This window comes from Pseudomonas sp. CAM1A, from assembly GCF_047501685.1.
In the GTDB taxonomy this organism is placed as follows: domain Bacteria; phylum Pseudomonadota; class Gammaproteobacteria; order Pseudomonadales; family Pseudomonadaceae; genus Aquipseudomonas.
Window position 1 is genome coordinate 114,514 of sequence record NZ_JBFNXP010000001.1, and the last position, 57,671, is coordinate 172,184.

The following is a 57,671-nucleotide window of genomic DNA, read 5'->3' on the forward strand; positions in this document are numbered from 1 at the left end:
CCGTTCATCGGCCACTGCCTGCCGGGCGCGGTGCGTTATACCTTGGTCGATGGGCACGTCTGCCACGAGGCCTGAGTAACGCCATCGCGGGGCAAGCCCGCTCCCACGAAGCCCCCTGGGGTCATTGTGCGGAGCGGGTCTGCCAGGCAAAGCCTTGAAACAACCATTCATCCCTCTCGGTTGAAATCCTTCCCCCCTCCCCCCATATGAGTCTGCATCAGGCATTTTCGCCCCGCTGCGTGGAGACTCTCCCTTGACTACCATCGTTTCTGTCCGCCGTAACGGCAAAGTCGTCATGGGCGGCGACGGCCAGGTTTCCCTCGGCAACACCGTGATGAAAGGCAACGCCAAGAAAGTGCGCCGCCTGTACAACGGTCAGGTCATCGCCGGCTTTGCCGGTGCCACCGCCGATGCCTTCACCCTGTTCGAGCGCTTCGAAGCCCAGCTGCAGAAACACTCCGGCCACCTGGTGCGCGCCGCCGTCGAGCTGGCCAAGGAATGGCGTACCGACCGCTCACTGAGCCGCCTGGAAGCGATGCTGGCCGTGGCCAACAAGGATGCATCCCTGATCATCACCGGCAACGGCGACGTGGTCGAACCCGAGGACGGCCTGATCGCCATGGGTTCCGGCGGCGGCTATGCCCAGGCCGCGGCCCGCGCCCTGCTGAACAAGACCGACCTGTCGGCCCGCGAAATCACCGAGGCCGCCCTGAACATCGCCGGCGACATCTGCGTGTTCACCAACCACAACCTGACCATCGAGGAGCAGGACCTGGCCGAGTGAATCAGTTGTTTTGGCGTCCCGCTCGCAGCGGGACTTTTCCACACTGATCACTGTGCTTGAGGACCCCATACATCATGTCCATGACCCCACGCGAAATCGTCCACGAACTCAACCGCCACATCATCGGCCAGGACGACGCCAAGCGCGCCGTCGCCATTGCCCTGCGCAACCGCTGGCGGCGCATGCAGCTCCCCGCCGAGCTGCGTGCCGAAGTCACCCCCAAGAACATCCTGATGATCGGCCCCACCGGCGTGGGCAAGACCGAGATCGCCCGCCGCCTGGCCAAACTGGCCAATGCGCCGTTCATCAAGGTCGAGGCGACCAAGTTCACCGAAGTCGGCTACGTTGGCCGTGACGTCGAATCGATCATCCGCGACCTGGCCGACGCCGCACTGAAGATGCTGCGCGAGCAGGAAATCGTCCGCGTGCGCCACCGCGCCGAGGACGCCGCCGAGGACCGCATCCTCGACGCCCTGCTGCCGCAGGCGCGGGTCAGCAGCTTCAGCGAGGAAGCCCAGCAGTCCAGCAGCGACTCCAACACCCGCCAGCTGTTCCGCAAGCGCCTGCGCGAAGGCCAGCTGGACGACAAGGAAATCGAGATCGAAGTCGCCGAGAACATGGGCGTCGAAATCGCCGCGCCGCCAGGCATGGAGGAGATGACCAACCAGCTGCAGAGCCTGTTCGCCAACATGGGCAAGGGTAAGCGCAAAGCGCGCAAGCTCAAGGTCAAAGACGCGCTGAAGATGGTCCGCGACGAAGAAGCCGGCCGCCTGGTCAATGAGGAAGAGCTCAAGGCCAAGGCCCTGGAAGCAGTCGAGCAGCACGGTATCGTGTTCATCGACGAGATCGACAAGGTCGCCAAGCGTGGCAACGTCGGCGGCGCCGATGTCTCCCGTGAAGGCGTGCAGCGCGACCTGCTGCCGCTGATCGAAGGCTGCACCGTCAACACCAAGCTGGGCATGGTCAAGACCGACCACATCCTGTTCATCGCCTCCGGTGCGTTCCACCTGAGCAAGCCGAGCGACCTGGTGCCGGAGCTGCAAGGCCGCCTGCCGATCCGCGTCGAGCTCAAGGCGCTGACCCCGGAAGACTTCGAACGCATCCTCAAGGAGCCGCACGCCTCGCTGACCGAGCAGTACAGTGCCCTGCTCAAGACCGAGGGCCTGAACATCGAGTTTGCCGCCGACGGCATCAAGCGCCTGGCCGAAATCGCCTACCAGGTCAACGAGAAGACCGAGAACATCGGTGCCCGCCGCCTGCACACCCTGCTCGAGCGCCTGCTCGAAGAGGTGTCGTTCAGCGCCGGCGACCTGGCCAGCGCCCACGACGAGACGCCGATCCACATCGACGCCGCCTACGTCAACAGCCACCTGGGTGAGCTGGCGCAGAACGAAGACCTGTCGCGTTACATCCTGTAAGACCGCGCAGGGCCGCTGCGCGGCCCTTTCGCTGGCAAGCCAGCTCCCACATCGACCTGTTGTGGGAGCTGGCTTTTCGTGGCGACGAACCGCAGCGAAAGGGCGGCGCAGCAGCCCCCTTGCACTATGGCCAAAATCACTCGAAGCTGATTGCTTGATGCCTAGAGAGAGACCCCCATGGCCCGCCTGCCCACCGCCATCAACCTGCACAAAGCCTCCAAGACCCTCACCCTCACCTACGCCCCCGGCGAGGTCTACCACCTGCCTGCCGAGTTCCTGCGCGTGCATTCCCCGTCCGCCGAAGTCCAGGGCCACGGCAATCCCATCCTGCAATTCGGCAAGATCAACGTCGGCCTCAGCGGCCTGGAGCCGGCTGGCCAGTACGCACTGAAACTGACCTTCGACGACGGCCATGACTCAGGATTGTTCACCTGGGAGTATCTCGAACAGTTGTGCCTGCGCCAGGAACAGCTATGGGCCGACTACCTCGACGAATTGCACAAGGCCGGCAAATCCCGCGACCCGTCCGAATCGGTGGTGAAATTGATGCTCTAGCTCAAGGCTCGCAGGCTTTAGAGCGCATTTTCTAATCTCATCTGCTTGAATGCCTGGATGACTGCCAAAGATTGGCTGTCTTGCGCATTACACGAAAGTCGGGTAACCAATGGAGCTGGCAAGTTCCCTGCATCGCCTCCGGGCAGGCAGGGCCAGGCCGGTATGTAGAGGTCGCGAGCGAAAGCAGGCTGTCTTCACACGCAGAAAATCCCGCAGCTCATCATCGGCACGCATCCGGTCGCAGCACCGCTGTTCCTTATCACTGGTCACCCGAGTAGCAGTACCGGGCTGTCACAGCACACCGGTACTCGTCTCAGGACAACGGAGCGTCGTAGATGAGTAACAAGAACAACGATGAGTTGCAGCGGCAGGCCTCGGAAAACACCTTGGGGCTGAACCCGGTCATCGGCATTCGCCGCAAGGATCTACTGACATCGGCGCGCACGGTGTTGCGCCAGGCCATGCGCCAGCCCTTGCACAGCGCCAAGCACGTGGCGCACTTCGGCCTGGAGCTGAAGAACGTCCTGCTGGGCAAGTCGGCGCTGCAACCGGAAGGCGACGATCGTCGCTTCAGCGACCCGGCGTGGAGCAAGAACCCCCTTTATCGCCGCTACCTGCAGACCTACCTGGCCTGGCGCAAGGAACTCAATGACTGGATCAGCGAGAGCGACCTGTCGCCGCAGGACATCAGCCGCGGGCAGTTCGTCATCAACCTGGTGACCGAGGCCATGGCCCCCACCAACACCCTCTCCAACCCGGCCGCGGTCAAGCGCTTCTTCGAGACCGGCGGCAAGAGCCTGCTCGACGGGTTGTCCAACCTGGCCAAGGACATCGTCAACAACGGCGGCATGCCCAGCCAGGTGAACATGGAGGCCTTCGAGGTCGGCAAGAACCTGGGCACCAGCGAAGGCGCGGTGGTCTACCGCAACGATGTGCTGGAGCTGATCCAGTACAGCCCCATTACCGAGCAGGTGCACAGCCGCCCGCTGCTGGTGGTGCCACCGCAGATCAACAAGTTCTACGTCTTCGACCTGAGCCCGGAAAAGAGTCTGGCGCGCTTCTGCCTGCGCTCGCAGCAACAGACGTTCATCGTCAGCTGGCGCAACCCGACCAAGGCCCAGCGCGAGTGGGGCCTGTCCACCTACATCGACGCACTCAAGGAAGCCGTCGACGCGGTGCTGGCAATCACCGGCAGCAAGGACCTGAACATGCTCGGTGCCTGCTCCGGCGGCATCACCTGCACCGCGCTGGTGGGCCACTACGCCGCCCTCGGCGAGAAGAAGGTCAATGCCCTGACCCTGCTGGTAAGTGTGCTCGACACCACCGTCGATACCCAGGTGGCATTGTTCGTCGACGAGCAGACCCTGGAGGCGGCCAAGCGCCACTCCTATCAGTCCGGCGTGCTCGAAGGCAGCGACATGGCCAAAGTGTTCGCCTGGATGCGCCCCAACGATCTGATCTGGAACTACTGGGTCAACAACTACCTGCTCGGCAACGAGCCGCCGGTGTTCGACATCCTGTTCTGGAACAACGACACCACCCGGCTGCCGGCCGCCTTCCACGGCGACCTGATCGAGATGTTCAAGAACAACCCGCTGATCCGCTCCAACGCCCTCGAAGTGTGCGGCACGGCCATCGACCTGAAGCAGGTCGACTGCGACATCTACAGCGTTGCCGGCACCGCCGACCACATCACGCCCTGGCAGTCGTGCTACCGCTCGGCGCACCTGTTCGGCGGCAAGATCGAGTTCGTGCTGTCGAACAGTGGCCATATCCAGAGCATCCTCAACCCACCGGGCAACCCCAAGGCGCGCTTCATGACCGGCGAGGACCGCCCGGACGACCCGGTGGCCTGGCAGGAAAACGCGGTCAAGCACGCCGACTCCTGGTGGCTGCACTGGCAGGCCTGGCTGGGTGAGCGCGCCGGTGAACTCAAGAAGGCGCCTACACGCCTGGGTAACCGCGCCTATACCGCGGGCGAGGCCGCACCGGGAACATACGTGCACGAGCGTTGAGCCGAACCGCCGTGGTGCGCCTGGTGGCGCAGCGCGGCGCTCCTTTCACCACAGAGTCACGCGCATGCCGCAACCGTACATCTTCAGGACCGTCGAGCTGGACGAGCAGTCCATCCGCACTGCGGTCCGCCCGGGCAAGCCACACCTGACGCCGTTGCTGATCTTCAACGGCATCGGCGCCAACCTCGAGCTGGTGTTTCCGTTCATCGAGGCCCTGGACCCGGACCTGGAGGTCATCGCCTTCGACGTGCCTGGGGTCGGCGGCTCGTCCACGCCTCGTCACCCCTACCGTTTTCCCGGCCTGGCCAAGTTGACCGCAAGGATGCTCGACTACCTGGACTACGGCCAGGTCAATGTCATCGGCGTGTCCTGGGGCGGCGCCCTGGCCCAGCAGTTCGCCCACGACTACCCCGAACGCTGCAAGAAGCTGGTGCTGGCCGCCACCGCCGCCGGCGCGGTGATGGTACCGGGCAAGCCCAAGGTATTGTGGATGATGGCCAGCCCACGGCGCTACGTGCAGCCCTCCCATGTCATCCGCATCGCGCCGCTGATCTATGGCGGCGGCTTTCGCCGGGATCCGGACCTGGCCATGCACCATGCCTCGAAGGTGCGTTCGGGCGGCAAGCTGGGCTACTACTGGCAGCTGTTCGCCGGGCTCGGCTGGACCAGCATCCACTGGCTGCACAAGATCCACCAGCCCACCCTGGTGCTGGCCGGCGACGACGATCCACTGATCCCGCTGATCAACATGCGCCTACTGGCCTGGCGGATTCCCAATGCCCAGCTACACATAATCGATGATGGCCACCTGTTCCTGATCACCCGGGCCGAGGCCGTCGCCCCGATCATCATGAAATTCCTCGAGCAAGAACGCCAACGCGCGGTCATGCACCCCCGGCCAGCGGCACGGGGGTAGGAAGGCTTTTTATTGCGTCAGCACGAGCCTTTGCGGGCACTTCCAGGCAGGTGATGCGAGCCTGCAGGAGTAGCTTTACCCGCACCAAGGCCAACGCGGAAATGGATCTGACGAAGGAGTGTTGGCATGAAGGACAAACCGGCCAGAGGATCGACACCGGTCCCCGCCACGAGCATGAACGTGCAGAACGCCATCACCGGCCTGCGCGGTCGCGACCTGTTCTCGACCTTGCGCCAGGTCGGCCGGATCGGCCTGCGCAATCCGCTGCATACCGCGCATCACCTGCTCAGCCTGGGCGGCCAGCTGGGGCGCGTGCTGATCGGCGACAGCCCCTACCAGCCCCACCCTCGGGACGCCCGCTTCAGCGACCCGACCTGGAGCCAGAACCCGTTCTACCGCCGCGGCCTGCAAGCCTACCTGGCCTGGCAGAAGCAGACGCGCCTGTGGATCGAGGAAAGCAGCCTGGCCGACGACGACCGCGCCCGGGCGCAGTTCCTGTTCAACCTGGTCAGCGACGCCTTCGCGCCCAGCAATTCGCTGCTCAACCCGCTGGCGGTCAAGGAGCTGTTCAACACCGGCGGCCTGAGCCTGCTGCGCGGTGTCAGCCACCTGCTCGACGACCTGCGCCACAACGACGGTTTGCCACGGCAGGTGGACGAACGGGCCTTCGAGGTCGGCGGCAACCTGGCCGCCACACCAGGCGCAGTGGTGTTTCGCAACGAGCTGCTGGAGCTGATCCAGTATAAGCCCATGAGCGAGAAACAGTACGCCCGACCGCTGCTGGTGGTGCCGCCGCAGATCAACAAGTTCTATATCTTCGACCTGGGCCCGACCAACAGCTTCGTCCAGTACATGCTCAAGCAGGGCCTGCAGGTATTCATGGTCAGCTGGCGCAACCCCGACCCACGCCATCGCGAGTGGGGCCTGTCCAGTTATGTGCAGGCCCTGGAGGAGGCGCTCAACGCTTGCCGCAGCATCAGCGGCAGCCGCGACCCCAACCTGATGGGCGCCTGTGCCGGCGGTCTGACCATGGCAGCGCTGCAGGGCCACCTGCAGGCGAAGAAACAGCTGCGCAAGGTGCGCAGTGCCACTTACCTGGTGAGCTTGCTCGACAGCCAGTTCGACAGCCCAGCCAGTTTGTTCGCCGACGAGCAGACCATCGAGGCGGCCAAGCGGCGCTCCTACCAGCGCGGTGTGCTGGACGGCGGCGAGGTGGCACGGATCTTCGCCTGGATGCGCCCCAACGACCTGATCTGGAACTATTGGGTCAACAACTACCTGATGGGCAAGACGCCGCCGGCCTTCGACATCCTCTACTGGAATGCCGACAGCACGCGCCTGCCGGCCGCGCTGCACGGCGACCTGCTGGATTTCTTCAAGCTCAACCCGCTGACCTTCCCCGAAGGCCTGGAGGTGTGCGGCACCCCGATCGACCTCACGCAGGTCGGGCTGGACAGCTTCACCGTGGCCGGCAGCAACGACCACATCACCCCCTGGGACGCGGTGTACCGCTCGGCCTTGCTGCTCGGCGGCGAGCGACGCTTCATCCTGGCCAACAGCGGGCATATCCAGAGCATCATCAACCCACCCGGCAACCCCAAGGCCTACTACCTGGAAAACCCCAAGCTCTCCAGCGACCCGCGGGCCTGGTTCCACGATGCCCAGCGTCGCGACGGCAGCTGGTGGCCCCTGTGGCTGGAATGGATAGAGCAGCGCTCCGGCACGCTCAGGACGCCACGCGACGAGCTGGGCAACAGCACTTATCCACCGCTGGGCCCCGCGCCCGGCAGCTACGTACTGGCACGCTGACCGGATGAAGACCCGCGACCGTATCCTCGAATGTGCCTTGCAGCTGTTCAATCGCCAGGGCGAACCGAACGTCTCGACCCTGGAGATCGCTAACGAACTGGGGATCAGCCCTGGCAACCTGTACTACCACTTCCACGGCAAGGAGCCGTTGGTGATCGGCCTGTTCGAGCGTTTCGAAGAGCAATTGATGCCACTGCTCGACCCGCCGCTGGACGTACGCCTGGATGCCGAGGACTACTGGCTGTTCCTGCACCTGATCGTCGAACGCATGGCGCAGTACCGTTTCCTGTTCCAGGACCTGTCCAACCTCACCGGGCGCCTGCCCAAGCTGGCGCGGGGCATGCGCAGCCTGATCAACGCCCTCAAGCGTACCCTGGCCGCGCTGCTGGCCAGCCTCAAGGGCCAGGGCCAGGTGACCAGCGAGACCCAGGCACTGGGGCAGTTGGTGGAACAGATCACCCTGACCCTGATGTGCTCGCTTGATTATCAGCGCGTGCTTGGCCGCGAGGGCGATGTCGGCGTGGTGGTGTACCAGGTGATGATGCTGGTGGCGCCGCATCTGCAGGCCCCGGCGCGCATGGCGGCGGAGCAGTTGGCAATGAGGTATCTGGAAGGCTGAAACGATCGCGGGGCAAGTCCGCTGCCACGAGCCCTGTGCAGGCTTCGTGGCAGCGGGCTTGCCCCGCGATCAGTGCGACCCGGTATCAGGCCTGAGTGGCTGCGTTCACCGGTGCCGACGGGGTGCTGCTGGCCGGCGCCGCGCTCGGTGCCGGGGCTGCGGTGGCGGCAGGCGCCGCTGCGGCGGGCTTGGCTGCCGCAGGTTTGGCCGGCGCCGCTTTCTTCACGGCCGGTTTCTTGGCGGCTGCCGGTTTGGCAGCGGGCTTGGCCGCTACAGGCTTGGCCGCTGCCTTGACCGCTGGCTTGGCCGCTGCGGTTTTCGCCGCAGGTTTAGCCGCAGCGGTCTTGGCCGCAGGCTTGGCGGCCGCCTTGGCCAATGGCTTGGCGGCCGTCTTGCTGGCACTGGCCTTGGAGATCGGCGTGACCGAGGCACCGGTCAGTTTCTCGATCTGCTTGGTCAGCGAATCGACCTGCTGGTGCAGGGCCTTGATCTCATTGCGGCTGGGCACGCCCAGGCGCGAGATGGCGCTGTTCAGGCGCTTGTCGAAGGCTTCTTCCAGCTCGCTCCACTTGCCCAGCGCACGATCCTTCACGCCCGACACTCGCGAGTTGGTCGACGACTTGGCGCTTTCGGCCACGTCTTCGGCGGTTTTCTTCGCCTGCTTCTCGGCCTTCTCGCCGTCCTTCACCAGCGAATCGAACAGCTTCGGACCGTCCTGGTCGACCTTGGAGTAGATACCCAGGCCAGCCAACCAGATCTTGCGGGAGTACTTCTCGATTCCGCCGATCCAGGAGCTGCCTTCTTTCTCGGTGTTCTTCTTGCCAGCCATCCTGCTCTCCTTATGGTTTGTGCGCGACGCGCTCGAGCAGCTCGTGCAGCTGTTCAAGCTTGATGGACAACGCCTCAACGTCATGTTTAGACGGAATGCCGAGGCGATTCAAGGCGCGACCGACACGGGCGTCGAAGGCGCGTTCGATTTTGTCCAGCTGCGCCTCGACCCGGCCGGGCACGCGGGTGACTTCCTGGGTGGCTTCGTCGATCTGGGTATTGGCGGCTTCGACAGCCTTGTCGAGGCGTTTCTTGCCACGCTTCTCGACGCCTTCGCCGGCTTTCACCAGCTCCTTGAAATAGTCGGAGCCTTCCTGGCCGACACGGGCGTAGGCACCGATGCCCGCCAGCCAGATCTTGCGCGCGTAGCCGCGCACCTCGCCCAGCGTGCTGCCTTGGGCGTCGTCTTTCTGCTTGAGATTCACTTTGGCCATGCTCTGCACCTCATGCTCATTTAAGGGAGGGAGGAACTGCCCAGGGTGGTAGGGCTTGAGCGTGAAGGTAGGCGGAAAAATTAGAATCCTCACCCTAAGAGCAGTGGCGAGCTTCAAGTGGCAAGCTGCAAGCAAGAGCAAACCTTTACAAAACCTGCTCTTGCTCGCTGCTTGAAGCTTACAACTTGAGGCTTCTGGCCATCAGGCCAGCGCCTTGTCCAGCGCCCGCTCGATCTCACCCTTGATGGTGCCGCTCATCATCGACAGCATCATGCCCAGCTTGAGCTCGACGCGGATGGTGTCCTCGCCGATATGCACACTGCCATTGGCGCCACTGCGTTTCACATCGACGCGATCACCGTTCCAGCTGGCCTTGAGGTCGTATTCGCGGGTCAGCTTGTCCACCAGCGCCTCGGCCTTGGCGCGGGCGGCTTCACGGCCGAGGGTGTGTTTGCGTTCGACGCTGATCTGGGTCATGCGGGTGATCCTGGATATGAAGACATAGTCGCCATTATGCCCGCCCCCTTTGCATGACACACCCCGCCAAGACAAATCCGCCCGTAGCCCCTAGAATGGCCGTAATTTTTTTCTGGTGAAGCGATATGACCGACCAGCGCAAAGGCGACCACGCCGAACCCACCACCCACTTCGGCTACCAGGACGTTCCCGAGAGCCAGAAGGCGAAGAAAGTCGCCGAGGTGTTCCACTCGGTGGCCGCCAAGTACGACCTGATGAACGACGTGCTGTCCGGCGGCATGCACCGCCTGTGGAAGCGCTTCACCATCGAGCTGTCCGGGGTGCGCAGCGGCAACCGCGTGCTGGACATTGCCGGCGGCACCGGTGATCTGGCCGCCAAGTTCTCGCGCCTGGTCGGCCCGACCGGGCAGGTGGTGCTGGCCGACATCAACGAATCGATGCTCAAGGTCGGCCGTGACCGCCTGCTCGACCGCGGCGTATCAGGCAATATCGAATTCGTCCAGGCCGACGCTGAAAAGCTGCCGTTCCCGGACAACCACTTCGACTGCGTGACCATCGCCTTCGGCCTGCGCAACGTGACCCACAAGGACGAAGCCATCCGCTCCATGCTGCGGGTGCTCAAGCCCGGTGGCCGCCTGTTGATCCTGGAATTTTCCAAGCCAACCAACAAGCTGATGTCCAAGGCCTACGACGCCTACTCGTTCGCCTTCATGCCGTTGGCCGGCAAGCTCATCACCAACGACTCGGAAAGCTACCGCTACCTGGCCGAATCGATCCGCATGCACCCCGACCAGGAAACGCTCAAGAGCATGATGGTCGAGGCCGGCTTTGACCGCGTCACCTACCACAACATGACCAGCGGCATCGTCGCCGTGCACCGGGGGATCAAGCCCTGATGCTTCTGGCCGGCCTGCTCGCCAGCGTCGAGCACGGGCTCAACCGTGTCCTGCGCCTGGACAGCACCGCCCTCCCGCGCCTGGCGGCGCTGGAAGGCAAGGTGATCGAGATCGACTGCGTGCAGCCGGCCCTGAAGCTGTTCGTGCTGCCCGACGAGGAAGGCCTGATGCTCGCCGCCCACTGGGAAAGCGAGGTCGACTGCACCCTGCGCGCCCCCGCCGGACGCCTGGCACAGCTGGCGCTGGCCAAGGACAAGACCGCCGTGCTGCACAGCCCCCAGGTCGAGCTGCATGGCGACAGCGCCGTGCTGCTCGACCTGTTCGGCACCCTGCAGGACCTGGAACTGGACTGGGAACACGAACTGCAGCGTTGGCTGGGGCCGGTGCCCACTGCGCTGATCGCCGGCCACCTGCGCCTGCGCGCGCGCTGGACTCGCCAGGGCCTGGCCCGCTTCGGCGAGAATCTGTCCGAGTACCTGGCCGAGGAATCACGTACCCTGGTCGGCAAACGCGAAGCCGAAGCGGCATTCAGCGAGCTCGATGCGCTGAAGGTCGATATCGAACGCCTCGAGGCACGCCTGCGCCGCCTCGCCCACACTCTTGATACCAGCGATAACGCATGAAGCTGCTCGCCGTCCGCCGTCTGTTGCGCATCCAGCGCGTCGTGATCCGCTACCGCCTCGATGACCTGCTGTTCGAACAACCCCTGCTGCCCTGGTGGCTGGCCAGCCTGCGCCTGCTGATGCCCTGGCGCTGGCTGCCGCGCAAGCCCCTGGAGCTGAGCCGCGGCGCGCGCCTGCGCCTGGCGCTGCAGGATCTGGGGCCGATCTTCATCAAGTTCGGCCAGTTGCTCTCCACCCGCCGCGACCTGCTGCCCACCGACATCGCCGACGAGCTGATGCTGCTGCAGGACCGCGTGCCGCCGTTCGACCCGCAGCACGCCGTGGCGCTGATCGAAGCACAGCTCGGCGCCAAGGTAGGCGAGGTGTTCAGCCGTTTCGACGTTGAGCCGCTGGCCTCGGCTTCGGTGGCCCAGGTACACGCCGCACGCCTGAAGAGCGGCGAGGAAGTGGTGGTCAAGGTGGTGCGCCCGGGCCTGAAACCGGTCATCGCCCAGGACCTGGCCTGGCTGTTCCTGATCGCCAAGGCCGCCGAGCGCGCCTCGGCTGATGCCCGTCGCCTGCACCCGGTGGAAATCGTCGGCGACTACGAAAAGACCATCTACGACGAACTCGACCTGCTCCGCGAGGCCGCCAACGCCAGCCAGCTACGGCGCAACTTCGAAGGCTCCGAGCTGATGTACGTGCCCCAGGTCTACTGGGACCTCTGCCGGCCCAAGGTGCTGGTGATGGAGCGCATCTATGGCGTGCCGGTCACCGACATGGCGACGCTGGCCGACCAGCGCACCGACATGAAGATGCTCGCCGAACGCGGCGTCGAGGTGTTCTTCACCCAGGTGTTCCGCGACAGCTTCTTCCATGCCGACATGCACCCGGGCAACATCTTCGTCAGCACGGTCAAGCCGTGGAGCCCGCAGTACATCGCCATCGACTGCGGTATCGTCGGCAGCCTCACCGCCGAGGACCAGGACTACCTGGCCCGCAACCTGATCGCCTTCTTCAAGCGCGACTACCGCCGCGTGGCCCAACTGCACATCGATTCGGGCTGGGTACCGGCACAGACCAAGGTCAACGAGTTCGAAGCGGCGATCCGCACGGTGTGCGAGCCGATCTTCGAAAAGCCGCTCAAGGATATCTCCTTCGGCCAGGTGCTGATGCGCCTGTTCCAGACGGCCCGGCGCTTCAACATGGAAGTCCAGCCACAGCTGGTGCTGCTGCAAAAGACCCTGCTCAACATCGAAGGCCTGGGTCGCCAGCTCTACCCCGACCTGGACCTGTGGAGCACCGCCAAGCCCTTCCTCGAACGCTGGATGCGCGAGCGCATGAGCCCGAAGGCGGTGATCGGCAACCTCTACAGCCAGGCCGAGCAACTACCGCACCTGGCCGACATGACCCGCGACCTGCTCGAACGCCTGTCGCAACCGCACCTGCACGACCCACAACTGCCCGAGCGGCGCCGCGCCGGCGACAACTGGGCGTTGCGCCTGCTTGGCGCCGGCCTGCTCGGCGGTGGCGCCACCCTGGCGGCGGGCGCGGTCAGCCTCAGCGCCCCGGCCGCCTGGCCCGCGTGGTTGATGCTGGCCGCAGGCCTGTACCTGATCGTGCGCCGATAGCCAGCCGCGCCGCCGGCTGGCACACTAACGCACAGGGGCCCGGTACGGGAGCGGGCCCGGTTTGGAGTCGACGATGAAAGACTGGCTGGACGAGATCAAGTGGAACAGCGATGGCCTGGTACCGGCGATCGCCCAGGACCACAAGACCGGGCGCGTGCTGATGATGGCCTGGATGAACCGTGAATCCCTCGCCCTGACCGCCGCCGAGCATCGCGCCATCTACTGGTCGCGCTCGCGGGGCAAGCTGTGGCGCAAGGGCGAAGAGTCGGGCCATGTGCAGAAGCTGCACGAAATGCGCCTGGACTGCGACGCCGACGTGATCATCCTGATGGTCGAGCAACTGGGCCATATCGCCTGCCATACCGGCCGCGAAAGCTGTTTCTACCGCGTCTTCGAGGACGGCCAGTGGAAAATCGTCGACCCGGTCCTGAAGGATCCGGACGCCATCTACAGCGCAGGACACTGACATGAGCGACACCCTGAACCGCCTCGCCGAGGTGCTGGAAGAACGCAAGCACGCGGCGCCGGACAGCAGCTACGTGGCGAGCCTGCATCACAAGGGCCTGAACAAGATCCTCGAGAAGCTTGGCGAAGAGTCCATCGAAACTATCATCGCCGCCAAGGATGCCGCCGTCAGCAAGGATTACAGCGATGTCATCTATGAAACCGCAGACCTGTGGTTTCATAGCCTGGTCATGCTCAGCGCGCTGGGCCAGCATCCGCAGGCGGTGCTCGACGAACTGGAGCGCCGCTTCGGCCTTTCCGGCCATGACGAGAAGGCCGCCCGTCAGCCCCAGGCCTGACCGCGCGTATTTGTAGGAACGGGCTTGCCCCGCGATAGCGCCGGTTCCGGCTGACATACATTTTTCAGGAGTACGAAATGGGTATTTTTGACTGGAAACACTGGATCGTCCTGCTGGTCGTCGTGGTGCTGGTGTTCGGCACCAAGAAACTGAAGAACTTCGGCAGCGACCTGGGCGAATCGATCAAGGGCTTCCGCAAGGCCATGAACGAAGAGGAAGCCAAGCCGGCCGAGCAGACCCCACCGCCGGCGCAACCTGTTCCACCGGTGCAGAATACCGCGCAGCAGGCCCAGGGCCATACCATCGAGGGCCAGGCCCAGCCGGTTCAAGAGCCGCAGCGGAAAGACTGACCCATGTTCGGTATCAGTTTCAGCGAGCTGCTGCTCGTCGGCCTGGTCGCCCTGCTGGTGCTCGGCCCTGAGCGCCTGCCGGGTGCCGCGCGCACTGCCGGGTTGTGGATCGGCCGCCTCAAGCGCAGCTTCAACGCGATCAAGATGGAAGTCGAGCGCGAGATCGGCGCCGATGACATCCGCCGCCAGTTGCACAACGAGCACATCCTGCAGATGGAACAGGAGGCCAAGCGCATCCTCAACCCCCTGGCGCCACCTGCGCAGCCGCCGGCCAACACTGAAACGCCTGCCGCACCTGCCGCCGATGCCGCCCCCGCGCAGCCGGCCGCAGCACCACCCTCCGAACCGCCACAACCGCCGCGAGCCCCATGAGCGAGAATCCGGAAACCGACCAGCCGATGCCGCTGGTCTCGCACCTGACCGAGCTGCGTACACGCCTGCTGCGCTGCGTCGCCGCCATCTTCCTGATCTTCGCCGGGCTGTTCTCCTTCGCCCAGCAGATCTACACCCTGGTCTCGGCGCCGCTGCGCGAGCACTTGCCGGCCAACGCGACAATGATCGCCACCGATGTGGCCTCGCCGTTCCTGACGCCGTTCAAGTTGACCATGATCGTCTCGCTGTTCCTGGCGATCCCGTTCATCCTCCAACAGATCTGGGGTTTCATCGCCCCCGGCCTGTATCGCCATGAAAAGCGCATTGCCATCCCGCTGCTGGTGTCGAGCATCTTCCTGTTCTATGCCGGCATGGCCTTCGCCTATTTCCTGGTGTTCCCGCTGATCTTCGGCTTCTTCGCCAGCGCCACGCCCGAGGGTGTGTCGATGATGACCGACATCTCAAGCTACCTTGACTTCGTCATGACCCTGTTCTTCGCCTTCGGGGTCGCCTTCGAGATACCGGTGGCGGTGGTGCTGCTGGTGTGGATCGGCGTGGTCGACGTGCAGTACCTGAAGAAGATCCGCCCGTACGTGATCATCGGCTGCTTCGTGGTCGGCATGATCCTCACCCCGCCGGACATCTTCTCCCAGACCCTGCTGGCCGTGCCGATGTGGATGCTGTTCGAGGTCGGCGTGCTGTGCGGCAGCCTGATCCGCAAGCGCAGCCATGAGCCGGACGAAGCGAGCAACGACCACAACGACCAGCCGCCTGCGACCCAACCGTGAACCTTTTGCTTCTTGAAGAGGCCGACTTCGTGTCGGCCGACCGTGTCGTCCTGGCCGATCGCCGCTTCACCCACATGCAGGAGATCCACCGCGTTGCGGTGGGCGACAACCTGCGCGTCGGGCGCATCGGCGGGCTGATGGGCAAGGCCGAGGTCATCCGCCTCGAAGGCCACGAAGCCGAACTGCGGGTGGCCTTCGACCAGCCGCCGCCGGCCAAACTGCCACTGACCCTGGTGCTGGCCGTGCCACGGCCGAAGATGCTGCGTCGGCTGTTCCAGACAGTCGCCACCCTGGGCGTGCCGCGGCTGATCCTGGTCAACAGCTACAAGGTCGAGAAGAGCTTCTGGCAGACGCCGTTCCTCCAGCCCGAGACCATCCGCGAAAACCTCATTCTCGGTCTGGAGCAAGCCCGTGACACGGTGCTGCCGGAGGTGATCATCGAGAAGCGCTTCAAACCCTTCGTCGAAGACCGCCTGCCTGCCATCGCCGCCGACACACTCGGCCTGGTCGGGCATCCTGGCCCCTACCCCGCTTGCCCACGGGCCGTTGAAGGTCCGGTAACCCTGGCGATCGGCCCGGAGGGCGGCTGGATTCCCTATGAAGTCGAGCTGCTGGGCAAGGCTGGCCTTGAGCCCGTGCAATTGGGGGATAGGATCCTACGCGTGGAGACGGCCGTAACGGCCTTGCTTTCGCGAATTTTCTGACACTCCAGTCAGCTTTTTCTCATCAAGTTTCCCCGCCGTGCGCCGATGCCCTATGCAACAAAACAATAATCCGCACTGCCACGCGCCGGGGAGTCGTCTATGTACCGTTGGTTTGCCCAGTCACTGGGAAATGTAAGCGTCAATCGCAAGTTGGGGATCGGCTTCGGCCTGGTATTGCTGCTCACCCTCGGCATCACCTTCACCGGGTGGCTGGGTATCGACAGCGTCACCAGCCGTGGCGACAAGCTCGGCAACATCTCGGTGATCCACCAATACACCCAGGACCTGCGCCTGGCCCGCCTGGCCTATGAGCGCACCCGTGACGACGCCTCCGTGGCCGAGCTGGAGAAGGCCCTTGCCAATCTCGAGCGCCAGGTGCAGTTCATGCTCGGGCAGATCGAAATCCCCGCCGACCGCCAGCGCCTGGACAAGCAACAGGACGCCGTACGCCAGTACCAGCAAGCCTTCGCCGAGCTCAGGCAGGCCGGCCAGCGCCGCGAGGCCAGCCGGGGCACCCTGGGCGACAGCGCCGACAAGGCTGCCGAACTGATCGGCAAGGTTCAGCAGCGCCTGCTGCAGGGCGGCGATATCCAGCAGTACCAGGAGGCGGTGCAAGTCGCGGCCCTGCTGCAGCAGGCACGCTTCCAGGTGCGCGGCTACACCTACAGCGGCAAGGCCGAGTTCCAGCAGACCGCGCTCACTGCCATCGACCAGGCTCTGACCGTGCTCAAGGCCCTGCCCGCCAGGCTCCCGGCGGAGTTCGCCGCCAGCCTGGATGATGCCGCCAGCGCGCTGGCTGCCTACCGCGACGCGGTGAACCAGTTCGGTAACGCCCAGGCGGCCAGCGAGCAGGCGCTGACGCGCATGTCCGCGCAGGGCCAGGTGCTGCTGGACGCCAGCCAGGCAATGACCGTTTCGCAAACCACCGTACGCGACCAGGGCACCCAGCAAGCCAAGACCCTGCTGGCCGGTGCCACGGCGCTGGCCTTGCTGCTGGGCGTGCTCGCCGCGTTCGCCATTACCCGGCAGATCATCGTGCCCCTGCGCCAGACCCTCGCCGCCGCAGAGCGCGTGGCCGGTGGCGACCTGCGCCAGGACCTCAAGGCCGACCGGCGCGACGAACTGGGCCAGTTGCAGGCCAGCATGCAGCGCATGACCCAAAGCCTGCGCGAGCTGATCGGCGGCATCGGCGACGGCGTGACGCAGATCGCCAGCGCCGCCGAGGAGCTGTCGGCGGTCACCGAGCAGACCAGCGCCGGGGTCAACAACCAGAAGGTCGAGACCGACCAGGTCGCCACCGCCATGAACGAAATGGCCGCCACTGTCCAGGAAGTGGCGCGCAACGCCGAACAGGCCTCGGAAGCGGCGCTGATGGCCGACCAGCAGGCCCGCGAAGGTGACAAGGTGGTGGGCGAGGCGATCAGCCAGATCGAGCGCCTGGCCAGCGAAGTGGTCAACTCCAGCGAAGCGATGAACCAGCTCAAGGCCGAGAGCGACAAGATCGGCAGCGTGCTCGATGTGATCAAGTCGGTGGCCCAGCAGACCAACCTGCTGGCGCTCAACGCCGCCATCGAGGCCGCGCGCGCCGGCGAGGCAGGCCGCGGCTTCGCCGTGGTCGCCGACGAAGTGCGCAGCCTGGCCCAGCGTACCCAGCAGTCCACCGAAGAGATCGAAGAGCTGATTGCCAGCCTGCAGAGCGGCACCGAGCGCGTGGCCGGCGTCATGGACAGCAGCCGCGCCCTTACCGACAGCAGCGTTGAACTGACGCGCCGCGCCGGGGACTCGCTGGGGACCATTACCCGCACCGTGTCGTCGATCCAGTCGATGAACCAGCAGATCGCCACCGCAGCCGAGCAGCAGAGCGCCGTGGCCGAAGAGATCAACCGCAGCGTGATGAACGTGCGCGATATCTCCGACCAGACCTCCGCGGCCAGCGAGGAGACGGCAAGCTCCAGCGTCGAGCTGGCGCGCCTCGGGACTCACCTGCAGGGTCTGGTGGGGCGTTTCAGGCTCTAGACCGCAGCTTGTGGGCTGTAGGCTTTACCCTTCAGCCCGCAACGACTTTTCCTACCCTATTTACAGGTCCAGTCCGACGGACTCCCTGCCGATGAGCAAGGGTCATAGCGGCAACATAGCGCTATGGCCATTTCTCAATTGGACGGAGACCTGCCATGTTCGGATACCTTGACCGTCAGCTCGGCAACCTTGGCGTCGGGCTCAAGCTCGCCCTGGGCTTCACCGTGGTGCTGCTGCTCACCCTGGCCACCACGCTTAGCGGCTGGCGCGCCCTGGACGGCGCCATCCAGCGCTCGGAGCAGCTCAGCGACATCGGCGAACTCAACGACTTGACCCGCGACCTGCGTGCCGAGCGCATCACTTACCGGGTACTTGCCGACGACACCAGCAAGACGCGGATCGCCCGCATCCTCGAGCAGCTGCACAGCCGCCTGAGCAGCCTCCAGCAACGCGCAAGCATCGACCAGTCGCAGCAGATGCTGGCGCAGAAGCTGCAACTGCTGCAACGCCTGCAAGATGACTTCGCCACCCTGCAGAGCAGTGTGGACAGTCGCGACAGTTTGCGCGCGGCCATGCTGGGGCAAGCCGGCGTGCTCGAAACCGTGATCGACGAACTGCAGACCCAAGCCCTGCTGAAGATGCCGGGCGATGGTCAACAGGGCGGCGTGGTGGGCCTGATGGATACCTTGGGGCGCCATGTTGAAAGTGCCAACCAGCAAAGTCTGGTACCGGCCTATGCCTTTTCCCCCCGGGACAGCTTCGCCAGGATGGGCGATACCGCGCTGGAAGCGGCGGATACCAGCCTGGCGCAGTTGCTGCGGGCCATCGCGCCACTGGACCTGCCACGCACCCTGACGCAACGCCCGCAGGTGGAGCTGGACCGCTATCGCGACAACCTGCGGCAGTATCGCAGTGCCGCGCTCAAGGTCGAGCAATTGCAGGATGGCATGGAGAAAATCGGCGACGAGCTGCAGGCGGTCAGTGCCGAGCTGAGCGAACGCAAGATCGAACAACGCGACGACGAGGCGCTGGCCGCACGCTCGCTGCTGACCAGCGTGGCCGTGCTGGCACTGCTGGTCGGGGTGCTTTCAGCCTGGCTCATCACGCGCCAGATCACCCAACCGCTACGTCAGGTGCTGTCCCAGGCCGCGCGCATCGCCCGTGGCGATCTCAGCCAGGTACAGACAGTGCACCGCCGTGACGAGATGGGCCAGCTGCAAACCAGCATGCGCGAGATGACCTTGAGCCTGCGCGAGCTGCTCGGCGGCATCGATCAGGGCGTCGGCCAGCTGTCCAGGGCAGCGGCAGAGCTGGCCCGCGCCAGTGTCGATACGCGCGAGCGCATCAGCCAACAGCGCGAAGAGACCGATCAGGTGGCCACGGCCATGAACCAGATGAGCGCCACGGTCCAGGAAGTCGCGCAGAACGCCGAACAGGCCTCGCTGGCCGCAACCACCGCCGATCATCAGGCACAGCTGGGCGACCAGGTGGTGGCAGAAGCCATCGCCCGCATCGAGCAGCTGGCAAGCCAGATGGACCGCTGCCTCACTGCCATGGGCCATCTGGCCGGCGAAAGCCAGCGCATCGGTTCGATTCTGGATGTGATCAAGTCGGTTTCCGAGCAGACCAACCTCTTGGCGCTGAACGCCGCCATCGAGGCGGCCCGGGCCGGGGAAGCAGGGCGTGGCTTCGCCGTGGTGGCCGACGAAGTGCGTGGCCTGGCCCAACGCACGCAGCAGTCGACCGAGGAAATCGAGCTGCTGATCGACAGTTTGCACCGTGGTACCGACGAGGTCACCGGCCTGCTCGACGACAGCAAGAGCCTGACCGGACAGAGCGTCGAGCTCAGCCGCAAGGCGGGTGCCGCGCTGGGGCAGATCACCGAAACGGTATCGACCATTCAGGGCATGAACCAGCAGATCGCCACGGCCAGCGAACAGCAGAGCGTGGTTGCCGAACAGATCAACCGCAGCGTGATCAATGTGCGTGATGTGTCGGAGCAGACCAGTGCGGCCAGTGAGCAGACCGCTGCTTCGAGTGGGGAGCTGGAGCACTTGGGGCAGCAGTTGCGGGGCATGGTGGGGCGGTTCAGCCTTTAGGCCTTCCGGCCATGCGTTCAAATCTCCAGCCCCGGGCCTTGGCTCTGGCTCTGGCTCTGGCTCTGGCGATCGGAAGGTTACCCCACAGCCCACTAGCGCCAGCTGCGTCAGTCCAGGCGCCGCCCGTAACTTCGCGACTTCAGGAGGCCGAACGCAGGTCTTGCGGAGGGAGGTGACGGGCATGGATGCCCGTCAAGCGCTGCGCCCCAGGATGGGGCGTTCAGCGCGGTCCTCCCGGGAGCAAGGCCGGAGTGAGGGACCCGGAGCGAAGCGGAGGGCCGGATGAATGGAGCGCCACGGCTTTGCTTACTTTGGCCACGACCAAAGTAAGCCGCCGTAAGGGCGGAAAGGTGACTGTGCGTCGACATCGTAAATGAATGCACTTACAACTATAAAAACCGATGCCGATTGACTTTGACTTTGACTTTGACTTTGACTTTGACTTTCAGAGCGTGTGTTTTGAAAGTTATATGCGCATTCATTCGCCATGTCGACGCACAGTCACCTTTTCGCCTTTACGGCGACCTCCTTTTCTCTTGGGAAAAGGAGGCAAAACCGTTCGGCTCCGTTCATCCGGCCCCTACGCTTCGCTCCGGGGTCCCCTCTCTCCGGGCTCGCTCCGGGAGGACGCGCCGACGGGCCATCCATGGCCTGATCGGCGCTTGACGGGCATCCATGCCCGTCACCTCCCTGCGCAAGCCCTCCGTTCGGCCTCCTGAAGTCGCAATTTGTGTCGCCTGAACTATCGCGCACTTAGAAGCAACATCAAGATCAAGATCAAGAGAGAGCGTTATTTGATTGGAGACTAGAGGTATTTCGACAGCCAGGCCTCTCGCCAATAGATAACGAGAGGCCTGAACAGTTTGATCATATACATTGCACCCACGAATTACGCAGGCCTGAGCACCCTCACAAAACTTGCCGCAAGAACGCCTGCGCACGCAGGTCCTTCGGCGCAGCAAAGAACTGCTGCGGCGGCGAGTCTTCCAACAATTTGCCGTGGTCAAAGAACAAAACCCGATCCGCCACTTCCCGGGCAAAGCCCATCTCGTGCGTCACGCAGACCATGGTCATGCCTTCCTGTGCGAGGGTCTTCATCACATCCAGCACTTCACCGACCATTTCCGGGTCAAGCGCCGAGGTCGGTTCGTCGAACAGCATCACCTTCGGCTCCATCGCCAGGGCGCGGGCAATGGCCACCCGCTGCTGCTGGCCGCCAGAGAGACGCGACGGATACTCGTTGGCCTTCTGCGCGATACCGACCTTTTCCAGCAACGCCCGGGCCTTGGCTTCGCGATCGGCCTTGTTGCGTTTGCGTACAACCTTCTGCGCCAGGCACAGGTTTTCCAGCACGGTCATGTGCGGAAAAAGGTTGAAGTGCTGGAACACCATGCCGACTTCACGGCGGTAGGCGTTGATGTCGGTCTTCGGGTCGTCCAGTTGCAGGCCGTTGATGGACACATGGCCCTGGTCGAAATGCTCCAGGCCGTTCAGGCAACGCAGGAAGGTGGACTTGCCCGAGCCGGACGGGCCCAGCACTACCACCACTTCGCCCTTGGCGACTTGAGTGGTGACGTTGTCCACCGCACGCACCACCTGGCCGCGGGTGTCGAAGACTTTCAGCAGGTCACGGACTTCAATCACTTTGCGCAAGCCTCCGCTCGAGCCGGCTGGCGATATGCGACAGCGGCAGGTTGATCAGCAGGTACAGGCCCGCCACGCAGAACCAGATCTCGAAGGTCGAGAACGAGGTGGTGATGGCCTCGCGGCCGCTCTTGGTCAACTCGGTGATGGCGATCACCGACACCAGCGAGGTGTCCTTGACCAGGCTGATGAACTGCCCGGCCAGCGGTGGCAGCACCCGCTTGAAGGCCTGGGGCAGGATCACATGGCGCATGGACTGCGCACCGTTCAGGCCCAGCGAGCGTGCCGCCTCGTTCTGGCCCTTGGCGATCGACTGCACCCCGGCGCGGACGATCTCGGCGACGTAGGCGCCGGTGAACAGGGCCAGCGCCGCCACCCCGGCGAACTCACGGGACAGGTTGAGCACGGTGCCGATGAAGAAGTAGAAGATGAAGATCTGCACCAGCAGCGGCGTGCCGCGCACCAGCTCGACATACACCGTGGACAGGTCACGCAGGGTGGGGTTGCTCGACAGCCGGCACAGCCCGGCGAACAGGCCGATCACCAAGCCCAGGGCGCCGGATATCACCGAGATCCACAGCGTGGTCCACAGGCCCCAGGCCAGGGGGCCGGCGGCCCAGTGGCGGGTGACGCCGATGGCATCGCCCTCGGCGACGTCGTCGCCACGGGCCAGCAGCATGCTGTCCTTGGCCACTTCGACGACCTGGGTGTCGCCGCTCTCATCCTTCAGGGTGACCCGGGCGTTGTCGCCGGACACCACGATTTCCTCGACCGTGCCAGGGTTGGCGGCACGCTGTGTTTCCTCGGCCTTGTAGGCGAAGTATTGCGGAACGCGGTTCCAGCGCCACTCGTAGGAAATCATCGAGGTGGCCAGATACAAGCTGATCGCCAGGCCCACCAGGACCAGCGCGGTCAGCCCATGCCAGGGCCACTGTGCTTTCTTATGTTTGATCACGTGGGGTACTTCCGTAAATGCGAACGCGCAGGGCTTGCCTGCGCGTCGAGGTCAGCGCTTGGGTTTTGACCCGGGCCTTATTCCATTTCCTTCAGCCAGTCCTTGTTCTTGAACCACTTGTCGTGGATACGATCGTAAGTCCCGTCATGCTTGATCTGGTGCAGGAAGTTGTTGATGAAGTTGATGCTGTCGTAGTCGCCTTTCTTCAGGCCGAACGCCAGAGGCTCGTAGGTGAAAGGCTCCTCAAGGAACGCCAGCTTGCCAGCGCCGGCCTTCTCCACCGCCACCACGTTGTACGGTGCATCGTAGACGAAGGCGTCGGCCTTGCCGTTGACCACGTCCATTACCGCTTCCTGCTCGTTGTCGTAGCCGTGGTACTTGGCCTTGCCGATCAACTTCTTGGAAACCATCTCACCCGTGGTGCCCAGCTTGGAGGTGATACGGTACTTCTCGTTGTTCAGGTCCTTGTACGACTTGATCTCGCCTACCAACTCCTTGCGGATGAGCAGGGTCTGCCCGACGACGATGAACGGTTCGCTGAAGTTCAGGCGCAGGTTGCGTTCCTGGGTGAGGGTCATGCCGCTGCCGATGAAGTCGAACTTGTCGGTCAGCAAGGCGGGAATGATGCCGTCATAAGCGGTGGAGACGGTCTCCAGCTTGACGCCCATGGACTTGGCCATGGCTTTGAGGATGTCGACTTCGAAGCCGATGATCTCGCCGCGTTTGTTGGTCATTTCAAACGGCATGTAGGTCGGGTCCATGCCCACACGCAAGGTGCCGCGCTTGACCGCGTCATCGATGGCGCCGGCCTGGGCGGCGGTCACCGCGATCAGGGCGGTCGCACCTACCAGCAGTCGCGACAGGTATTTCTTCATCATCACCAAGTCCCCTAGCAAGAAGTACGCAGATTTTTCTTGTAAGCACGGTCCTACAGACCGATGCGTAATGTCGGGACGGATGCTAACGCATGCGAAGGCCGGGACCTAGAGCCGGTGGGGACTTTGTTGGCCAAAAGATGGCGAAGAACGAGGGCTTTGCCCTTGTATCGCCGGCAAGCCGGCTCCCACAAGGATAGTGTTGCACCTGTGGGAGCCGGCTTGCCGGCGAAAGGGCCGCGAAGCGGCCCCAAGGAAGGGTCAGGCGCCGGCCAAGGCTGGCTGGGCCACGTTCTCCGGATGCAGCGGCAGCAACGGCGAGTGCGGATCGTTGGCGATGGAGGCGCGCCATACATCGATCCACGCGGTGTTGTGCCCGGCCCATACCTGCTCGTGCAGGCGCGACAGCGCCACCGGGTCGCTGAGCAGCGCCAGGCGGGTGTTCAGGTCCAGGCCCTGCGGGCCCACTTCCAGTGCCTTGGCCACCCGCTCGGTGCGCAGTGCCTCGATCGGTGCCGCCTGGCCATGACGCGCGGTGGCCATGGCGCAGGCCAGGGCGTTCTGACGCGGGTCGACCACGGCACGGACGAAACCGTCGTGCAGGGCGTGCCAGCGGTTCTCGTGGGTGTACTGGTCGGTGGCCAGCAGTTCCTGCGGCGTTGCGTATTCCTCGGGGATGAGGAACAGCTTCTCGTCCTTGGCCGCCAGGCCCAGGCGGGTGCGGCTGGAGATCACCGAGACTGGGATCGACAGCACCAGCGAGCCGACGATCGGCGCCAGCCACCACAGGAAGCTCGGGTTCAACCAGGCCACGAGCCCGGCCCAGGCGATGCCCAGCAGGGTCTGCGGACCATGGCGGCGCACCGCTTCGCTCCACGGGGTGGAGTCGTCGTCACGCTGCGGCGAATTCCAGGTCGCGGCCCAGCCGAGGAACGCAGCCAGTACGAAACGGGTGTGGAAGATCATCCGCACCGGCGCCAGCAGCATGGAGAACAGCATCTCCATCAGCATCGACAAGGTGACCTTGATGCGCCCGCCAAACTCGGTGGCGCCCTTGGCCCAGATCAGGATGACGCTGAGCAGCTTGGGCAGGAACAGCAGCACGATGGTGGTGGAGAACAGCGCGATGGCCTTCTCGGGGTGCCACTGCGGCCACAGCGGGTAGAGCTGGAACGGCTCGATGAAGTACTGCGGCTCCATCAGCGTATTGGTCGCCAGCAGCGCGGTCGACAGTACCAGGAACAGGAACCACAACGGCGCCGACAGGTACGACATCACCCCGGTAAGGAACACCGCGCGGTGCACCGGGTGCATGCCCTTGACCAGGAACAGGCGGAAGTTCATCAGGTTGCCGTGGCACCAGCGACGGTCGCGCTTGAGCTCGTCGAGCAGGTTCGGCGGCAGCTCTTCGTAGCTGCCCGGCAGGTCGTAGGCGATCCACACGCCCCAGCCGGCCCGGCGCATCAACGCGGCTTCGACGAAGTCGTGGGAGAGGATCGCACCGGCAAACGCGCCCTTGCCCGGCAACGGCGCCAGGGCGCAGTGCTCGATGAACGGCTTCATGCGGATGATCGCGTTGTGGCCCCAGTAGTGCGACTCGCCCAGCTGCCAGAAGTGCAGGCCGGCGGTGAACAGCGGGCCGTACACGCGGGTGGCGAACTGCTGCATGCGCGCATACAGGGTGTCCATGCCCGAGGCTTTCGGCCCGGTCTGGATGATGCCGGCGTCCGGGTTGGCCTCCATCAGGCGCACCAGGCTGCTCAGGCACTCGCCGCTCATGACGCTGTCGGCGTCGAGCACGACCATGTACTTGTAATCGCCGCCCCAGCGACGGCAGAAGTCGTCGAGGTTGCCGCTCTTGCGTTTCACCCGGCGCCGGCGGCGGCGGTAGAAGATGCGGCCGAAGCCTTTGGTCTCGCGACACACGTCCAGCCAGGCCTGTTGCTCGGCCACGGCGATATCGGTGTCGTTGGTATCGCTGAGCACGAAGAAGTCGAAACGATCGAGGTTGCCGCTGGCGGCCACCGACTCGAAGGTCGCACGCAGGCCGGCGAACACCCGTGGCACGTCTTCGTTGCAGATCGGCATCACCAACGCGGTACGCGCCTCGGCAGGTATCGGCTCGTTACCGGCGCTGCTGCCGGAAATCTTGTATTTGTCACGCCCGGTGAGCAGCTCGAGGAAGCCCATCAGCGCAGTCCAGAAGCCCGCCGATACCCAGCAGAACAGGATGCCGAAGAGGATCAGGATGGACGTCTGCAGCGCATACGGCCACACCTGCACCACGGTGTCCCACAGCGGCTGGTGGATGACTTCGTCGAGGTCGACGAACGACCAGCCCTGGTACGGCAGGATGCCTTTCATGTACCAGCCGGCGACGATGGTCTGGCCGATCATCAGGGTGAGCAGGATATAGCGGCGGATCGAGCCGACCGTGCGCCAGCGCGCCGGCGGCAGCTCGCGCTTGGGCGGCTGCGGGGCGTTGGTGCGCCCGGTCATGCGCCGCCACATGCGGATCAGCACGTTGGTGCGCCACGGCTCGGGCACGACCTTGGTGCGTTTGATCGGTGGGGCAATTTTCAGGCACAAGCGACCGCTGCCATCGACGCCGAGCATCTCGGCCTCTTCCAGTTCGGCGGCGCTGCCCACGGTAAGACGGGCCCCCACCGAAGCCTGGACGGCCTCGGTGGTAGCGGCGGCCGGGTTGGCCGCCAGGCGTTGGTGCAGCTCGCTGAACGATGTGCAACGGGCGAGTTCCGCGCGCTGCTCATCGCTCAGAGGGAGGTGGGCCAGGTATTCGCCAAGCGATTCCGGCCTTGCGCTTGAGTTACTCATCGGCAGGCAACTGATAGCTCCAGGTCTCGGTCAGCACTTTCTCGGTGGTGGCCGGGGTCCCGTTGGTGGATGCCGCATCGGCGGCAGGTTGCTCGGCAGCTTTTTCCGCCTTGGCTTTCTCGGCCTTGGCGTGGGCGTGCTTGGCCTTGTCCTGCTTGGTTTCCTTGGCAGGCTTGGGCGGCTCGACCGGTACGTCGCGCAGCAGCGCGGCACGCATCTCGGTAGACTTCTTCGGATCCTGCACCTTCAGCCGCAGGGTCAGGCGCCAGCCTTTGGTTTCCGGGTTGTAACGCAGGTTGTTCTCGACAACTTCGGCGTTGTCGCCGACGCTGACTTGGCTGCGCACAGCGGTATCAGCCGGCAATGCCGCAAGGTTCGGGCCAACGAAATCGACCAGCAGGGCAATACTGCCGTCGGTCTGACGGATCAGGTTGGACTGCTTGACGTCACCAGCGGAGCGCAGGGTCTGCTTGACCCAGCCCAGCTCCTGCGAATGCAGCTGGTCTTCCTTGATGGTCCAGCGCAGGCGGTAATCGTATTCGAACGCTTTGCCTGGCTCAGGCAGCTTTTCCGGGCTCCAGAACGCCACGATGTTGTCGTTGGTCTCGTCGGCGGTCGGAATCTCGACCAGGTCGACGGTACCCTTGCCCCAGTCACCCTTCGGCTCGATCCAGGCACTCGGACGCTTTTCGTACTCGTCGTCGAGGTCTTCATAGTCGCTGAAGGCGCGCTGACGCTGCAGCAGGCCGAAACCACGCGGGTTCTCGACGCTGAAGTTGCTCACGGCCAGGTGTTTCGGGTTGTTCAGCGGACGCCACAGCCACTCGCCATTGGCGGCATGGATGGCCAGGCCTTCGGAATCATGCAGGGCCGGGCGGTAGTTCATGACCTTCGACGGTTGATTGGGGCCGAACAGGTACATGCTGGTCAGCGGGGCGATGCCCAGGCGGCTGACGTTTTCACGCAGGTAGACCCGCGACTTGACATCGACCAGGGTGTCCTCGCCCGGGCGCAGGGTCAGCTTGTAGGCACCGGTGGAGCGCGGCGAGTCGAGCAGCGCGTAGATCACCAGGTGCTTGTCGTTCGGCTTGGGTTTCTCGATCCAGAATTCGCGGAAACGCGGGAATTCCTCGCCGGACGGCAGCGCGGTGTCGATGGCCAGGCCACGCGCCGACAGGCCATAGCGGTGGCCCTTGCCGACCACGCGGAAATAGCTGGCGCCAAGCAGAGTCATTATCTCGTCCTGCTTGTCGGCCTTGTTGATCGGGTAGAGCACGCGGAAGCCGGCATAGCCGAGGTTCTTGGTCGCGTCGGCGTCATGGGGCACGTCACCGAACTCGAAGCGGCTCGGGTCGTACTTGATTTCCTTGACCTTGTTGGCGGTGATCTCGTTGATGGTCACCGGCGTGTCGAAATGCATGCCCTGATGGTAGAAGGACAGCTTGAACGGCGTCTTGTCCTTGGCCCACTCGGCCTTTTCCTGCAGGAAGCGGATCTTCTGGTAGTCGGCGTACTTCATGTCGCGGAACACCGGTGGCAGGTTGCTCTTCGGTGCCTCGAACTTCTGACCGGCCAGATCCTTTGCCTTGGCTGCAACATCGTCCAGATTGAATGCCCACAGCTGGCCCGCGCTCATCAGGCCGACCAGCGCCACGCCGGCCAACAGGGCCTTGCGCAGCCGGGTACCGGGGATTCTAGGTGCAATACAGGGGCTTACAATCACGAGCAATCCTCGCCGAAAACAGATCATGAAACCAACGGCCAGCGACAAATGCCGGGTTGGCGAGCACTGTTCGGACCCCGTGAGGGCGTAATGATTCCCCAAACGGATCCTGACAATGCTCGAGTCAAAGTGAAACGAACCTGCGAACGCAGGTTCATGCAGCGCGCGATTATCCAGCAGGTCGCGTTACAACGCATCAGGCTGAACAAACTATTTATCGTACAAAACCCCTTGTTTTCGCCAAACAAAGGGTTTTTTGACCTCATATTTGTAACATAAATGTTACTGGGCCATCATTGACCAGATGCACCTGCATGTCAGCGCCGAAGCGACCACTGGCCACCTGCGGGTGCTGATCTTGTGCCTGGCTCAAAAGATAGTCGAAAAGCTCAGCGCCAAGGGCCGGCGGCGCAGCCGTCGAGAAGCTCGGGCGCATGCCGTTGCGGGTGTCGGCGGCCAGGGTGAACTGCGACACCAGCAGCAGGCCGCCGCCGACATCCTTGAGCGAGCGGTTCATCTTGCCCTGCTCGTCGCTGAACACCCGATAATTCAGCAGCTTGTGCAACAGCTTGTCGGCGTGCTCGGGCGAATCTTCAGGCTCGACCGCCACCAGCGCCAGCAACCCCTGGTCGATGGCGCCGACGACTTCCCCCGCTACCTCCACCCGGGCGCCGCGCACGCGCTGGATCAGCCCCTTCATGCTTCTTCCAGGGGCAAGTCGAGAAGGCGCCGGGCCATCTGGTCGGCGGCGCGCACCAGGGCATCGGTGATGCCGGGCTCGGAGGCGGCGTGGCCGGCGTCGCGGATCACCTTCAACTCACTGTTCGGCCAGGCCTGATGCAGTTCCCAGGCATTGTCCAGCGGGCAGATCACGTCGTAGCGGCCATGCACGATCACCGCCGGCAGATGGGCGATCTTCGGCATGTCGCGGATCAGCTGATCCTGCTCGAGGAAGGCGTTGTTGGTGAAATAGTGGCACTCGATGCGGGCGATCGACAGGGCACGCTGCGGCTCAGAGAAGCGATCGACCACCAGCGGGTTGGGGCGCAGGGTCGCGGTGCGGCCCTCCCAGGTGGACCAGGCCTTGGCGGCATGCATCTGGGCGATCTGGTCGTTGCCGGTCAGGCGCTTGTGGAAGGCCTTGACCAGGTCGCCACGCTCTTCCGGCGGAATCGGTGCGATGTAGTCCTGCCAGTAATCGGGGAACAGGCGGCTGGCGCCTTCCTGGTAGAACCAGTGGATCTCCTGCGGGCGGCACAGGAAGATGCCGCGCAGGATCAGACCATGCACGCGTTCGGGGTGTTTCTGGGCGTAGGCCAGGGCCAGGGTGGAACCCCAGGAACCGCCAAACAGCACCCACTTGTCGATGCCGAGATGCTCGCGGATGCGCTCCAGGTCCTCGACCAGGTGCCAGGTGGTGTTGTTCTCCAGGCTCGCATGGGGCGTGGAGCGACCACAGCCGCGTTGGTCGAATGTAATGATGCGGTACAGGTTGGGGTCGAAGTAGCAACGGCTCTGGGCATCGCAGCCCGCGCCCGGACCACCGTGGATGAACACCACGGGCAGACCTTCCGGCGAGCCGCTCTCATCGACATACAGCACATGCGGCGCTTCCACGGCCAGATCGTGCCGGGCGTAGGGTTTGATCTGCGGGTAGAGGGTCTGCATCGCGCACTCCGTGTGAGGTTTGGTTCGGCCGTGGGCCATCATAAACCTGAATTGCGCTTTGAGCACCGTCTACGCTGCCATGCCTGTTCGAAGGGCACACATAACTACCCCTCCCCAGCCAGACTGACCGGCGACAGTCCCCTGCCTCCTATCAAGCAAGGGCCCGACCATGCCAACCGCAGTCACTGCTCTACCTGGTGTTCATTACTCCACGATCGAACGCAAGCTCCCCGCCTGGCTCAGGCACGCACCGCCAGCAACCCATCGCGCATTGCGCAACTGGCGCCAGGCCCCGTCCTGGCTGGCGATGGCGATCCAGCAACAGCCGGACATCGCCAAGGCCTGGCAGGATGAACATGCCCGCCATCGTGAACACCAAGCCCAGGTGCAGAAGCTGTTCGAGCCGTTACCCGACCTGGAAAGCTACGCCGTCAACGTACTGAGCGAGGCTATCAAGCAGCGCTTCGGGGTCGACCTGGATGTGCGCAGCAGTTACCTGGTCGATGCCCGCCTGATCGAAACCAGCACCGGTGACAGCCGCCTGGCCGTCAACCGGGCGACCCGCTCACTGCTGCACTGCGCCCTGCACAACTTCGACGCGGGTGCCGCCGGCGAACATGGCATGGACGCACCAGCGGCACCGCTGAAGAAGTCGGTCATCCTGGATCACCGGCGCTTCATGGGTACCGTGCCGCTCACCAATACCCTGGACATCGCGGCCGAAGACTTCGCCGATCTGTGCCGCACCCTGGATATCGGCGGCACCTACCATACGCGACTGCACGCCATCTATTACCCGGCAGCCAGCGCCGAACTGAGCGCTGACGAAGTGGCACTGCAGATCTACCAGACCTTGGGCCAGGCTGAGGTGTCGGCGTTCAGACAATCGCTGCACTACGCCCGTCTCAAAGGCGATATCGGCGAAGCGCTGTACCAGGCCGCCCTTGCCGCGCCACTCGATCAGCTACCGGCGGGCGACGCCGCCGTGAGGTTCAGCCTGCTCGAATTGTGGCAAGCCGAGCTGACCGGCGTCGTGCTGATCACCCTGCAAGCCGAAGACCATCAGATCCTGGCACTTTACATCCCTGAGGACACTGCAACGCCTCTGCAGGAGTTCGCCAACCTGACAGCATTGAAAAGCGGGTTGACGGCCAGGCTCCAGGCCAACCCAGGCTACCTGGACAAACACCTTGCCGACCGGGACAAGGCGTCGATAAACGTCCGCCTCAAGGACCGGCTCACGCCCCTCGGTTGGAGCATCCGCGGCCTGCATGAACGTGTTCCGGCCCCACATGCCAGCCTGTACCCGGTCCTCCAGCCTTTGCGCTACGCGTTCCAGGGCGTCATGGCCTTCCAGAAAGCCCGGCGCCATGAGCAGGATGTGCTGTTCCACGCCACGCCAACCGAAATCGTCGACCGACGCAGTGCCCAGGCCCACCGGGAGCTGATTGCCGGCCGCCTCCTGATGGGCCTGAACATCGCCGGGTTCTTCGTGCCGGGGCTGGGAGAACTGATGCTCGCCGTGTGCGTGACCCAGCTGGCCCATGAAGTGTACGAGGGCATCGAGGCCTGGGAGAACGACGAGCGCGATATAGCCTACGGGTACCTGGTGGACGTGATCGAAAACGTAGCGATCATGGCCGCCCTCAGCGCGGCGGCCAAGGTTGCCAGAGGTAGACGCAGAGGTGACGGCGAGACAGGCACAGACGCGAACCCACCATGGGTGGAAGAGCCGGACGAGGAAGAGCCTGAAGGCCGGCGTATTGCTGTGGAAACACCCTCCTTCATCGAAGAACTGGAAGACGTCGAAACMCCCGACGGACAGACCCGCCTGTGGAAACCCGACCTCACCCCCTACCAGAGCACCGAGGTACTGCCAGACCATCTGGCACCGGATGAGCTCGGCCTGCGGCACCATCAGGGCAAACGCTGGTTGGCACTGGAGGGCAAGCAATACATCGTCGAACCGGCATCAACCAGCGGTGCATACCGTCTGCGACACCCGCTGAACCCGCGCCGTTACCGCCCACCGCTTCGGCACAACGGCGCCGGAGCCTGGCTGCACGCGATGGATAAGCCGCTGAGCTGGTCGGGCATCAGGTTGCTGCGCCGTATCGGCCACCTGAGTGCGGATTTTGACGAGCTGACACTGCAGCGGATACTCGCCGTCAGCGGTACAGAGGAAGACACACTGCGCCGAGCCCTGGCAGAGAACCAGCGCTTGCCAGCCCTGCTGGAAGACACGTTGCAACGCTTCAAGCTGGACCAGGCGATACGTCAGCTGCCCGACGCCACCACCCACCCTGCCAAGTTTTCCAGGGCCTACGCCAACCTTGCGCACACCCCACCAGCAGTTGCCACAGCCATCCAGCGGCTGTACCCGCAACTGCCGGGGGCAGTCACCACTGAGTTGGTTCGCAACGCCAGCCCCAGTGAACTGCAGGTACTCGGAACCGGCAAGATCCCCCTGCGCCTTGGCGAGGAAATTCGCGTCTACCAGCAACAGGTGCGCCTTGCACGCACCTATGAAGGGCTCTACTTGACCTGCGTGCGCAACTGGGACAGTGACCGTCTGATCATGCATGCGCTCGAGCGACTGCCCGGCTGGCCCGTCGGGACCAGACTGCGGCTACTCCAGCGCACCTCCTGGCCGGCGGGTGAGCATGGCATAGGGCCGCAGGATGCTCGTTCTTGTCCAACCATCACCCACGCTGAGGCCGGCTACATCGTCCATGAAGAAGCCCCGACGGGCGCCGCCATCCCCCCCCACCCAAGCCTGTATGGCGCCTTGTACAAAGCACTGCCAAGGGCCATGACGCAACTGCAGGTCGTCGATCAACAAGCGCTGCAGCGCCTGCTGCAGCATAGCCCGCTGCTATCGCGCTCACACTTGCGCACGCTGCTGGGCATGCGCCCCGTGCGCCCCGGCTACCGTTCGCCCATGCGCCTTGCCGATGGCCACCTGGGTTATCCACTGAGTGGCAACAGCGCGACCGGACAAGGCGTGACTCGCCAGCACCTTCTCGAAGCAGTCGGGGCAACAGGGCTGGTTGCACGTACCGGGCGCACGCCAGATGAGGTGCTATTGGTGCTTGCCAGCCACGGCCGTACCCAGCAGCAGGTACTCGAACAGCTGCAGGCACTGCTGGAGCAACGCTCTGAATTGCAAAGCAGGCTGGACGACTGGAGCGAAGCCATTTCGCCGGCAACGGACCAGGCGGCACAGGCTTATGAGCGCTTGCGCGAGGCGGTCATGCAGTATTGGTATGACACCGCTCTGGATGAAAGCAACCAGCATCAGGCTCCGTTACGATTTGCCCAGGTCCCCTTGGCCGACATTCCGCTGACTTTGCCCGATTTCTTCAATACGCGCGTGCGCCACCTGAGCCTGGTCGACCTGCCTGCAGGCACTTTGGCAGGCTGGGCGCAAAACGAGCGCCTGCTGCAACGTCTGCTCAGGCAGATGCCAAATATCGAATCACTGGAAATCAGTCGGCCTTATCAGCCAACGGCGACGCCCTCCTCGTTCCTGTTCAGCACTCCCACCATCACCGGACACTTGCCCATGCTGCGCAGGCTGGTAATGACCAACCAGAACATTGCGTTGTCCGAAAGCGATGTGAACCTGCTGGCAGGGCTTACCCAACTGAGGTACCTGGACCTGAGCGGCAACCGCTTGTCACAAAACAATAGCCCAAGCTTCCATGAGTTTTCCCTGGACTACCTGGGCCTGGACCAAATGCAACTGGCGCAATGGCCCCTCGGCATTGGCGCCGATGCCTTGGGACGGATCAGCCATTTGTCCATGCGCAACAACAACCTCAGATCGCTGCCTGCGTTCTTGCTCAACGAGGCTGATACCCTGCCGACCCCACCCGTCATCGCGCTTGAGGGCAACAGCCTCAACCCGACCCACCTGCAACGCCTGCTGCTCAATGAGCAGGCCGAGACAGCCAGCATCAGCGTGGATCTGCCTGCCGACCTGAGCGAGCGGCTTGCCCGCATTCGCAATGAACGGCAACAGATGCGCGACGCGATCGACGGCTGGGCACAGGCCTCCAGCTCAAACAACCCGCTGACCCAAGCCGCACTGGCGGACCGGCAGCGTATCGCTGCGGCCCTGACCCAGTTCTGGGAACGGCAGGAGCAAGGCCTGGAATACCTGCACCTGCAACTCGAAGACGTGGCCATCGAAAACTTCCCCCGACGGCTTCCCGCGTTTTTCTACGCGCACGTGAATGCAATGACGCTGACACGCTTGCGCGGCAGCACCGCGCAGCTTGATGAGCTGCTCAGCCGCTTTGCCAATGTCACCCGACTGACCATCGATGAACACCAGGCCGCCACGTCATCGCTGGCATCCGCACTGGCGCGCCTACCCCGACTCAACTACCTGGAGTTTCGCAACATGGGCCTGGAAGTCGACCAGGCCATGCTGGAAGCCTTTGCGGTATCGGAGCACCTGACCTCGCTGGACCTGTCAGGCAATCGTCTGGGCATCGTCAACCAAGTGCCCGCACGGCTCGCCAGCAACCTGCAGTCGCTGGCGTTGACCAATATGAACCTGCAGGCCTGGCCAAGCTGGTGCGACAGCCTGCTGCCGTTGGAGTTGCTGGATCTGAGTTCGAACAGCATCACCCAGCTACCCGAGCACATCCTGGCAAACCTGAACAATCCCATGCCGATCTCGTCGATCGCCTTGTTCGACAACCCATTGCCAGTGGAAACCATTCTGCGTGCACGCGCATTCTCTGATAGCCAGCACAGTTTTTCCTTCGCTCTGGACATCCCGGAGAACCTGATGTTCGTCGAGACATCGAGCGAAGGATCGTTCGATCACCCGCATTTCCCCTTGCTGGGTGACGACACACCGAGGCTGGAAGACTGGATGTTGGGCAGCGAGGCACAGAACGAGGCATTACAGGACTGCTGGGCAACGCTTGAAGGCAGCAACCTGTTGCGCCTGGTGGGCCGCTTGCACAATGCCGCGCCCTATGTCGACCCGAACACCCGAGCCAGCTTCTGCGAGCGAGTGCGCATGATGCTGGTGGTGGCCGCCAGCAACGCAACCGAGCGGCCGACCATGGAGAGCATTGCCGCAGCGGCATTGCCTGACCCGGAAACCGGCGCGCAGACCTGCCACGATGGTGCGCTGCAGGAGTTCAACAACATCGAGTTGTACCTGATGGCGCGGCATCTGCTGATCGAGGCGGGTGATACCTTGCAAACGCTGAGCCGACGCCTGTTGCAACTGTTCCGGATTGAACAGCTGGACAAGCTGGCAAACCAGCGATCCGGCCCTGGCGATATGGTTTCGGTGCGTCTGGCCTACCGCCGCGAACTTTCCAGGGAACTGGACCTGCCGATTGCTGACAGCATGCGCTTCAGAGGCGCCGCCAATCTGGCTCGGGATGAGCTGTCCAGCGTTCTGGAGTCGGTGCGCAAAAGTGAACTGAGCGATGCTTTGGTCGACTACATGCTGGCAAACAGCGACTGGACCACTCGTCTGCGCGCAGAGCATGCCGAGCGTTTCGCCGAAATAGAGGCGCGCTTCCGCCTTCGGGTGCTGGAGCTGGCCAATCAGGACAGCGCGCTTGAGGAAGAACTGAAACTGCAGCAAGAGCTGCAGTGGGACAAGGACCAGGAAGAGCAGGAACTGCTGCGCGAACTGACCCTCTTGCAGATCACTAACAATTGATCCATATCCGCCGACGACGCGAAGGCTTGCTCCGCGTCGCTGTTTTAGCGGCCAGTTTCACCGCCCGTAACGGACTACGCCCCAATCTAACGACGTCTGCAAAAGCTGCTGCAACACTTGCTGTGTCGGTTTTGCCAAGTCTTCACGGTAACTGAAGGGCTCGATCTCTTCCATGTAGGTGCTCTGGGCCAGCTCCAGTTGCACCGCATGGATGTGGTTGGCCGGATCGCCATAATGGCGAGTGATGTGCCCGCCTTTGAAGCGACCGTTGAGCACATGGGTGTAACCGGCGAATCCGCCGCACACGCCCTGCAACCGTTCGGCCAGTTGCGGGTCGCAGCTGGCGCCATTGAAGGTGCCGAGGTTGAAATCCGGCAGCTTGCCATCGAACAGGTGCGGGATCAGCGAACGGATCGAGTGGGCATCCCACAACAACGCATAGCCGAACTCGTCGCGCAGACGGTCCAGTTCACGACGAATCGTGTCGTGGTAGGGCCGCCAGATCCCCTCCAGGTACGTTGCCCGTTCGTCGGCAGTCGGTGCCTGGCCGTCCTTGAACAGCGGCTTACCGTCGAACAAGATCGCCGGGTAAAGGCCAGTGGTGGCACCCACGTACAGCGGCTTGTCGTCATCCGGCCGGTTCAGGTCGATGACGAACCGCGAGTACTCCGCCGCCACCACGCTGGCGCCCAGGTCACGAGCGAAGTCATACAGGCGTGGGATATGCCAGTCGGTGTCCGGCAGGCTGCGGGCCTGGTCGACCAAGCCGTCGCGCACGGCGTCGGTGAGGCCGAGCCCGGCATGGGGCATGCTGATCAGCAACGGCAGGCGGCCCTGGTGAAAACTCAATACCTTGTCCATGTGCCCTCGCTCAGTTGGATATTTCATGGCCCAGGCGCACCACGCGCTTGGGCAGGTCGCCGCCGAGCCAGTAGCTGAGGTCGGCCGGGCGTTCGATCTGCCAGGCGATGAAGTCGGCAACCTTGCCCACTTCCAGAGAGCCATGGCTGGTGTCCAGGCCCAACGCCGTGGCGGCGTGCACGGTGACGCCGGCCAGGGCTTCCTCGGGGGTCATGCGGAAACAGGTGCAGCCCATGTTCAGCATCAGGCGCAGCGACAGCCCCGGCGAGGTGCCGGGGTTGAGGTCGCTGGCCAGGGCGATCTTCACGCCGTGCCGGCGCAAGGCATCCATCGGCGGCAGCTGGGTTTCGCGCAGGAAGTAGAACGCCCCCGGCAGCAGCACCGCGACGGTGCCGGACTGCGCCATGGCTATGGCGTCTTCCTCGGTCATGAACTCCAGATGATCGGCCGACAATGCCTGGTAGCGCGCTGCCAGGCTGGAACCGTGCAGTGACGACAGCTGCTCGGCATGCAGCTTGACCGGCAGGCCGAGCTCACGGGCCTTGATGAACAGCCGCTCGACCTGGGCGGGAGAAAACGCCAGGTGTTCGCAGAAGGCATCCACCGCATCCACCAAGCCCTCGGCGGACAGCGCCGGGAGCATTTCATCGCAGATGTGGGCGATGTAGTCGTCGGCCCGGCCAACGTACTCCGGCGGCAGGGCATGGGCAGCCAGGCAGGTGCTGCGCACGGTCACCGGCAGCTCCTCGCCCAGGCGCCGAGCCACGCGCAACATCTTGCGCTCGCTCTCGAGGTCCAGGCCATAGCCCGACTTGATCTCTATGGTGGTCACGCCATCGCGCATCAGCGCCTGAACCCGCTGGCGGGCACTAACAAACAGCGCGTCCTCGCTGGCCGCGCGGGTCGCCCGCACGGTGCTGGCGATACCGCCGCCCTGGGCGGCGATCTCGGCATAGCTGACGCCCTGCAGGCGCTGCTCGAACTCGCCGCTGCGGTTACCGCCGAACACCGCATGGGTATGGCAGTCGATCAGCCCGGGGGTGACCCAGGCGCCGCCCAGGTCGACGACGCGGTCGGCCGCGACCGGCGGCACGTCAGCGCGGGGGCCGATCCACTCGATCAGGCCCGCGCTGGTGACGATCGCCGCGTCCTCGATGACCGAATAACGGCCGTCGGTCATGGTCGCGGCGTGGCAGTGCTGCCAGAGGGTTCTCATCAGGATCTCCTTTCTAATTCAGCGGTGCAGCTCGGCAGGTTCCCGGACCGGCTCGCCACCACCGGCGCGTGGCTTGCACCACAGCAGGTAGGACGCCACCAGGAACACCACCCAGACCACGCCGACGAGCAATGCCGCCTGGGTGTCGGGGAAGTAGCCGAGCACACCAAAGATGAACACCATGAAGGCAATGGCCAAGGCCGGGCCATAGGGCCAGAAGGGTACCGGGAACTTGAGCTGGGCGACTTGCTCGCGGCTCATGCTGCGGCGCATGGCGACCTGGGTGACCAGGATCATCAGCCACACCCACACGGTGGCGAAGGTGGCGATCGAAGCGATCAGCAGGAACACGTTCTCCGGGATCAGGTAGTTGAGCAGCACACCGATCAGCAGTGCCGCGCCCATCACCACCACGGTCATCCACGGTACGCCGTGTTTCGACAGTTTGCCGAAGCCACGCGGTGCCTGGCCGTGCTGGGCCAGGCCGTACATCATGCGCCCGGCACCGAAAATGTCGCTGTTGATCGCCGAGATGGCCGCCGAGATCACCACGATATTGAGCACGGCCGCGGCTGAGCCAATCCCCAGGTTGCTGAAGATCTGCACGAATGGGCTGCCCTGGCTGCCGATCTGCGGCCATGGGTACAGGCACATCAGCACGAACAGGGTGAGCACGTAGAACAGCAGGATGCGCAGCGGCACGGCGTTGATCGCCTTTGGGATCACACGCTGAGGGTCTTTCGCTTCACCTGCGGTGACGCCGATGATCTCGATGCCGCCGAAGGCGAACATCACCACCGCGAACGAGGCGATCAGGCCACTGATGCCATTGGGCATGAAGCCGCCGTGCTCGAACAGGTTGCTCACCCCGACAGCCTGCCCGGTGCCCACCTGGCTGAAGCCGAAGGCCATGATGCCGAGGCCGGCGAGGATCATCGCAACGATGGCGCCAACCTTGAGCAGCGACAGCCAGAACTCCATCTCGCCGAACACCCGCACGTTGCACAGGTTCAGGCCGCCGATCAGGAACACGATGCCCAGCACCCAGATCCAGCGGGCGACCTCCGGGAACCAGAAGCCCATGTAGATACCAAAGGCGGTGACGTCGGCGATGGCGACGATGACCATCTCGAAGGCGTAGGTCCAGCCGAGGATGAAGCCGGCCATGGGGCCGAGGTAGGTGCTGGCGTAGTGGCCGAAGGAGCCGGCCACCGGGTTGTGCACGGCCATTTCGCCGAGGGCGCGCATGACCATGAACACGGCGGCGCCGCCGATCAGGTAGGCCAGCAGCACGGCCGGGCCGGCCATCTGGATGGCCGAGGCCGAACCGTAGAAAAGCCCGGTACCGATTGCCGAACCGAGCGCCATGAAACGGATGTGCCGGGCCGACAGCCCGCGCTTGAGACCTTGAGCTTGTTGCATGTCACGTCCTTATTGTTGTTCTGGTCGTGAAATCGAGAAGGGGCTGTTGCACAGCCCATCGCCGGCAAGCCGGCTCCCACAGGAAGTGGCGCTGCACCTCTGTGGGAGCCGGCTTGCCGGCGAAAGGGCCGCACAGCGGCCCCAGCGGCATTACAGGCTTGGCAGGACACCAACCGGCAGCAGGCCGGTCAGGGTGCCTTTGGCCAGCAACGCGGCAGCCGCCTCGATATCCGGCGAGAAGAAGCGGTCGCGGTCATAGTGCGGCACTTCGCGACGCAGCGCCTGGCGCGCCTGCTCCAGCTTGGCGGAGGTCTTCAGGCCCTTGCGCAGGTCCAGGCCCTGGCAGGCACCCAGCCATTCGATGGCCAGCACGCCACGGGTGTTCTCGGCCATTTCCCACAGGCGCTTGCCGGCGGCCGGGGCCATCGACACATGGTCTTCCTGGTTGGCCGAAGTCGGCAGGCTGTCGACGCTGTGCGGGTGCGACAGCGCTTTGTTCTCGCTGGCCAGCGCGGCGGCGGTGACCTGGGCGATCATGAAGCCGGAGTTGACCCCGCCGTTTTCCACCAGGAACGGCGGCAGCTGGGACATGTGCTTGTCCATCATCAGCGAGATGCGACGCTCGCTCAGCGAGCCGATCTCGGCGATCGCCAGGGCCAGGTTGTCGGCAGCCATGGCCACCGGCTCGGCGTGGAAGTTACCACCGGAGATCACGTCACCCTCGGCGGCGAACACCAGCGGGTTGTCCGACACGGCGTTGGCTTCGATGCCCAACACGTCGGCGGCCTGGCGGATCTGGGTCAGGCAGGCGCCCATGACTTGCGGCTGGCAGCGCAGCGAGTACGGATCCTGAACCTTGTCGCAGTTCTTGTGCGACAGCGACACTTCGCTGGAATCACCCAGCAGGTCGCGGAAGCAGGCGGCGGTGTCGATCTGGCCACGCTGGCCGCGCACTTCATGGACACGCGCATCGAACGGCGAGCGCGAACCCAGCGCCGCCTCGACGCTCAGGCCGCCACAGGCGATGGCCGCGGCGTACAGGTCTTCGGCCTGGAACAGGCCACGCAGGGCGTAGGCGGTGGAGGCCTGGGTGCCGTTGAGCAGGGCCAGGCCCTCTTTCGCGGCCAGGGTCAACGGCTCCAGGCCGGCGACAGCCAGGGCTTCGGTGGCCGGCAACCACTGGCCCTTGTAGCGGGCCTTGCCTTCGCCCAGCAGCACCAGCGACATATGCGCCAGCGGCGCCAGGTCACCGGAGGCGCCGACCGAACCTTTCAGCGGGATGTGTGGATAGACTTCGGCGTTGACCAGGCCGATCAGCGCATCGATGACTTTGCGGCGGATGCCGGAGAAGCCACGGCTGAGGCTGTTGATCTTGAGCACCATGATCAGCCGTACCAGGTCGTCGTCCAGCGGCGCGCCGATACCGGCGGCGTGGGACAGCACCAGCGAACGCTGCAGGTTTTCCAGGTCGTGGCTGGCGATGCGGGTCGAGGCCAGCAGGCCGAAACCGGTGTTGATGCCGTAGGCGGTACGGTCTTCGGCGATGATCTGCTCGACGCAGGCGACGCTGGCGTCGATGGCGGGCGCGGCGCTGGCATCGAGCTGCAGGCGCACGGGCGCGGCGTGGATGGCGCGCAGCTGGGCCAGGGTCAGGGTGCCGGGCTTGAGGGTCAATTCGGTCACTTCGCTACTCCAATCGCATGGGGCCACGCGGGGCCCCTTCTTGTTGTTCAGTATCACCCGTGAAGGGTGCGATCCAAAGCGCGGCGATCAGCCGGTGATCATCGGCAGGTCCAGGCCCTGCTCCTTGGCGCAGTCGATGGCGATCTGGTAGCCGGCGTCGGCGTGGCGCATCACGCCGGTCCCCGGGTCGTTGGTCAGCACGCGGGCGATGCGCGCGGCCGCCTCGTCGGTACCGTCGCAGACGATGACCATGCCCGAGTGCTGCGAGAAGCCCATACCCACGCCACCGCCATGGTGCAGCGAAACCCAGGTGGCACCGCCTGCGGTGTTGAGCAGGGCATTGAGCAGCGGCCAGTCGGAGACCGCGTCGGAGCCGTCGCGCATGGCTTCGGTTTCACGGTTGGGGCTGGATACCGAGCCCGAATCCAGGTGGTCACGGCCGATGACGACGGGTGCGGACAGCTCGCCGCTGCGCACCATCTCGTTGAACGCCAGGCCCAGCTTGGCGCGCAGGCCCAGGCCAACCCAGCAGATGCGCGCCGGCAGGCCCTGGAAGCTGATGCGCTCGCGGGCCATGTCCAGCCAGCGGTGCAGGTGGGCGTCGTCGGGGATCAGTTCCTTGACCTTGGCGTCGGTCTTGTAGATGTCCTCGGCATCACCGGACAGCGCGGCCCAGCGGAACGGACCGACACCGCGGCAGAACAGCGGGCGGATGTAGGCCGGGACGAAGCCTGGGAAGTCGAAGGCATTGGCCACGCCTTCTTCCTTGGCCATCTGGCGGATGTTGTTGCCGTAGTCGAAGGTCGGGATGCCCTGCTTCTGGAAGTCGAGCATGGCTTTGACATGCACGGCCATCGATTGCTTGGCGGCCTTGACCACGGCAGCCGGGTCGGTCTGGGCGCGGTCGCGGTACTGCTCCCAGGTCCAGCCGGCCGGCAGGTAGCCGTTGAGCGGGTCGTGGGCGCTGGTCTGGTCGGTGACCATGTCCGGGCGTACGCCGCGCTTGACCAGCTCCGGCAGGATCTCAGCGGCGTTGCCGTGCAGGGCGATGGAGATGGCCTTGCCTTCGGCGGTGTACTTGGCGATACGCGCCAGGGCGTCGTCCAGGTCAGTGGCCTGCTCGTCGACGTAGCGGGTCTCGAGGCGGAAGTCGATGCGGCTCTGCTGGCACTCGATGTTCAGCGAGCAAGCGCCGGCCAGGGTCGCGGCCAGTGGCTGGGCACCGCCCATGCCACCCAGGCCCGCGGTCAGTACCCATTTGCCCTTGAGGCTGCCGTTGTAGTGCTGGCGGCCGGCTTCGACGAAGGTTTCGTAGGTGCCCTGGACGATGCCCTGGCTGCCGATGTAGATCCAGCTGCCGGCGGTCATCTGGCCGTACATGGCCAGGCCCTTGGCGTCCAGTTCGTTGAAGTGTTCCCAGTTGGCCCAGTGCGGCACCAGGTTGGAGTTGGCGATCAGCACGCGCGGGGCGTTGCTGTGGGTCTTGAACACGCCGACCGGCTTGCCCGACTGCACCAGCAGGGTTTCGTCGTCTTCCAGGCGGGTCAGGGTCTCGACGATCTTGTCGTAGCACTCCCAGTTGCGCGCGGCGCGGCCGATGCCGCCGTACACCACCAGCTCTTTCGGGTTTTCGGCGACCTGCGGGTCGAGGTTGTTCATCAGCATGCGCAGCGGGGCTTCGGTGAGCCAGCTCTTGGCGGTCAGCTTGTTGCCACGCGGGGCACGGATTTCTACGTCACGGTACTTGTTGTTGTCAGTCACGGGGATGTCCTCTGCGGTCGTCCGACGGCATGTGTGTGTCGTGGTGACTATACAAACACACCTTTACTTGTATGTACAAGCATAGGCAACCAAAAAAAGTGACCATTCCTCGGACGAAAAACGAAAAAGGGGCCGCAGCGCACCCCATCGCTGGCAAGCCAGCGATAGGCTGCACAGCAGCCCCCTTTCAGCGATGAAAGATCAGTGTGAAATCAGCTCGATCAGGCAGAACCTCCCCTGCACATTCACTTCCAGCAACCCTTCATTGCCATCAATCCGCAGACAGTCATACCGCCCAAGCTTCTGCGTCTGCTCCCCAGCCAGCCCCGCCTCGACATGAGTGCTGGCGGCAAACAGCAACAGCGTCGAAGCCGAGCTGAACAACCGATTCGAACCATCAAACCACTGCAACCTGGGCCGATACCGCTGCGGCGCATAGATCAGGTTGAAATCGCGAATCGCCCCGCCCAACAGCTTGCAACTGACCTGGCTTTCGCCACTGAAGGCGAAGGCGTCGAACGGCAGCAACGGCCGGCTGGCCTGGCCATCGACCAGCAGGCGCATGCCATCGCCCTGCAATACGGTGATGATCCGCTGGTACCCGGTGAAGCTGGAAAAACCACCAGACTCCTCGATATCGGCAATTGACAGACGCCAGCCGAAACCGTCCAGGCTGTCGCCAGCGTCGCGGGTAATCTCTTCGGTGAAACCGCCACCGTTCTTCCAGGGCATGCGCGGGTAATCCTGGGCGCGCAACAGCTGCAACTGAGTCATTTGCTGAATCGTCCTTCCAGACGGTGACGGGAACCGGGGTGGATCAGGCGCGCGGCGGTCACCGGCTGGCGCCCCGACCAGGTGCGACGGCGGATCAGCAGGCACGGCTCGCCCCGCTCGATCTGCAGCAGCGTGCATTCTTCAGGCTCGGCGAGGATGGCCTCGACCACGTGCTCGCCTTCGGTGAGCGGCGCAACCTGCGACAGGTAGGCGTAGGGCGTTTGCCGGGTGAAATCCTGATTGAGGTAGTCCGGGGCGATGGCGGCGTTGACGTAACGGTCCTCGATCTGCACCGGCACGCCGTTCTCGTAATGCACGATCAGCGAATGGAACACCCGCTGGCCTTCGCGCATGTCCAGGGCCAGGGCGCGCTCGGAACCGGCCGCCTCCTCGGCCAGGGTTATCACCTGGCAGCTATGCTGGTGGCCACGGCCGGCGATCTCGTCGGCGATGTTGTTGACCTCGAACAGCGCCGAGCGGCTCTTGGGTTCGGCGACGAAGGTGCCGACGCCCTGCATGCGTACCAGCAGGCCTTCGGCGGTCAGTTCGCGCAGGGCGCGGTTGATGGTCATGCGGCTGAAGCCCAGCTCGCTGACCAGTTCGCTCTCCGAGGGCACCCGGTGATGAGGCGGCCAGCTGCCGCTCTCGATCTGCTGGATGATCATCTGTTTCACCCGGGCGTAGAGCGGCGCCGGCCCTTCGCCCATCTGGGCAACCAGCGCGGAGACAGGAAGTGTCGGCACGGCGTTGAATCCTTGTGCGGTTGGAGTGAACGGTAGCTTGCCGGAGTTTACCCGGCAGGCAAACGGCTGTATATGTATATACAAGTTAACAATAACAGGATTTCACCGATGCCCGCCTACTTCGCCGAACGCGCCCTGCTCCCTTCGGGCTGGGCCCGCAATGTCCGTCTGGAGGTCGCCGCCGACGGTCGGCTGGCCGCGATCATGGCCGATGCCGACGCCGAGGGCGCCGAGCACCTGGGTGGCCCGCTGCTGCCGGGCATGCCCAACCTGCACTCGCACGCATTCCAGCGGGCCATGGCGGGGCTGGCGGAAGTGGCCGGCAATCCCAACGACAGCTTCTGGACCTGGCGCGAGCTGATGTACCGCCTGGTCGGCCGGATCACCCCGGAACAGCTGCAGGTCATCGCCCGCCAGCTGTACATCGAGATGCTCAAGGCCGGCTACACCTCGGTGGCCGAGTTCCATTACGTGCACCATGACCAGAACGGCCAGGCCTATGCCGACCCTGCCGAGCTGTCACGGCGCATCAGCGCCGCCGCCGCCGCCAGCGGCATCGGCCTGACCTTGCTGCCGGTGCTCTACAGCCACGCCGGGTTCGGCGGCCAGGCACCCAATGACGGCCAACGGCGCTTCATCAACTCAACCGAACAATACCTGCGCCTGCAACAGCAGCTAGCACCATTGCTGGCACAACAGCCGGCGCAGGCACTGGGGCTGTGCTTCCACTCGCTGCGCGCCGTTACACCGGGGCAGATCGCCGATGTGCTCGGTGCCAGCGACAAGTCCTGCCCAATCCATATCCACATCGCCGAGCAACAGAAGGAAGTCGATGACTGCCTGGCCTGGAGCGGCCGCCGTCCGCTGCAATGGCTGTACGAGCATGTCGATGTCGATCAGCGCTGGTGCCTGGTCCATGCCACCCATGCCGAAGCCGGCGAAGTCGCCGCCATGGCCCGCAGTGGCGCGGTGGCAGGCCTGTGCCTGACCACCGAGGCGAACCTGGGTGACGGCATCTTCCCGGCGGTGGACTACCTGGCCCAGGGCGGGCGAATGGGTATCGGCTCGGACAGCCATGTGTCACTGAGCGTGGTCGAGGAGCTGCGTTGGCTGGAATACGGCCAGCGTCTGCGCGACCAACGGCGCAACCGGCTGTATCGCGGTGACCAGCCGATGGTCGGCCGCACCCTCTACGACGCTGCGCTGGCAGGCGGTGCACAAGCGCTGGGGCAGCCGATCGGCGAGCTCGCCGTGGGCAGGCGCGCGGACTGGCTGGTGCTCGATGGGCAGGATCCGTACCTGGCCGTGGCCGACGGCGATGCCATCCTCAACCGCTGGCTGTTCGCCGGTGGCGATCGGCAGGTGCGCGATGTGATGGTCAATGGCCAATGGGTCGTGCGCCAGGGGCGGCACGGCCAAGAAGAGGAAAGCGCAGTGGCGTTCGTCGAGGTACTGCGCCAGCTGTTGGACTGATATCTGAAACCATCGCGGGGCAAGCCCGCTCTCACTGAGGCGTGGGAGCGGGCTTGCCCCGCGATTGCGTGTTCAATGGCGAGCGACGATGCTCTTGTCGGGCGTGCGCCAGATCAGCCGGCTGGTATCAAAGCCCTGCTGCCGCGCCTTGGCCAGCAGGTTCTCGCGCTCCCAGGCCGGCAACGAAGGCGTGCGAGAAAGAATCCACAGGTACTTGCGATCCGGGCTGCCGACGATCGCCGTACGGTAGCGCTCGTCGACGAACAGGATCCAGTAGTCCCCCTTGGCCACCCCGGGCACCAGGCGGGTGAACCAATTGTCGAACTCCACCCACAGTTTGTCGGTGCGGCCCGCCTGCTGCGGCGTGGCATGGCCCTCGGCACGCAGCCACTCGTCGCCCATCGTACGGCAACGGTTGAGCACGCCGACCGTGCCGTCGGGCTTGAGGTTGTAATGGGCTTCGGATTGGGCGCAGCCGTCCTGGTATTTCATTGGCAGGCGCGCCAGCTCGAACCATTTGCCCTGGTAACGCTTGAGGTCGACCGCACCTGCGGTCTTCGGCGCCAGCGGGTCGGTGGCCGAGGTGGCGCAGCCACCCAGCAGCATCACCAGGCACACGCCCAGCAGCAGGTGCAGATGCCTCATTTGAGGCCCTGCCCGGAATACATCAGGACCTTGTCCGCCGCGTACTGCACGCTGATGAAGCTCTTCTCGTCCCCCCAGGTGCAGCTGCTCATGCCCAGCGCACCCGAGCACTCCGTAGGCGTGCCGAGCAACTGCTCGACCTCGGCCTTGTTCATGCCGGCCTTGAGCTTGGAATAGTTTTCCTGGTTGATCTTGCTGCAGGCGGTCAGGACGACGCACAAGGACAACAGGGCGAGGGAACGCAACGACATGAAGGGACACTCCTGGAGATGGATACACAGGCACGAGGACCTGCAGGGAGCTTAGAAGGGAAAAAGGCTCCTCGGTTCCCTGGCCGAGGAGGTTTCGTTGTGCACCGTTGGTCGCCTGGCGCGCAAACGATTAATGTTTTATATCTGCGCGTCGACATAGAGCGGTGGTGTGGCCTTTTGCCGCACCCCTCCCCTTCGTGCCCGTGCGCAGATTCCAAGAAAAATGACCAAGAACCTCAAGTTCAGCCACAAGATCCTGCTGGCCGCCGCCCTGGTGGTGGCCGTCGCCTTCACCTGTTTCGTCCTGTTCAACGACTACCGACAACGTCAGTCGCTGCGCAGCGACACCGAGTCGACGCTGCAGGCGCTGGGCAACCTCACCGCTGGCAACATCCGCACCTGGCTCGACAGCCGCATCCAGCTGGTGAATTCGGTGGCCCAGCAGATCGCCGTCGACGGCCCAGCCAAGAGCAGCCTCGAGCGCATCCTGGCGTTGCCGGTGTATGGCGGCAACTTCATCCTCACCTACTTCGGCGGCCAGGACGGCAGCATGCAGTCGGTACCAGTAGGCAACCGCGCCGCCGACTACGACCCGCGCGTGCGCGGCTGGTACAAGGCGGCCAGCGCAGCGGGCCAGACCATCGTCACCGAACCGTATATCTCGGTCTCGGCCGGCAAGCTGGTAATTACCCTGGCCACTCCGGTGCAACAAGGCGGGCGCATGATCGGCGTAAGCGGTGTCGACACCGACCTGCAGACCATCAGCAACCTGATCAACACCCTGGACTTCGGCGGCCACGGGCACGCCTTCATCGTCAACGGCGAGGGCAAGGTGCTCATCCACCCCAAGGGCGAACTGGCGCTCAAGCCCCTGGCGGAGGTCTACCCCGGCAGCAACCTGCGCATCGGCAGCGGCCTGAAGGAAGTGGAGGTCGAGGGTCGCAAACAGTTCATCAGCTTCACCCACGTCGATGGCGTGCCGTCGGCAGACTGGTATGTGGCGCTGGTGCTGGACCAGGACGCGGCCTTCGCCATGCTCGGCGAGCTGCGCACTTCGGCCGTGGTGGCGACACTGATCGCGGTGGTGGTGATCATCGCCCTGCTCGGCTTGCTTATCCGCGTGCTGATGGAACCGCTGCACGTCATGGGCCGCGCCATGCGCGACATCGCCGAAGGCGAAGGTGACCTGACCCGGCGCCTGGCCATCCACGCCCAGGACGAGTTCGGCAGCCTGGCGCAGTCGTTCAACCGCTTCGTCGAGCGCATCCACGAATCGATCCGCGAAGTGGCCTCGGCCACCGGCCAGGTGAATGCCGTGGCCGGCCAGGTGGTCAGCGCCTCGAACGCCTCGATCCACAACGCCGACCAGCAGTCCAGCCGCACCAGCAGTGTCGCCGCGGCGATCAACCAGCTCGGCGCCGCCGCCCAGGAAATCGCCCAGAACGCCGCCCTTGCCTCACAGCACTCCAGCGCCGCCCGCGGCCTGGCCGAGGAAGGCCAGCAAGTGGTCGGCGAAACCATCGACGTGATGAACCAGCTGTCGGCGCGCATCAGCGATGCCAGCGGCAACATCGAGACGCTGAACAACCATACGGCGAACATCGGCCAGATCCTCGATGTGATCAGCGGCATTTCGCAGCAGACCAACCTGCTGGCGCTCAACGCGGCCATCGAGGCGGCCCGTGCCGGCGAAGCCGGACGCGGCTTTGCAGTGGTGGCCGACGAGGTGCGCAACCTGGCCCACCGCACCCAGGATTCGGCGCAGCAGGTGCAGCGCCTGATCGAGGAGCTGCAGGCCGGCGCCCAGGTGGCGGTCAGCACTATGAACCAGAGCCAGCAGCACAGTGACCGCAGCGTGGGCATCGCCAACCAGGCCGGCGAACGCCTGGGCAGCGTCACCCAGCGCATCGGCGAGATCGACGGCATGAACCAGTCGGTGGCCACCGCCACCGAAGAGCAGACGGCCGTGGTCGAGTCGATCAATGTCGACATTACCGAAATCAATACGCTGAATCAGGAAGGGGTGCAGAACCTGCAGAGCACCTTGCGGGCCTGCACCGACCTTGAGCATCAGGTCGAGCGGTTGAAGCATCTGGTGGGCAGCTTCAGGATCTGAGCAAGCGGCGTGGGAGCGGGCTTGCCCCGCGATGGGCTATCGCGGGGCAAGCCCGCTCCCACGCCCTGTCACAGGCCTTAAAAGCGGGACCCAGGCTCCAGCAAGAAGTCCATCTCTTCACTGGTGCTCGGGCGGTTCAGCACCAGGTTGCGGTGCGGGAAGCGCCCGAAGCGGGCGATCACCCGCTGGTGCTGCTCGGCATAATCGAGGAAACCTTCGAACAACCTGCGGTTGGCCTCCGGTTGCTCGCCCAGCAGGGTCTGGTAACGCTCGACGCACAGGTTCTGCCAGTCCAGCACCTCGGCATGCTCCAGCACCAGCAACACGAATACCCGCTGGATCGGCAGCAGCTGGTAATCCCAGCCCTTCTGCAACCCCTGCATGGCCACCACCTGGGCACGCCGGTCGCCTTCGAAGGCACGCGGCGTGTCGCGGTGGATCATGCGCGGCAGCTGATCCAACAGGATCAGCAAGCCGAGCCAGCCCTGGGGGCTCTGCTGCCACTCGTCGAGCCCGCCCGCCAGGGCTTGCTCGACCAGGTCGCCGAACAGCGCCTGGGCATCGGCGTCGTGATGCTTGCCGAACCACAGCGTGTTCTTCTCGTCAGCCACGGCCTGGGCACTTGTGCCCCAACCGAACCACCACTCCAGCAACGGCTGCCAAGGTGCGAGCATGACTTACTCCTTGTGGTAGGCGGTGACGCGCTCGACCTCTTCCTTCGAGCCGAGGATCACCGACACGCGCTGGTGCAGGCTCTCCGGCTTGATATCGAGGATACGCTCGTAACCGTTGGTGGAGGCGCCGCCGGCCTGTTCGATGATGAACGACATCGGGTTGGCTTCGTACATCAGGCGCAGCTTGCCCGGCTTGCTCGGCTCGCGGGCGTCGCGTGGGTACATGAACAGGCCGCCACGGGTCAGGATGCGGTGCACGTCGGCCACCATCGAGGCGATCCAGCGCATGTTGTAGTTCTTTTTCAGCGGCCCGGTCTCGCCGGCCAGCAGCTCGCCCACGTAGCGTTGCACCGGGGCTTCCCAGTGGCGCTGGTTGGACATGTTGATGGCGAACTCGGCGGTGGTGGCCGGTACCTGGATGTTTTCGTGAGTCAGGACGAAGCTGCCCAGCTCGCGGTCCAGGGTGAAGCCCTTGACGCCGTTGCCCAGGGTGAGGATGAGCATGGTCTGCGGGCCGTAGATCGCATAACCGGCGGCAACCTGCTCGGTACCCGGCTGCAGGAATGCATTCTCGTTCAGGGTTTCGTTCTGGCTCAGGTATTCGTTCGGGCAACGCAGCACCGAGAAGATGGTGCCGACCGAGACGTTGACGTCGATGTTCGACGAGCCGTCCAGCGGGTCGAAGACCAGCAGGTAGGCGCCTTTGGGGTATTTGCCCGGGATCTGGTAGGCATTGTCCATCTCTTCGGAGGCCATGCCGGCCAGGTGACCGCCCCACTCGTTGGCTTCGAGCAGGATGTCGTTGGAAATCACGTCGAGCTTCTTCTGCACCTCGCCCTGGACGTTCTCGGTGCCCATGCTGCCCAGCACGCCGCCCAGGGCGCCCTTGGACACGTGGTGGCTGATCTCCTTGCACGCACGCGCCACCACTTCGATCAGGAAGCGCAGATCGGCAGGGGTATTGTTGCTGCGGGTCTGCTCAATCAGATAGCGACTCAGGGTAACGCGGGACATGTATGGCTCCGAAAAGGAAAGGGGGAGAAAAACCCCCGCAGTTTACAGGGAGAGTGACGGGCTAGCGAGCAAAGAGACTCGCTGGAAGGGGTTAGGTTCAGCAGCGGGCCGGCCGATGGTCGGCTGAACGCCCCATCGCGGGGCAAGCCCGCTCCCACGCAGATCCAGCTGGGGGCCCCGTGATGGACCCGGCTCAATCCAGCGCCTTCCAGATCTCGGTGGCATACTCGCGAATGGTCCGGTCCGACGAGAACCAACCCATCCGCGCCGTGTTCAGCACCGCCACGCGCCACCAGTCGTGCGGCGCATGCCACAACTCCTCGACCCGCCGCTGGGCGTCCCAGTAGGCATCAAAGTCGGCGCACACCAGGAAGCGGTCGTAGGCGATCAGCCCGTCCACCAACCCGGCATAGCGCGCCGGATCATCAGGCGAGAACACCCCGCTGCGAATCGCTTGCAGCACATCGCCCAGGCGATGGGAGGCAGCGATCGCCGACGCGGCGCCAAAGTCGCCGCTGCGCTTGCGCGCCTCCACCTGCTGCGCGGTCAGGCCGAAGATGAACATGTTCTCCGCCCCTACCTGCTCGCACATCTCGACGTTGGCGCCATCGAGGGTGCCGATGGTCAGCGCGCCATTGAGGCCAAACTTCATGTTGCTGGTACCGGAGGCCTCATAGCCGGCCGTGGAAATCTGCTCGGACAGGTCCGCCGCCGGGATGATGCTCTCGGCCAGGCTGACGTTGTAGTTGGGCAGGAACACCACCTTGAGCAAGCCGCGCACGGTGGGGTCGTTGTTGACCACCCGGGCGATGTCGTTGGCCAGCTTGATGATCAGCTTGGCCTGGTGGTAGCTGGCCGCAGCCTTGCCGGCGAAAATCTTCACCCTTGGCACCCAGTCGGTGCTCGGGTCGTTGCGGATGGCCTGGTACAGCGCCACGGTGTGCAGCAGATTGAGCAACTGGCGCTTGTACTCGTGGATGCGCTTGACCTGCACATCGAACAGCGCCTCCGGGTTGACCGTCACGCCGATCCGGTCCTGGATGATGCTGGCCAGGGCGCGCTTGCTGTGCAGGCGCTGGGCGGCGAACTGCTTGCGGAAGGTGGCCTTGTCGGCGAACGGCGCCAGCCCCTTCAACTTGCCCTCAGGGTCGTCCAGCAACTCGGGGCCCAACGCCTCGATCAGCATCGCGGTGAGTGGCGGATTGGCCTGGTACAGCCAACGGCGGAAGGTGATGCCGTTGGTCTTGTTGTTGATCCGCTGCGGGTAGAGCTTGTGCAGCTCGGCGAACACCGTGCTTTTCATCAGCTTGCTGTGCAGCGCCGACACGCCGTTGACGCTGTGCGAGCCGAGGAACGCCAGGTTGCCCATGCGCACCCGGCGGCCATTGTCTTCCTCGATCAACGACACCGCGCGCAGCACGTCGAAGTCGTGCAGGCCTTTGGCCCGCAGTGCGTCGATATGGTAGGCATTGATCAGGTAGATGATCTGCATGTGCCGCGGCAGCATGCGCTCCATCAATGCCACCGGCCAGGTTTCCAGGGCTTCGGGCAACAAGGTGTGGTTGGTGTAGGCCAGGGTGCCGACGGTCAGCGCCCAGGCTTTGTCCCAGGGGATTTCGTGCTGGTCGACCAGCAGGCGCATCAGCTCGGCCACGGCAATCGACGGGTGGGTGTCATTGAGCTGGATGGCCGCGGCGTCCGGCAGGTTGAGCAGGTCCTTGTGCATGTTCAGGTGGCGCCGCAGCAGGTCCTGCAGCGAGGCCGAAACGAAGAAGTACTCCTGGCGCAGGCGCAACTCCTGCCCCGCCTCGGTACTGTCGGCCGGGTACAGCACCCGCGAGATGCTTTCGGCGCGGGCCACCTCGGCCACCGCGCCCAGGTGGTCGCCGGCGTTGAAGCGCTCCAGGTGCAGCTCCTCCAGCGCCCGGGCACGCCACAGGCGCAGGGTATTGACGCTGGAGCCGCGCCAGCCGACCACCGGCGTGTCGTAGGCCACCGCCCGCACCGTCTCGCCCGGCCACCAGACCTGACGCTGTTGGCCATTGCCTTCCTGCACGGTCTCGACGCTGCCACCGAAACTGATCGGGTAGATCACCTCCGCCCGCTCGAACTCCCAAGGGTTGCCGAAATCCAGCCAGTTCTCGGTCTGTTCCTGCTGCCAGCCATCGACTACCGCCTGGCGGAACAACCCATGCTCGTAGCGAATGCCATAGCCATGGGCAGCAATACCCAGGGTCGACATGCTCTCCATGAAGCACGCCGCCAGGCGCCCGAGGCCACCGTTGCCCAGCGCCGCGTCGGGCTCGAGCAGGCGGATGCGCTCCAGGTCGACGTCCAGCCCTTCGAGGGCCTCGCGGGCGATCTCCAGGTAACCGAGGTTGCTCAGGCTGTCGTACAGCAGGCGGCCGATGAGAAACTCGAGGGAGAGGTAATACACCCGCTTCTGGCTACGGCGGTAAGCCTGGCGGGTGTGATCCATCCAGTGGTCGACCATATGGTCGCGGGCAGCCAGGGCAATAGCCTCGAACCAGTCGTGGTCGAAGGCGTGTTCCGGGTCTTTGCCAACGGCGTAGGTCAGCTTGGCCAGCACGGCGGCGCGGAACGCGGCCACCTCGTCGGGATGAGCTTTGGCCTCACGGGCCTTGTTTTCCTGGGACATGCGGCATCCTCGGGCAAGTAGGCAAAAGCGCAGGGAGAGTGTTCAGCCTAGACGCTCTGACACACAGCGACAGCGAGCGTTCGCGGTTTTCATCAACCGCCAGGAGAATCGGGCAAAAGGTTGTTCACAAATTGAACAACTCCGGTATGATCGCGCGCCCCAAGACCGTGATTCACCCCATAACCATGAAAACGACCCTGATCGCCGCCGCCGAAGTCGACCGCCTGGAGACCTGGCAGCGCTATGCCAGCCACATGTGCGGTGGCTGCCACTCGACCTGCTGCACCCTGCCGGTGGAGGTGAAGATCAAGGATCTGATCCGCATTGGCGTGGTGGATGAATTCGAGAAAGACGAGCCGCCGAAGAACGTGGCCAAACGCCTGCAGAAGGAAGGCATCATCGAGCGCTTCAACCAGAAGTCGGGGATCTTCACCCTGACCCGGATGAGCAACGATGACTGCATGTACCTGGATCGCAAGAGCCGCCTGTGCACCATCTACGACAAGCGCCCGGACACTTGCCGCAACCACCCCAAGGTCGGGCCGCGGCCGGGGTATTGCGCTTACAAGCCCAAGGTGGTCGGGCGTTGACGCTCTGCGATCAACCCCATAGAATCTGAGCTGTCTTGATACGTACGGAGCTTTCCTTCTGGAAGGTGTCATGACGCCGCCACCTGGTTCCGGCCGTGCCGGTTGAAGGGATCAATCCCTAAGGGCATCCGCGATACGACCCCCTTCATTGGGGGTTTCGTATTTCTGGGGGGCCGCTCAGTGGCGTATGGGCCTGCGAACGGGCTCGTTCCTCAGCTTTTTGAGCATCAGCAACCAGCCTTTGATCTTTTCATGTCGCTTGAAGCGGCTTTGACTGCGCGCTGCATGGCCAACATCCCGCACATAGGCACTCTCGACATAAATCCTGAGGCTTCTGGCTGCCTCACGACGCATATTGAAATACACCTCATAATGGCTGCCTTCCGGGAAGCCGAACTGATTGCCCTCCAACGTCAGCCAATTACTGTGCCCGGTAAACAGACATTGGCGGTCGGCCAGGCCGCACATGATGGCGGGCAGCTGCAACGACAGCCCATGCCGCGTCGGGCAGAACGCTCGGTAGATCCCTCGATGATCTATTACCAAACTGTCCAGACCGATGCTGTCGAAATCCAGCGCGAGCCCTTGTCCGGCACCGCGGCTCACGCAATGGCTTGAATACTCAAGGCGCAGCATCACCGTAATGGAGGGTTGCACGCCCGAACCCGGCAGTTGCACTTCATGAGAATGCGCACGCAGGTGCTGCAAGCACCATGGTTCGCCCGCTACCTCGATTGTTCCCGCCGCCAGATGCTCCCGCCATCCCTTGCCTTTCATACACACCTCAGCCACACCGAAGCGTCAGGCTAATGCTCGGGCAAAGCCCTGCCAAACCTGGTTCGTGAGCAAGTGCTTCAAGTGCAACATGCGGCAAAAGACACACAAACAAAAACGCCCCCGGTCTTTCGACCGGGGGCGTTTTCATTCAGCCTGAGCTAACTCAGTTCTTGGCTTTCTTGGCAGCGCGGGTACGCTCGCCTTCGTCCAGGATCTTCTTGCGCAGACGGATCGACTTCGGCGTGACTTCGCACAGCTCGTCGTCCTGGATGAATTCCAGGGCCTGTTCCAGGGTGTGGCGAACCGGCGGTACCAGGGCGATGACTTCGTCCTTGCCCGAAGCACGCATGTTGTCGAGCTTCTTGCCTTTGGTCGGGTTCACGCCCAGGTCGTTGTCACGGCTGTTCAGGCCGATGATCTGACCGTTGTAGATCTCCTGGCCGTGCTCGACGAACAGCTTGCCGCGCGCCTGCAGGGTTTCCAGCGAGTAGGTCAGTGCCTTGCCGGTCTCGACCGAAACCAGTACACCGTTGAGGCGGCCGGACATCTGGCCCGACTTCATGGTGTCGTAGCGATCGAAGATCGAGGTCAGGATGCCTGCACCGTTGGTCAGGGTCAGGAACTGGTTACGGAAACCGATCAGACCGCGAGCAGGGATGTTGTACTCCAGGCGCACACGGCCCTTGCCATCCGGGACCATGTTGGTCAGGTCGCCTTTACGCAGACCCATCTCCTCCATGACCTTGCCCTGGGCTTCTTCAGGGATGTCGATGGTGACGTTCTCGAACGGCTCCTGCTTGACGCCGTCGACTTCGCGGATGATCACTTCAGGACGGCCTACGGCCATCTCGAAGCCTTCACGGCGCATGGTTTCGATCAGTACCGACAGGTGCAGCTCACCACGGCCCGATACCTTGAACTTGTCAGGGGAATCGGTTTCCTGGACACGCAGGGCCACGTTGTACAGCAGCTCCTTGTCCAGACGGTCCTTGATGTTACGGCTGGTGACGAACTTGCCTTCCTTGCCGCAGAACGGCGAGTCGTTGACCTGGAAGGTCATCGAAACGGTCGGCTCGTCGACGGTCAGCGGCTTCATCGCTTCTACCGCATCCGGGGCGCACAGGGTGTCGGAGATGAACAGCTCGTCGAAACCGCTGATGCAGACGATGTCGCCAGCCTGGGCTTCTTCGACGTCGACGCGGTGCAGGCCGTGGTGGCCCATCAGCTTCAGAATACGGCCGTTACGCTTCTTGCCGTCGACATCGATGGCAACAACCGGGGTGTTCGGCTTGATGCGGCCACGGGCGATACGGCCAACACCGATAACGCCGAGGAAGCTGTTGTAGTCCAGTGCCGAGATCTGCATCTGGAACGAGCCTTCACGATCAACGTCCGGCGCCGGTACGTTGTCGACGATCGACTGGTACAGGGCGGTCATGTCTTCGCCCATGGCGGTGTGGTCGAGACCTGCGATGCCGTTCAGGGCCGAGGCGTAGACGACTTTGAAGTCCAGCTGTTCGTCGGTGGCGCCGAGGTTGTCGAACAGGTCGAAGATCTGGTCCAGAACCCAGTCAGGACGCGCGCCCGGACGGTCGACCTTGTTGATCACGACGATTGGCTTCAGGCCAGCTTCGAAAGCCTTCTTGGTCACGAAGCGGGTTTGCGGCATCGGGCCGTCCTGGGCGTCGACCAGCAGCAGCACGGAGTCGACCATCGACATTACACGCTCAACCTCGCCACCGAAGTCGGCGTGGCCGGGGGTGTCGACGATGTTGATGTGGTAGCCGTTCCAGTTGATGGCGGTGTTTTTCGCCAGAATGGTAATGCCGCGCTCTTTTTCCTGGTCGTTGGAGTCCATGACGCGCTCGTCGTTGAGCTCGTTACGCTCCAGGGTGCCGGACTGGCGCAGGAGTTTGTCGACCAGGGTGGTTTTACCATGGTCAACGTGGGCGATGATGGCGATGTTACGCAGATTTTCGATCACAACTGTATCTCGATCAGAGGATTCGGTTGCCGCCAGTGTAGGCGGCCAATATGTACGGTTTACGGCTCAGCGGGCCCGATGGTCGGGAGGGCGATGGCGGATGCTGCCGCCATACAGCCCTGGCGTCTTATGTCGGACGATAAACACGCACATTGGCATGTCCCTCACTGAGCAGGTGGTGTGCGTGCAGACGGCTCATCACACCCTTGTCGCAATACAGCAAGTACTGGCGCGTGGGGTCCAGGTGCTTGAACTTGCTGTTGATGGCGTAGAACGGCATGGCCTGGACTTCGATGCCTTCGAGCACCAGAGGTTCGTCTTCCTGGGCGTCGGGGTGACGAATGTCGATGACGATCTGGCCTGGCAGCGCCTCGGCCACTTCCTCGACTTCGACGTCCTTGCCCAGCTCATCGATCACATGGTCGATGGAGATGAACTTGGCGCGCTCCAGGGCGCGCTCCAGCACGGCCATGTCGAACTGCTTTTCTTCGTGCTCCATGCGGTGACGCTTGGCATGGGTAGTCGGGTTCACCGAGATCACGCCGCAATACTCGGGCATGTGCTTGGCGAAGTCGGCTGTGCCGATTTCGCTGGCCTGGTCGATGATATCCTGCTTGTGACTGGCCAGCAGCGGGCGCAGCACCAGCTTGTCGGTGGCCGAGTCGATGATCGACAGGTTCGGCAGGGTCTGGCTCGACACCTGGGAGATCGCCTCGCCGGTGACCAGCGCGTCGATCTGCAGACGGTCGGCCATGTGCGCGGCGCCGCGCAGCATCATGCGCTTGAGGGTGACGCCCATGTAGCTGTTGTCGACCTTGTTGAGGATCTCGCCGACCACTTCCTCGAACGGCACGCTGATGAACAGCACGCGCTGGCTGCTGCCGTACTTCTTCCACAGGTAATGGGCCACTTCCATCACGCCCAGCTCGTGGGCACGGCCACCGAGATTGAAGAAGCAGAAATGGGTCATCAGCCCGCGGCGCATCATCTGGTACGCCGCCACGGTGGAGTCGAAGCCGCCGGACATCAGTACCAGCGTCTGCTCCAGGGCGCCCAGCGGGTAGCCGCCGATGCCGTTGTGCTGGTTGTGGATCACGTACAGGCGCTGGTCGCGGATCTCCATGCGCACCACGACTTCTGGCGTCTTCAGGTCGATGCCGGCTGCACCGCACTGCTGGCGCAGTTGGCTGCCGACGTAGCGGTCGACGTCCATCGAGGTGAAGTCGTGGTGACCGCCGCGCTTGCAGCGCACCGAGAAGCGCTTGCCGGCCAGCAGATGGCCGAAGTGGTGCTTGCACTTGGCGACGATGTCGTCGAAATCGCCCAGTGCATACTCCTCGACCTGCAAGAAGTGGGTGATACCCGGCGTGCAGGTGAGGCGCTCGATCATTTCGCGCTGGATCTTTTCGTCCTCGACGCGGGTGACCACCTCAAGATTATCCCAGACACCATCAACCGCGAGCTCGGGATCAAGGTCCTTGAGCACGTTGCGGATGTTCTTGGCGAGCTGGCGG

Annotated in this window: 48 protein-coding genes and 3 pseudogenes (2 of these 51 only partly in view); 26 read left to right on the forward strand and 25 right to left on the reverse strand. The window is 64.0% G+C overall.

Going from position 1 to position 57,671, the window contains the following annotated elements:
• From ABZO33_RS00500 to ABZO33_RS00535, 8 genes are all read left to right on the forward strand, one after another.
• A protein-coding gene (locus ABZO33_RS00500; RefSeq protein WP_414534440.1) for a dihydroorotase crosses the window boundary here: on the forward strand, positions 1-75 show its 3' end. It extends 1,197 nt beyond the left edge of the window; the window shows 75 of its 1,272 coding nt (coding positions 1,198-1,272); its start codon lies beyond the left edge, outside the window; the stop codon is at positions 73-75.
• Between the two features lie 178 nt (positions 76-253).
• Complete coding sequence (gene hslV, locus ABZO33_RS00505) at positions 254-784, forward strand: ATP-dependent protease subunit HslV (protein ID WP_011536056.1); 531 nt, start codon at positions 254-256, stop codon at positions 782-784.
• Between the two features lie 74 nt (positions 785-858).
• On the forward strand, positions 859-2,202 hold the full coding sequence (gene hslU, locus ABZO33_RS00510; protein WP_414534441.1) for an ATP-dependent protease ATPase subunit HslU: 1,344 nt from the start codon (positions 859-861) through the stop codon (positions 2,200-2,202).
• A 177-nt stretch (positions 2,203-2,379) separates the two neighbouring features.
• On the forward strand, positions 2,380-2,757 hold the full coding sequence (locus ABZO33_RS00515) for a gamma-butyrobetaine hydroxylase-like domain-containing protein (protein WP_046853917.1): 378 nt from the start codon (positions 2,380-2,382) through the stop codon (positions 2,755-2,757).
• Between the two features lie 335 nt (positions 2,758-3,092).
• Positions 3,093-4,772, forward strand: coding sequence for a class II poly(R)-hydroxyalkanoic acid synthase (phaC, locus tag ABZO33_RS00520; protein WP_046853916.1), 1,680 nt, complete (start codon positions 3,093-3,095; stop codon positions 4,770-4,772).
• Positions 4,773-4,836: 64 nt separating this feature from the next.
• Positions 4,837-5,688, forward strand: coding sequence for a poly(3-hydroxyalkanoate) depolymerase (gene phaZ / locus ABZO33_RS00525; RefSeq protein WP_110605347.1), 852 nt, complete (start codon positions 4,837-4,839; stop codon positions 5,686-5,688).
• A 126-nt stretch (positions 5,689-5,814) separates the two neighbouring features.
• Positions 5,815-7,497: a class II poly(R)-hydroxyalkanoic acid synthase gene (gene phaC, locus ABZO33_RS00530; protein WP_414534442.1), complete on the forward strand. Its 1,683-nt coding sequence runs from the start codon at positions 5,815-5,817 to the stop codon at positions 7,495-7,497.
• A gap of 4 nt (positions 7,498-7,501) precedes the next feature.
• Positions 7,502-8,116: a TetR/AcrR family transcriptional regulator gene (locus ABZO33_RS00535; RefSeq protein ID WP_046853913.1), complete on the forward strand. Its 615-nt coding sequence runs from the start codon at positions 7,502-7,504 to the stop codon at positions 8,114-8,116.
• A gap of 85 nt (positions 8,117-8,201) precedes the next feature.
• Here ABZO33_RS00535 and ABZO33_RS00540 read toward each other — a convergent pair whose 3' ends face one another.
• The 3 genes from ABZO33_RS00540 to ABZO33_RS00550 form a co-directional block, all read right to left on the reverse strand.
• Entirely contained in the window at positions 8,202-8,945 is a 744-nt protein-coding gene (locus ABZO33_RS00540; RefSeq protein ID WP_414534443.1) for a phasin family protein, read from the reverse strand.
• 10 nt (positions 8,946-8,955) lie between these two features.
• On the reverse strand, positions 8,956-9,378 hold the full coding sequence (locus ABZO33_RS00545) for a phasin family protein (RefSeq protein ID WP_023632554.1): 423 nt from the start codon (positions 9,376-9,378) through the stop codon (positions 8,956-8,958).
• Positions 9,379-9,579: 201 nt separating this feature from the next.
• On the reverse strand, positions 9,580-9,855 hold the full coding sequence (locus ABZO33_RS00550) for a polyhydroxyalkanoic acid system family protein (RefSeq protein ID WP_023632555.1): 276 nt from the start codon (positions 9,853-9,855) through the stop codon (positions 9,580-9,582).
• A 125-nt stretch (positions 9,856-9,980) separates the two neighbouring features.
• Here ABZO33_RS00550 and ubiE point away from each other — a divergent pair, with 125 nt between their 5' ends.
• From ubiE to ABZO33_RS00615, 13 genes and pseudogenes are all read left to right on the forward strand, one after another.
• The gene (gene ubiE, locus ABZO33_RS00555) at positions 9,981-10,751 is read left to right on the forward strand and encodes a bifunctional demethylmenaquinone methyltransferase/2-methoxy-6-polyprenyl-1,4-benzoquinol methylase UbiE (RefSeq protein WP_414534444.1); all 771 of its coding nucleotides are present in this window, start codon (positions 9,981-9,983) and stop codon (positions 10,749-10,751) included.
• On the forward strand, positions 10,751-11,374 hold the full coding sequence (locus tag ABZO33_RS00560; protein ID WP_414534445.1) for an SCP2 domain-containing protein: 624 nt from the start codon (positions 10,751-10,753) through the stop codon (positions 11,372-11,374). The genes ubiE and ABZO33_RS00560 overlap by 1 nt, the downstream gene beginning before the upstream one ends.
• On the forward strand, positions 11,371-12,984 hold the full coding sequence (gene ubiB, locus ABZO33_RS00565; protein WP_102682247.1) for a ubiquinone biosynthesis regulatory protein kinase UbiB: 1,614 nt from the start codon (positions 11,371-11,373) through the stop codon (positions 12,982-12,984). The genes ABZO33_RS00560 and ubiB overlap by 4 nt, the downstream gene beginning before the upstream one ends.
• Before the next feature lie 73 nt (positions 12,985-13,057).
• The gene (gene hisI / locus ABZO33_RS00570) at positions 13,058-13,450 is read left to right on the forward strand and encodes a phosphoribosyl-AMP cyclohydrolase (protein WP_023632585.1); all 393 of its coding nucleotides are present in this window, start codon (positions 13,058-13,060) and stop codon (positions 13,448-13,450) included.
• Between the two features lies 1 nt (position 13,451).
• Entirely contained in the window at positions 13,452-13,787 is a 336-nt protein-coding gene (locus ABZO33_RS00575; protein WP_104444794.1) for a phosphoribosyl-ATP diphosphatase, read from the forward strand.
• Between the two features lie 77 nt (positions 13,788-13,864).
• A complete protein-coding gene (locus ABZO33_RS00580; protein ID WP_046853910.1) occupies positions 13,865-14,137 on the forward strand; it encodes a twin-arginine translocase TatA/TatE family subunit in 273 nt (90 codons plus the stop codon).
• Between the two features lie 3 nt (positions 14,138-14,140).
• Positions 14,141-14,509 (forward strand): Sec-independent protein translocase protein TatB, encoded by a 369-nt coding sequence (gene tatB, locus ABZO33_RS00585; RefSeq protein WP_414534446.1) that lies wholly within the window; start codon positions 14,141-14,143, stop codon positions 14,507-14,509.
• Positions 14,506-15,297 carry a twin-arginine translocase subunit TatC gene (gene tatC / locus ABZO33_RS00590; RefSeq protein WP_414534447.1) on the forward strand — a complete coding sequence of 264 codons (792 nt, stop codon included), beginning with the start codon at positions 14,506-14,508 and terminating at the stop codon, positions 15,295-15,297. The genes tatB and tatC overlap by 4 nt, the downstream gene beginning before the upstream one ends.
• Positions 15,294-16,001 carry a 16S rRNA (uracil(1498)-N(3))-methyltransferase gene (locus tag ABZO33_RS00595; protein ID WP_414534448.1) on the forward strand — a complete coding sequence of 236 codons (708 nt, stop codon included), beginning with the start codon at positions 15,294-15,296 and terminating at the stop codon, positions 15,999-16,001. The genes tatC and ABZO33_RS00595 overlap by 4 nt, the downstream gene beginning before the upstream one ends.
• Before the next feature lie 99 nt (positions 16,002-16,100).
• Positions 16,101-17,162: pseudogene (locus tag ABZO33_RS00600) on the forward strand (methyl-accepting chemotaxis protein); the annotation flags it as partial.
• 141 nt (positions 17,163-17,303) lie between these two features.
• A complete protein-coding gene (locus tag ABZO33_RS00605) occupies positions 17,304-18,017 on the forward strand; it encodes a methyl-accepting chemotaxis protein (protein ID WP_414534876.1) in 714 nt (237 codons plus the stop codon).
• Between the two features lie 155 nt (positions 18,018-18,172).
• A pseudogene (locus tag ABZO33_RS00610) lies at positions 18,173-19,261 on the forward strand (methyl-accepting chemotaxis protein); the annotation flags it as partial.
• Positions 19,253-20,116 (forward strand): methyl-accepting chemotaxis protein, encoded by an 864-nt coding sequence (locus ABZO33_RS00615; RefSeq protein WP_414534877.1) that lies wholly within the window; start codon positions 19,253-19,255, stop codon positions 20,114-20,116. The pseudogene ABZO33_RS00610 and the gene ABZO33_RS00615, both read left to right, overlap by 9 nt.
• Before the next feature lie 909 nt (positions 20,117-21,025).
• Here the strand turns inward: ABZO33_RS00615 and ABZO33_RS00620 are convergent.
• The 7 genes from ABZO33_RS00620 to pip form a co-directional block, all read right to left on the reverse strand.
• Positions 21,026-21,760 carry an amino acid ABC transporter ATP-binding protein gene (locus ABZO33_RS00620; RefSeq protein WP_414534878.1) on the reverse strand — a complete coding sequence of 245 codons (735 nt, stop codon included), beginning with the start codon at positions 21,758-21,760 and terminating at the stop codon, positions 21,026-21,028.
• A complete protein-coding gene (locus ABZO33_RS00625) occupies positions 21,753-22,715 on the reverse strand; it encodes an amino acid ABC transporter permease (RefSeq protein ID WP_046853904.1) in 963 nt (320 codons plus the stop codon). Before ABZO33_RS00625 ends, ABZO33_RS00620 begins: the two co-directional genes overlap by 8 nt.
• A gap of 77 nt (positions 22,716-22,792) precedes the next feature.
• On the reverse strand, positions 22,793-23,590 hold the full coding sequence (locus ABZO33_RS00630; protein WP_044488904.1) for a transporter substrate-binding domain-containing protein: 798 nt from the start codon (positions 23,588-23,590) through the stop codon (positions 22,793-22,795).
• Positions 23,591-23,851: 261 nt separating this feature from the next.
• Positions 23,852-26,425, reverse strand: a complete 2,574-nt coding sequence (mdoH, locus tag ABZO33_RS00635; protein ID WP_414534449.1) for a glucans biosynthesis glucosyltransferase MdoH — start codon at positions 26,423-26,425, stop codon at positions 23,852-23,854.
• Complete coding sequence (locus ABZO33_RS00640) at positions 26,418-28,148, reverse strand: glucan biosynthesis protein G (protein ID WP_414534450.1); 1,731 nt, start codon at positions 28,146-28,148, stop codon at positions 26,418-26,420. The genes mdoH and ABZO33_RS00640 overlap by 8 nt, the downstream gene beginning before the upstream one ends.
• A gap of 262 nt (positions 28,149-28,410) precedes the next feature.
• Positions 28,411-28,848, reverse strand: coding sequence for a D-aminoacyl-tRNA deacylase (gene dtd, locus ABZO33_RS00645; RefSeq protein WP_414534451.1), 438 nt, complete (start codon positions 28,846-28,848; stop codon positions 28,411-28,413).
• Positions 28,845-29,816, reverse strand: a complete 972-nt coding sequence (gene pip, locus ABZO33_RS00650) for a prolyl aminopeptidase (RefSeq protein ID WP_414534452.1) — start codon at positions 29,814-29,816, stop codon at positions 28,845-28,847. Before pip ends, dtd begins: the two co-directional genes overlap by 4 nt.
• A 169-nt stretch (positions 29,817-29,985) precedes the next feature.
• Here pip and ABZO33_RS00655 point away from each other — a divergent pair, with 169 nt between their 5' ends.
• A complete protein-coding gene (locus ABZO33_RS00655) occupies positions 29,986-35,514 on the forward strand; it encodes a dermonecrotic toxin domain-containing protein (protein ID WP_414534453.1) in 5,529 nt (1,842 codons plus the stop codon).
• Between the two features lie 57 nt (positions 35,515-35,571).
• Here the strand turns inward: ABZO33_RS00655 and hutG are convergent, their stop codons facing one another.
• The 7 genes from hutG to hutC form a co-directional block, all read right to left on the reverse strand.
• Positions 35,572-36,375 carry an N-formylglutamate deformylase gene (gene hutG, locus ABZO33_RS00660; protein WP_414534454.1) on the reverse strand — a complete coding sequence of 268 codons (804 nt, stop codon included), beginning with the start codon at positions 36,373-36,375 and terminating at the stop codon, positions 35,572-35,574.
• 10 nt (positions 36,376-36,385) lie between these two features.
• Positions 36,386-37,591, reverse strand: coding sequence for an imidazolonepropionase (hutI, locus tag ABZO33_RS00665; RefSeq protein ID WP_414534455.1), 1,206 nt, complete (start codon positions 37,589-37,591; stop codon positions 36,386-36,388).
• 18 nt (positions 37,592-37,609) lie between these two features.
• Complete coding sequence (locus ABZO33_RS00670) at positions 37,610-39,013, reverse strand: amino acid permease (RefSeq protein WP_414534456.1); 1,404 nt, start codon at positions 39,011-39,013, stop codon at positions 37,610-37,612.
• Between the two features lie 150 nt (positions 39,014-39,163).
• Entirely contained in the window at positions 39,164-40,696 is a 1,533-nt protein-coding gene (gene hutH, locus ABZO33_RS00675) for a histidine ammonia-lyase (protein WP_414534457.1), read from the reverse strand.
• 87 nt (positions 40,697-40,783) lie between these two features.
• On the reverse strand, positions 40,784-42,457 hold the full coding sequence (hutU, locus tag ABZO33_RS00680) for a urocanate hydratase (protein ID WP_414534458.1): 1,674 nt from the start codon (positions 42,455-42,457) through the stop codon (positions 40,784-40,786).
• A 201-nt stretch (positions 42,458-42,658) separates the two neighbouring features.
• Positions 42,659-43,231: a HutD family protein gene (locus ABZO33_RS00685; protein WP_414534459.1), complete on the reverse strand. Its 573-nt coding sequence runs from the start codon at positions 43,229-43,231 to the stop codon at positions 42,659-42,661.
• Complete coding sequence (gene hutC / locus ABZO33_RS00690; protein WP_414534879.1) at positions 43,228-43,938, reverse strand: histidine utilization repressor; 711 nt, start codon at positions 43,936-43,938, stop codon at positions 43,228-43,230. The genes ABZO33_RS00685 and hutC overlap by 4 nt, the downstream gene beginning before the upstream one ends.
• A 144-nt stretch (positions 43,939-44,082) precedes the next feature.
• Between hutC and ABZO33_RS00695 the strand changes: the two genes are divergently transcribed.
• Positions 44,083-45,447 carry a formimidoylglutamate deiminase gene (locus tag ABZO33_RS00695; protein WP_414534460.1) on the forward strand — a complete coding sequence of 455 codons (1,365 nt, stop codon included), beginning with the start codon at positions 44,083-44,085 and terminating at the stop codon, positions 45,445-45,447.
• Between the two features lie 72 nt (positions 45,448-45,519).
• Here ABZO33_RS00695 and ABZO33_RS00700 read toward each other — a convergent pair whose 3' ends face one another.
• Together ABZO33_RS00700 and bamE are read right to left on the reverse strand one after the other, a co-directional pair.
• On the reverse strand, positions 45,520-46,092 hold the full coding sequence (locus tag ABZO33_RS00700) for a lipocalin family protein (RefSeq protein ID WP_414534461.1): 573 nt from the start codon (positions 46,090-46,092) through the stop codon (positions 45,520-45,522).
• Positions 46,089-46,343, reverse strand: coding sequence for an outer membrane protein assembly factor BamE (gene bamE / locus ABZO33_RS00705; protein WP_079230016.1), 255 nt, complete (start codon positions 46,341-46,343; stop codon positions 46,089-46,091). Before bamE ends, ABZO33_RS00700 begins: the two co-directional genes overlap by 4 nt.
• Positions 46,344-46,566: 223 nt before the next feature.
• Here bamE and ABZO33_RS00710 point away from each other — a divergent pair.
• Both ABZO33_RS00710 and ABZO33_RS00715 read left to right on the forward strand, forming a co-directional pair.
• Positions 46,567-47,604: pseudogene (locus ABZO33_RS00710) on the forward strand (cache domain-containing protein); the annotation flags it as partial.
• 66 nt (positions 47,605-47,670) lie between these two features.
• Complete coding sequence (locus ABZO33_RS00715) at positions 47,671-48,459, forward strand: methyl-accepting chemotaxis protein (protein ID WP_372241261.1); 789 nt, start codon at positions 47,671-47,673, stop codon at positions 48,457-48,459.
• Between the two features lie 77 nt (positions 48,460-48,536).
• On the opposite strand, the gene ABZO33_RS00720 is transcribed toward ABZO33_RS00715, so the two are convergent.
• The 3 genes from ABZO33_RS00720 to ABZO33_RS00730 all read right to left on the reverse strand — a co-directional run bounded on the left by ABZO33_RS00720 (position 48,537) and on the right by ABZO33_RS00730 (position 52,806).
• On the reverse strand, positions 48,537-49,133 hold the full coding sequence (locus ABZO33_RS00720; RefSeq protein WP_414534462.1) for a DUF924 family protein: 597 nt from the start codon (positions 49,131-49,133) through the stop codon (positions 48,537-48,539).
• Positions 49,134-49,136: 3 nt separating this feature from the next.
• Positions 49,137-50,147, reverse strand: a complete 1,011-nt coding sequence (locus tag ABZO33_RS00725) for a class 1 fructose-bisphosphatase (protein WP_414534463.1) — start codon at positions 50,145-50,147, stop codon at positions 49,137-49,139.
• Between the two features lie 193 nt (positions 50,148-50,340).
• Positions 50,341-52,806 (reverse strand): glycogen/starch/alpha-glucan phosphorylase, encoded by a 2,466-nt coding sequence (locus ABZO33_RS00730; protein WP_414534464.1) that lies wholly within the window; start codon positions 52,804-52,806, stop codon positions 50,341-50,343.
• A 185-nt stretch (positions 52,807-52,991) separates the two neighbouring features.
• Between ABZO33_RS00730 and ABZO33_RS00735 the strand changes: the two genes are divergently transcribed.
• Positions 52,992-53,396, forward strand: coding sequence for a YkgJ family cysteine cluster protein (locus ABZO33_RS00735; protein ID WP_016712459.1), 405 nt, complete (start codon positions 52,992-52,994; stop codon positions 53,394-53,396).
• A 177-nt stretch (positions 53,397-53,573) separates the two neighbouring features.
• Here the strand turns inward: ABZO33_RS00735 and ABZO33_RS00740 are convergent, their stop codons facing one another.
• The 3 genes from ABZO33_RS00740 to thiI form a co-directional block, all read right to left on the reverse strand.
• Positions 53,574-54,173: a hypothetical protein gene (locus ABZO33_RS00740; RefSeq protein ID WP_414534465.1), complete on the reverse strand. Its 600-nt coding sequence runs from the start codon at positions 54,171-54,173 to the stop codon at positions 53,574-53,576.
• Positions 54,174-54,336: 163 nt separating this feature from the next.
• Complete coding sequence (gene typA, locus ABZO33_RS00745; RefSeq protein WP_414534466.1) at positions 54,337-56,157, reverse strand: translational GTPase TypA; 1,821 nt, start codon at positions 56,155-56,157, stop codon at positions 54,337-54,339.
• 127 nt (positions 56,158-56,284) lie between these two features.
• Positions 56,285-57,671 carry the 3' portion of a tRNA uracil 4-sulfurtransferase ThiI gene (gene thiI / locus ABZO33_RS00750; RefSeq protein WP_414534467.1) on the reverse strand. 68 nt of this gene lie beyond the right edge of the window, so 1,387 of the gene's 1,455 nt are visible here — the last part of the coding sequence; the start codon falls outside the window, past its right edge — the gene reads right to left on this strand; its stop codon occupies positions 56,285-56,287.

What these genes read in the sequence shown, in the direction of transcription:
- hslU (WP_414534441.1), top strand. Translation starts at nt 859, where the DNA reads ATGTCCATGACCCCACGCGAAATCGTCCACGAACTCAACCGCCACATC.
- ABZO33_RS00515 (WP_046853917.1), top strand. Translation starts at nt 2,380, where the DNA reads ATGGCCCGCCTGCCCACCGCCATCAACCTGCACAAAGCCTCCAAGACC.
- phaC (WP_046853916.1), top strand. Translation starts at nt 3,093, where the DNA reads ATGAGTAACAAGAACAACGATGAGTTGCAGCGGCAGGCCTCGGAAAAC.
- phaZ (WP_110605347.1), top strand. Translation starts at nt 4,837, where the DNA reads ATGCCGCAACCGTACATCTTCAGGACCGTCGAGCTGGACGAGCAGTCC.
- phaC (WP_414534442.1), top strand. Translation starts at nt 5,815, where the DNA reads ATGAAGGACAAACCGGCCAGAGGATCGACACCGGTCCCCGCCACGAGC.
- ABZO33_RS00535 (WP_046853913.1), top strand. Translation starts at nt 7,502, where the DNA reads ATGAAGACCCGCGACCGTATCCTCGAATGTGCCTTGCAGCTGTTCAAT.
- ABZO33_RS00540 (WP_414534443.1), bottom strand. Translation starts at nt 8,945, where the DNA reads ATGGCTGGCAAGAAGAACACCGAGAAAGAAGGCAGCTCCTGGATCGGC.
- ABZO33_RS00545 (WP_023632554.1), bottom strand. Translation starts at nt 9,378, where the DNA reads ATGGCCAAAGTGAATCTCAAGCAGAAAGACGACGCCCAAGGCAGCACG.
- ABZO33_RS00550 (WP_023632555.1), bottom strand. Translation starts at nt 9,855, where the DNA reads ATGACCCAGATCAGCGTCGAACGCAAACACACCCTCGGCCGTGAAGCC.
- ubiE (WP_414534444.1), top strand. Translation starts at nt 9,981, where the DNA reads ATGACCGACCAGCGCAAAGGCGACCACGCCGAACCCACCACCCACTTC.
- ABZO33_RS00560 (WP_414534445.1), top strand. Translation starts at nt 10,751, where the DNA reads ATGCTTCTGGCCGGCCTGCTCGCCAGCGTCGAGCACGGGCTCAACCGT.
- ubiB (WP_102682247.1), top strand. Translation starts at nt 11,371, where the DNA reads ATGAAGCTGCTCGCCGTCCGCCGTCTGTTGCGCATCCAGCGCGTCGTG.
- hisI (WP_023632585.1), top strand. Translation starts at nt 13,058, where the DNA reads ATGAAAGACTGGCTGGACGAGATCAAGTGGAACAGCGATGGCCTGGTA.
- ABZO33_RS00575 (WP_104444794.1), top strand. Translation starts at nt 13,452, where the DNA reads ATGAGCGACACCCTGAACCGCCTCGCCGAGGTGCTGGAAGAACGCAAG.
- ABZO33_RS00580 (WP_046853910.1), top strand. Translation starts at nt 13,865, where the DNA reads ATGGGTATTTTTGACTGGAAACACTGGATCGTCCTGCTGGTCGTCGTG.
- tatB (WP_414534446.1), top strand. Translation starts at nt 14,141, where the DNA reads ATGTTCGGTATCAGTTTCAGCGAGCTGCTGCTCGTCGGCCTGGTCGCC.
- tatC (WP_414534447.1), top strand. Translation starts at nt 14,506, where the DNA reads ATGAGCGAGAATCCGGAAACCGACCAGCCGATGCCGCTGGTCTCGCAC.
- ABZO33_RS00605 (WP_414534876.1), top strand. Translation starts at nt 17,304, where the DNA reads ATGAACGAAATGGCCGCCACTGTCCAGGAAGTGGCGCGCAACGCCGAA.
- ABZO33_RS00615 (WP_414534877.1), top strand. Translation starts at nt 19,253, where the DNA reads ATGACCTTGAGCCTGCGCGAGCTGCTCGGCGGCATCGATCAGGGCGTC.
- ABZO33_RS00630 (WP_044488904.1), bottom strand. Translation starts at nt 23,590, where the DNA reads ATGAAGAAATACCTGTCGCGACTGCTGGTAGGTGCGACCGCCCTGATC.
- mdoH (WP_414534449.1), bottom strand. Translation starts at nt 26,425, where the DNA reads ATGAGTAACTCAAGCGCAAGGCCGGAATCGCTTGGCGAATACCTGGCC.
- dtd (WP_414534451.1), bottom strand. Translation starts at nt 28,848, where the DNA reads ATGAAGGGGCTGATCCAGCGCGTGCGCGGCGCCCGGGTGGAGGTAGCG.
- pip (WP_414534452.1), bottom strand. Translation starts at nt 29,816, where the DNA reads ATGCAGACCCTCTACCCGCAGATCAAACCCTACGCCCGGCACGATCTG.
- hutG (WP_414534454.1), bottom strand. Translation starts at nt 36,375, where the DNA reads ATGGACAAGGTATTGAGTTTTCACCAGGGCCGCCTGCCGTTGCTGATC.
- hutI (WP_414534455.1), bottom strand. Translation starts at nt 37,591, where the DNA reads ATGAGAACCCTCTGGCAGCACTGCCACGCCGCGACCATGACCGACGGC.
- ABZO33_RS00670 (WP_414534456.1), bottom strand. Translation starts at nt 39,013, where the DNA reads ATGCAACAAGCTCAAGGTCTCAAGCGCGGGCTGTCGGCCCGGCACATC.
- ABZO33_RS00685 (WP_414534459.1), bottom strand. Translation starts at nt 43,231, where the DNA reads ATGACTCAGTTGCAGCTGTTGCGCGCCCAGGATTACCCGCGCATGCCC.
- hutC (WP_414534879.1), bottom strand. Translation starts at nt 43,938, where the DNA reads ATGGGCGAAGGGCCGGCGCCGCTCTACGCCCGGGTGAAACAGATGATC.
- ABZO33_RS00695 (WP_414534460.1), top strand. Translation starts at nt 44,083, where the DNA reads ATGCCCGCCTACTTCGCCGAACGCGCCCTGCTCCCTTCGGGCTGGGCC.
- ABZO33_RS00700 (WP_414534461.1), bottom strand. Translation starts at nt 46,092, where the DNA reads ATGAGGCATCTGCACCTGCTGCTGGGCGTGTGCCTGGTGATGCTGCTG.
- bamE (WP_079230016.1), bottom strand. Translation starts at nt 46,343, where the DNA reads ATGTCGTTGCGTTCCCTCGCCCTGTTGTCCTTGTGCGTCGTCCTGACC.
- ABZO33_RS00720 (WP_414534462.1), bottom strand. Translation starts at nt 49,133, where the DNA reads ATGCTCGCACCTTGGCAGCCGTTGCTGGAGTGGTGGTTCGGTTGGGGC.
- ABZO33_RS00725 (WP_414534463.1), bottom strand. Translation starts at nt 50,147, where the DNA reads ATGTCCCGCGTTACCCTGAGTCGCTATCTGATTGAGCAGACCCGCAGC.
- ABZO33_RS00730 (WP_414534464.1), bottom strand. Translation starts at nt 52,806, where the DNA reads ATGTCCCAGGAAAACAAGGCCCGTGAGGCCAAAGCTCATCCCGACGAG.
- ABZO33_RS00735 (WP_016712459.1), top strand. Translation starts at nt 52,992, where the DNA reads ATGAAAACGACCCTGATCGCCGCCGCCGAAGTCGACCGCCTGGAGACC.
- ABZO33_RS00740 (WP_414534465.1), bottom strand. Translation starts at nt 54,173, where the DNA reads ATGAAAGGCAAGGGATGGCGGGAGCATCTGGCGGCGGGAACAATCGAG.